This window comes from Clostridium sp. C1, assembly GCF_018223625.1.
GTDB lineage: Bacteria > Bacillota_I > Bacilli_A > Erysipelotrichales > Coprobacillaceae > Allocoprobacillus.
Window position 1 is genome coordinate 115,344 of record NZ_CP073631.1, and the last position, 57,671, is coordinate 173,014.

50 protein-coding genes and 1 tRNA gene (2 of these 51 cut by a window edge) are annotated in these 57,671 nt (G+C 30.4%); 41 read left to right on the plus strand and 10 right to left on the minus strand.

Translation table 11 applies throughout. The features are described from left to right. The 8 genes in view from KEC48_RS00590 to fabZ are tightly spaced (at most 12 nt apart) and all read left to right on the plus strand, a layout consistent with a single transcriptional unit that may run on beyond the window. Window positions 1–510: the 3' portion of an acetyl-CoA carboxylase carboxyltransferase subunit alpha gene (locus KEC48_RS00590; RefSeq protein WP_087358054.1), read on the plus strand. Its footprint begins 411 nt before the window's first position; the window shows 510 of its 921 coding nt (coding positions 412–921); the start codon falls outside the window, past its left edge; it ends in the stop codon at window positions 508–510. Further along, window positions 507–1,481 (plus strand): beta-ketoacyl-ACP synthase III, encoded by a 975-nt coding sequence (locus KEC48_RS00595; RefSeq protein WP_087358055.1) that lies wholly within the window; start codon window positions 507–509, stop codon window positions 1,479–1,481. Before KEC48_RS00590 ends, KEC48_RS00595 begins: the two co-directional genes overlap by 4 nt. Before the next feature lies 1 nt (window position 1,482). Next, on the plus strand, window positions 1,483–2,427 hold the full coding sequence (gene fabK / locus KEC48_RS00600; protein WP_249191388.1) for an enoyl-[acyl-carrier-protein] reductase FabK: 945 nt from the start codon (window positions 1,483–1,485) through the stop codon (window positions 2,425–2,427). Continuing rightward, window positions 2,424–3,488 carry a nitronate monooxygenase gene (locus tag KEC48_RS00605; RefSeq protein ID WP_211963739.1) on the plus strand — a complete coding sequence of 355 codons (1,065 nt, stop codon included), beginning with the start codon at window positions 2,424–2,426 and terminating at the stop codon, window positions 3,486–3,488. Before fabK ends, KEC48_RS00605 begins: the two co-directional genes overlap by 4 nt. Then, complete coding sequence (gene fabD / locus KEC48_RS00610) at window positions 3,485–4,399, plus strand: ACP S-malonyltransferase (RefSeq protein ID WP_087358058.1); 915 nt, start codon at window positions 3,485–3,487, stop codon at window positions 4,397–4,399. Before KEC48_RS00605 ends, fabD begins: the two co-directional genes overlap by 4 nt. After that, on the plus strand, window positions 4,392–5,126 hold the full coding sequence (gene fabG / locus KEC48_RS00615) for a 3-oxoacyl-[acyl-carrier-protein] reductase (RefSeq protein WP_087358059.1): 735 nt from the start codon (window positions 4,392–4,394) through the stop codon (window positions 5,124–5,126). The genes fabD and fabG overlap by 8 nt, the downstream gene beginning before the upstream one ends. 12 nt (window positions 5,127–5,138) lie before the next feature. After that, window positions 5,139–6,377 carry a beta-ketoacyl-ACP synthase II gene (fabF, locus tag KEC48_RS00620; protein WP_211963742.1) on the plus strand — a complete coding sequence of 413 codons (1,239 nt, stop codon included), beginning with the start codon at window positions 5,139–5,141 and terminating at the stop codon, window positions 6,375–6,377. Window positions 6,378–6,379: 2 nt separating this feature from the next. Beyond that, complete coding sequence (gene fabZ / locus KEC48_RS00625) at window positions 6,380–6,811, plus strand: 3-hydroxyacyl-ACP dehydratase FabZ (RefSeq protein ID WP_087304026.1); 432 nt, start codon at window positions 6,380–6,382, stop codon at window positions 6,809–6,811. Window positions 6,812–6,915: 104 nt separating this feature from the next. On the opposite strand, the gene KEC48_RS00630 is transcribed toward fabZ, so the two are convergent. The 3 genes from KEC48_RS00630 to KEC48_RS00645 form a co-directional block, all read right to left on the minus strand. Next, on the minus strand, window positions 6,916–7,602 hold the full coding sequence (locus KEC48_RS00630; RefSeq protein ID WP_205089296.1) for an RloB family protein: 687 nt from the start codon (window positions 7,600–7,602) through the stop codon (window positions 6,916–6,918). A 1-nt stretch (window position 7,603) separates the two neighbouring features. Then, complete coding sequence (locus KEC48_RS00635) at window positions 7,604–8,800, minus strand: ATP-binding protein (protein ID WP_205089295.1); 1,197 nt, start codon at window positions 8,798–8,800, stop codon at window positions 7,604–7,606. 832 nt (window positions 8,801–9,632) lie between these two features. Beyond that, complete coding sequence (locus KEC48_RS00645) at window positions 9,633–11,216, minus strand: polysaccharide biosynthesis protein (RefSeq protein WP_211963744.1); 1,584 nt, start codon at window positions 11,214–11,216, stop codon at window positions 9,633–9,635. 190 nt (window positions 11,217–11,406) lie between these two features. Here KEC48_RS00645 and KEC48_RS00650 point away from each other — a divergent pair, with 190 nt between their 5' ends. The 12 genes from KEC48_RS00650 to KEC48_RS00705 all read left to right on the plus strand — a co-directional run bounded on the left by KEC48_RS00650 (window position 11,407) and on the right by KEC48_RS00705 (window position 25,611). After that, window positions 11,407–12,333, plus strand: a complete 927-nt coding sequence (locus tag KEC48_RS00650; RefSeq protein ID WP_211963749.1) for a hypothetical protein — start codon at window positions 11,407–11,409, stop codon at window positions 12,331–12,333. Window positions 12,334–12,414: 81 nt separating this feature from the next. Continuing rightward, window positions 12,415–13,125 carry an orotidine-5'-phosphate decarboxylase gene (pyrF, locus tag KEC48_RS00655; RefSeq protein ID WP_087304022.1) on the plus strand — a complete coding sequence of 237 codons (711 nt, stop codon included), beginning with the start codon at window positions 12,415–12,417 and terminating at the stop codon, window positions 13,123–13,125. A gap of 6 nt (window positions 13,126–13,131) precedes the next feature. Continuing rightward, complete coding sequence (gene pyrE, locus KEC48_RS00660; RefSeq protein ID WP_087304079.1) at window positions 13,132–13,764, plus strand: orotate phosphoribosyltransferase; 633 nt, start codon at window positions 13,132–13,134, stop codon at window positions 13,762–13,764. 105 nt (window positions 13,765–13,869) lie between these two features. Then, window positions 13,870–14,682, plus strand: a complete 813-nt coding sequence (locus tag KEC48_RS00665) for an ABC transporter permease (protein ID WP_087304021.1) — start codon at window positions 13,870–13,872, stop codon at window positions 14,680–14,682. Between the two features lie 10 nt (window positions 14,683–14,692). Continuing rightward, entirely contained in the window at window positions 14,693–15,505 is an 813-nt protein-coding gene (locus KEC48_RS00670) for an ATP-binding cassette domain-containing protein (RefSeq protein WP_087304020.1), read from the plus strand. Between the two features lie 106 nt (window positions 15,506–15,611). Beyond that, window positions 15,612–17,735 (plus strand): glycosyltransferase, encoded by a 2,124-nt coding sequence (locus KEC48_RS00675; RefSeq protein WP_211963750.1) that lies wholly within the window; start codon window positions 15,612–15,614, stop codon window positions 17,733–17,735. A 113-nt stretch (window positions 17,736–17,848) separates the two neighbouring features. Next, on the plus strand, window positions 17,849–18,556 hold the full coding sequence (locus tag KEC48_RS00680; RefSeq protein WP_087305097.1) for a 2-C-methyl-D-erythritol 4-phosphate cytidylyltransferase: 708 nt from the start codon (window positions 17,849–17,851) through the stop codon (window positions 18,554–18,556). Next, window positions 18,556–19,572, plus strand: coding sequence for a zinc-binding dehydrogenase (locus KEC48_RS00685; protein WP_087305096.1), 1,017 nt, complete (start codon window positions 18,556–18,558; stop codon window positions 19,570–19,572). Before KEC48_RS00680 ends, KEC48_RS00685 begins: the two co-directional genes overlap by 1 nt. A gap of 133 nt (window positions 19,573–19,705) precedes the next feature. Beyond that, window positions 19,706–22,330 (plus strand): glycosyltransferase, encoded by a 2,625-nt coding sequence (locus tag KEC48_RS00690; protein WP_211963751.1) that lies wholly within the window; start codon window positions 19,706–19,708, stop codon window positions 22,328–22,330. Between the two features lie 39 nt (window positions 22,331–22,369). Beyond that, window positions 22,370–23,383, plus strand: coding sequence for an acyltransferase family protein (locus KEC48_RS00695; RefSeq protein ID WP_211963753.1), 1,014 nt, complete (start codon window positions 22,370–22,372; stop codon window positions 23,381–23,383). Window positions 23,384–23,394: 11 nt separating this feature from the next. Further along, a complete protein-coding gene (locus tag KEC48_RS00700; protein WP_211963755.1) occupies window positions 23,395–24,426 on the plus strand; it encodes an acyltransferase family protein in 1,032 nt (343 codons plus the stop codon). A gap of 24 nt (window positions 24,427–24,450) precedes the next feature. Continuing rightward, complete coding sequence (locus tag KEC48_RS00705) at window positions 24,451–25,611, plus strand: CDP-glycerol glycerophosphotransferase family protein (protein ID WP_087935634.1); 1,161 nt, start codon at window positions 24,451–24,453, stop codon at window positions 25,609–25,611. Window positions 25,612–25,625: 14 nt separating this feature from the next. On the opposite strand, the gene KEC48_RS00710 is transcribed toward KEC48_RS00705, so the two are convergent. Beyond that, entirely contained in the window at window positions 25,626–26,792 is a 1,167-nt protein-coding gene (locus KEC48_RS00710) for a nucleotide sugar dehydrogenase (RefSeq protein ID WP_211963757.1), read from the minus strand. 254 nt (window positions 26,793–27,046) lie between these two features. On the opposite strand from KEC48_RS00710, the gene KEC48_RS00715 reads away from it, so the two are divergent. The 10 genes from KEC48_RS00715 to KEC48_RS00760 all read left to right on the plus strand — a co-directional run bounded on the left by KEC48_RS00715 (window position 27,047) and on the right by KEC48_RS00760 (window position 36,877). Next, window positions 27,047–28,078, plus strand: coding sequence for an acyltransferase family protein (locus KEC48_RS00715; RefSeq protein ID WP_211963759.1), 1,032 nt, complete (start codon window positions 27,047–27,049; stop codon window positions 28,076–28,078). Window positions 28,079–28,092: 14 nt separating this feature from the next. Beyond that, window positions 28,093–29,214 (plus strand): UDP-galactopyranose mutase, encoded by a 1,122-nt coding sequence (gene glf / locus KEC48_RS00720; RefSeq protein ID WP_349291042.1) that lies wholly within the window; start codon window positions 28,093–28,095, stop codon window positions 29,212–29,214. Then, a complete protein-coding gene (locus KEC48_RS00725) occupies window positions 29,211–30,326 on the plus strand; it encodes a glycosyltransferase family 2 protein (RefSeq protein WP_211963761.1) in 1,116 nt (371 codons plus the stop codon). Before glf ends, KEC48_RS00725 begins: the two co-directional genes overlap by 4 nt. Beyond that, a complete protein-coding gene (locus tag KEC48_RS00730; RefSeq protein WP_087358572.1) occupies window positions 30,326–31,372 on the plus strand; it encodes a glycosyltransferase in 1,047 nt (348 codons plus the stop codon). Before KEC48_RS00725 ends, KEC48_RS00730 begins: the two co-directional genes overlap by 1 nt. A gap of 25 nt (window positions 31,373–31,397) precedes the next feature. Beyond that, window positions 31,398–32,513 carry a glycosyltransferase gene (locus tag KEC48_RS00735; protein ID WP_211963763.1) on the plus strand — a complete coding sequence of 372 codons (1,116 nt, stop codon included), beginning with the start codon at window positions 31,398–31,400 and terminating at the stop codon, window positions 32,511–32,513. Window positions 32,514–32,664: 151 nt separating this feature from the next. Continuing rightward, window positions 32,665–33,711, plus strand: a complete 1,047-nt coding sequence (locus tag KEC48_RS00740) for a CDP-glycerol glycerophosphotransferase family protein (RefSeq protein WP_211963764.1) — start codon at window positions 32,665–32,667, stop codon at window positions 33,709–33,711. Continuing rightward, complete coding sequence (locus tag KEC48_RS00745; RefSeq protein WP_211963765.1) at window positions 33,708–34,829, plus strand: CDP-glycerol glycerophosphotransferase family protein; 1,122 nt, start codon at window positions 33,708–33,710, stop codon at window positions 34,827–34,829. The genes KEC48_RS00740 and KEC48_RS00745 overlap by 4 nt, the downstream gene beginning before the upstream one ends. 85 nt (window positions 34,830–34,914) lie before the next feature. Then, complete coding sequence (locus KEC48_RS00750) at window positions 34,915–35,247, plus strand: type II toxin-antitoxin system PemK/MazF family toxin (protein WP_211963766.1); 333 nt, start codon at window positions 34,915–34,917, stop codon at window positions 35,245–35,247. Window positions 35,248–35,286: 39 nt separating this feature from the next. Continuing rightward, window positions 35,287–36,159 (plus strand): DUF975 family protein, encoded by an 873-nt coding sequence (locus tag KEC48_RS00755; protein WP_211963767.1) that lies wholly within the window; start codon window positions 35,287–35,289, stop codon window positions 36,157–36,159. Further along, window positions 36,152–36,877, plus strand: coding sequence for a type II CAAX endopeptidase family protein (locus KEC48_RS00760; RefSeq protein WP_211963768.1), 726 nt, complete (start codon window positions 36,152–36,154; stop codon window positions 36,875–36,877). The genes KEC48_RS00755 and KEC48_RS00760 overlap by 8 nt, the downstream gene beginning before the upstream one ends. Window positions 36,878–36,935: 58 nt before the next feature. Here the strand turns inward: KEC48_RS00760 and KEC48_RS00765 are convergent, their stop codons facing one another. Then, a complete protein-coding gene (locus KEC48_RS00765) occupies window positions 36,936–37,457 on the minus strand; it encodes a phosphatase PAP2 family protein (protein ID WP_087358560.1) in 522 nt (173 codons plus the stop codon). After that, window positions 37,438–38,958, minus strand: coding sequence for an HAD hydrolase-like protein (locus tag KEC48_RS00770; RefSeq protein ID WP_211963770.1), 1,521 nt, complete (start codon window positions 38,956–38,958; stop codon window positions 37,438–37,440). Before KEC48_RS00770 ends, KEC48_RS00765 begins: the two co-directional genes overlap by 20 nt. A gap of 107 nt (window positions 38,959–39,065) precedes the next feature. Here KEC48_RS00770 and KEC48_RS00775 point away from each other — a divergent pair. From KEC48_RS00775 to KEC48_RS00785, 3 genes are all read left to right on the plus strand, one after another. Then, a tRNA-Lys gene (locus tag KEC48_RS00775) sits at window positions 39,066–39,141 on the plus strand. An 891-nt stretch (window positions 39,142–40,032) separates the two neighbouring features. Continuing rightward, window positions 40,033–40,902: a methionyl aminopeptidase gene (locus KEC48_RS00780; RefSeq protein WP_211963773.1), complete on the plus strand. Its 870-nt coding sequence runs from the start codon at window positions 40,033–40,035 to the stop codon at window positions 40,900–40,902. A 111-nt stretch (window positions 40,903–41,013) separates the two neighbouring features. Further along, entirely contained in the window at window positions 41,014–42,492 is a 1,479-nt protein-coding gene (locus KEC48_RS00785; protein ID WP_211963775.1) for a glycoside hydrolase family 1 protein, read from the plus strand. A gap of 28 nt (window positions 42,493–42,520) precedes the next feature. Here KEC48_RS00785 and KEC48_RS00790 read toward each other — a convergent pair whose 3' ends face one another. Then, the gene (locus KEC48_RS00790) at window positions 42,521–42,823 is read right to left on the minus strand and encodes a hypothetical protein (RefSeq protein WP_087358552.1); all 303 of its coding nucleotides are present in this window, start codon (window positions 42,821–42,823) and stop codon (window positions 42,521–42,523) included. A 101-nt stretch (window positions 42,824–42,924) separates the two neighbouring features. On the opposite strand from KEC48_RS00790, the gene KEC48_RS00795 reads away from it, so the two are divergent. Next, window positions 42,925–45,474, plus strand: coding sequence for a TetM/TetW/TetO/TetS family tetracycline resistance ribosomal protection protein (locus KEC48_RS00795; protein WP_211963776.1), 2,550 nt, complete (start codon window positions 42,925–42,927; stop codon window positions 45,472–45,474). 21 nt (window positions 45,475–45,495) lie between these two features. Here the strand turns inward: KEC48_RS00795 and KEC48_RS00800 are convergent, their stop codons facing one another. Beyond that, a complete protein-coding gene (locus KEC48_RS00800; protein ID WP_087358548.1) occupies window positions 45,496–46,335 on the minus strand; it encodes a putative manganese transporter in 840 nt (279 codons plus the stop codon). A 136-nt stretch (window positions 46,336–46,471) separates the two neighbouring features. On the opposite strand from KEC48_RS00800, the gene KEC48_RS00805 reads away from it, so the two are divergent. Both KEC48_RS00805 and KEC48_RS00810 read left to right on the plus strand, forming a co-directional pair. Next, window positions 46,472–48,727 carry a ribonucleoside-diphosphate reductase subunit alpha gene (locus KEC48_RS00805; RefSeq protein WP_211963777.1) on the plus strand — a complete coding sequence of 752 codons (2,256 nt, stop codon included), beginning with the start codon at window positions 46,472–46,474 and terminating at the stop codon, window positions 48,725–48,727. Between the two features lie 9 nt (window positions 48,728–48,736). Then, window positions 48,737–49,777 carry a ribonucleotide-diphosphate reductase subunit beta gene (locus KEC48_RS00810; RefSeq protein ID WP_087358544.1) on the plus strand — a complete coding sequence of 347 codons (1,041 nt, stop codon included), beginning with the start codon at window positions 48,737–48,739 and terminating at the stop codon, window positions 49,775–49,777. 14 nt (window positions 49,778–49,791) lie between these two features. Here KEC48_RS00810 and KEC48_RS00815 read toward each other — a convergent pair whose 3' ends face one another. Further along, window positions 49,792–50,970, minus strand: coding sequence for an Mbeg1-like protein (locus tag KEC48_RS00815; protein ID WP_211963779.1), 1,179 nt, complete (start codon window positions 50,968–50,970; stop codon window positions 49,792–49,794). A gap of 130 nt (window positions 50,971–51,100) precedes the next feature. On the opposite strand from KEC48_RS00815, the gene KEC48_RS00820 reads away from it, so the two are divergent. Continuing rightward, complete coding sequence (locus tag KEC48_RS00820; RefSeq protein WP_211963781.1) at window positions 51,101–52,558, plus strand: LCP family protein; 1,458 nt, start codon at window positions 51,101–51,103, stop codon at window positions 52,556–52,558. Window positions 52,559–52,574: 16 nt separating this feature from the next. Next, window positions 52,575–52,955, plus strand: coding sequence for a DUF3783 domain-containing protein (locus KEC48_RS00825; RefSeq protein WP_211963782.1), 381 nt, complete (start codon window positions 52,575–52,577; stop codon window positions 52,953–52,955). Between the two features lie 22 nt (window positions 52,956–52,977). On the opposite strand, the gene KEC48_RS00830 is transcribed toward KEC48_RS00825, so the two are convergent. Beyond that, window positions 52,978–54,444, minus strand: a complete 1,467-nt coding sequence (locus KEC48_RS00830; RefSeq protein ID WP_205089623.1) for a DUF1846 domain-containing protein — start codon at window positions 54,442–54,444, stop codon at window positions 52,978–52,980. Between the two features lie 181 nt (window positions 54,445–54,625). Here KEC48_RS00830 and mraY point away from each other — a divergent pair, with 181 nt between their 5' ends. From mraY to ftsW, 3 genes are all read left to right on the plus strand, one after another. Further along, a complete protein-coding gene (gene mraY / locus KEC48_RS00835; protein ID WP_087358534.1) occupies window positions 54,626–55,609 on the plus strand; it encodes a phospho-N-acetylmuramoyl-pentapeptide-transferase in 984 nt (327 codons plus the stop codon). Between the two features lies 1 nt (window position 55,610). Then, window positions 55,611–56,954, plus strand: a complete 1,344-nt coding sequence (gene murD, locus KEC48_RS00840) for a UDP-N-acetylmuramoyl-L-alanine--D-glutamate ligase (protein WP_211963783.1) — start codon at window positions 55,611–55,613, stop codon at window positions 56,952–56,954. A 72-nt stretch (window positions 56,955–57,026) separates the two neighbouring features. Beyond that, window positions 57,027–57,671 carry the 5' portion of a putative lipid II flippase FtsW gene (gene ftsW / locus KEC48_RS00845; RefSeq protein WP_211963784.1) on the plus strand. The gene runs 348 nt beyond the window's last position, so only the first 645 of its 993 coding nucleotides appear in the window; the start codon lies at window positions 57,027–57,029; its stop codon lies off the right edge, out of view.

Sequence of the window (57,671 nt, forward strand, 5' to 3'; positions counted from 1 at the left end):
AAGTTTCATCGTCCAATTATTACTTTTGTGGATACAGCTGGAGCTTATCCGGGTATTGAAGCTGAAGAAAGGGGACAAGCACAAGCTATTGCTGAATGTTTGTATGTTTTCTCTGATATCAAAACACCTGTCATTTGTGTGGTGTTATCTGAAGGAGGAAGCGGAGGTGCTTTAGCTTTGAGTGTGGCCGATCGTATTTGTATGTTAGAAAATGCCATTTATTCAGTGTTATCACCAGAAGGTTTTGCAAGTATTTTATGGAAAGATGATAGTCGTGTACAAGAAGCAGCTGAAGTCATGAAACTCACATCTTATGATTTATATGAAAAAGGGATTGTGGATTATTTAGTCAAAGAACCTACTGGTGGTATGCAAAATGATTTAAAACTTGTTTTAGATAATATAGATCAGTACTTACAAAAAGAATTAGATATTTTAATGCATACAAAAGAAAAAGAATTGTTAGAAAAACGTTATCAGAAATTTCGTAAAATGGGAGTGATGTCATGAGTTCAATTGAAATCTTAGGAACAGGGTTTGTCAGAGCTCAAAAGAAAATATCTAATCAAGATTTAGAAAAAAGAGTCGATACAAGTGATGAATGGATTGTTCAAAGAACAGGGATTTCATCACGTTATGTAAGTGAAACTGAAAATACAAGTGATTTGGCTTGTCAAGCCAGTTTACAGGCGATTGAAGATGCTAAGATTCAAAAAGAAGATATTGAAGTGATTATTGTTGCGACAATGACACCGGATTGTATGACACCTTCAACAGCTTGTCTTGTACAGGCAAAACTTGGATTAAATGATTGTCCTGTTTTTGCGTTTGATATTAATGGGGCATGTAGTGGATTTTTATATGCGTTTCAGATTGCCAGTGATTTATTGAATAGATATCAGCATATTCTGGTGATTGGCAGTGAAACAATCAGTAAGATGATTGACTGGAATGACCGTTCAACTTGTGTCTTATTTGGGGATGGTGCAGGAGCAATGGTTCTAGGTCGTGGTCAAACAAAACTTTATCATTATGCCAATAGTGAAGGTGATGTAGAAGATGTGTTAAAGGCTCAAGGCTTACCATTAGTAAAAGATTTACAAAACAACGAAGCTACAACACATTATTTAAATATGAAAGGAAACGACGTGTTTCGTTTTGCTGTGAGAGTCTTAAAAGAATCTATTGAAAATGTTTTGGAACAATCACATCTTACAATGGATGATATTGACTTAGTGATTCCACATCAAGCTAATTATCGTATTATTAGTCATGTCGCTAAAAAAATGAAAGTTGATCTTTCTAAATTTTACATGAATCTTCAAGAGTTTGGAAATACTTCAGCGGCTAGTATTCCGATTGCTTATGCAATGGCACAAAGAGAAGGAAAAATACCAGCCAATGGTCGTGTGATTTTAGTTGGCTTTGGTGCAGGACTTACATATGGGGCAACTCTTATTGACAATAGAGGAGGACAATAAAGTGTTATTAAATCAATTATTAAATATTCAATATCCTATTATTCAAGGAGCAATGGCAAACATTGCAACAGCATCTTTTGCTGCATGTGTTTCTAATAGTGGGGGATTAGGTATCATTGCAACAGGATCAATGGATGCCAATCAGACACGCATTGAAATTCAAAAATGTAAACAATTAACGACACAGCCATTTGGTGTCAATGTCATGTTGATGAATCCTTATGCCAGTGAAATTATTGATGTTATTGTTGAAGAAGGTGTACATGTTGTGACAACTGGTGCAGGAAATCCAGGACCATACATGGCTAAATTAAAAGAAGCTGGCATTAAAGTATTCCCTGTTGTTCCAAGTGTTGGATTAGCCAAACGCATGGAAAGAGCAGGAGCCGATGCTTTGATTGTTGAAGGTGGAGAATCAGGTGGGCATGTTGGTGAAATGACAACAATGGCCTTAGTTCCACAAGTTGTAGATGCAGTGAATATTCCAGTTATTGCAGCTGGTGGTATTGGTGATGGTCGAGGTATGATGGCAGTATTCAGTTTAGGTGCTATTGGAGTTCAAGTAGGAACATGTTTATTAGTTGCTGAGGAATGTCCAATTCATGAAAATTATAAGGATGCAGTCATTAAAGCAAAAGATACAGATACTGTTGTGACAGGAAGAAGTGTCAATACGCCTGTACGTATTTTAAAGAATCAAATGGCAAGAGAGTATTTAAAATTAGAAGGACATTTTGAAAGTCGAGAAGAATTAGAAAAATTAACATTGGGTGCTTTGAGAAAAGCCGTTCAAGAAGGTGACGTGAAAACAGGTTCTGTAATGATGGGACAAATTGCCGGAATGGTCAAAGAACGTAAACCTATGAAACAGATTTTAGAAGAAATGATGACTTCAACAAAAGATGTGTATGCCCATTTACAGGAAGTCATGGAGGATATTCAATGATTCAAATACAAGATCGTATAATGAAACTTCCTATCATTCAAGGTGGTATGGGAGTAGGTATCTCGTTATCATCTTTAGCTGGTCATGTGGCTAAATGTGGTGCAATGGGTGTGATTAGTGCAGCACATCCTGGATATAACTATGAAGGATTTAGAAAGAATCCTGTAGCTATTAACTGTCAAGCGATTAAAGATCATATTCAACGTGCCAAAGAGATTGCTAAAGGAAATGGTTTAATTGGTGTGAATATCATGGTTGCCAGTCGTGATTATGAAAAATTTGTAAAAGCTTCTGTGGATGGTGGCTGTGATGCGATTATTTCAGGAGCAGGATTACCTCTAGATTTACCAAAATGGGCAAAAGGAAAAACATTATTAGCACCGATTGTATCAAGTGGTAAAGCGGCAAGATTGATTGCCAGAGTTTGGGATAAACGTTATCAGTATACACCTGATTTTGTTGTGATTGAAGGTAGTGAAGCAGGTGGACATCTTGGTTTTAAAAAAGAAGATTTATTGGCACATACATGCCAGACATTAACTGAGATTTTAAGTGATGTCAAAAAAGAATTAAAGGTCTGGGAAGAAAAATATAAAAAAACAATTCCTGTTTTCGTCGCTGGTGGAATTGATTCTGGTAAAAAAATAGCTGAATTAGTGAAACAGGGGGCTGCTGGTGTACAAATTGCAACATCATTTATTGCCACTTATGAATGTGATGCAGCTCAGGAATTTAAAGATATGGTCATTCAATGTACAGAGGATGATATAGAGCTTGTTACAAGTCCTGCGGGTATGCCGGGTCGTGCGATTGTGAATGATTTTGTTAAGAAAACAAGACAGACAGGAAATATCTGTATGAAAAAATGTCTTGAATGTATGATTCCTTGTACACCAGAAAATACACCTTATTGTATTAGTGAAGCGTTGATTCAAAGTGTGAAAGGGAATGTCCAAAATGGTTTGATTTTTGTAGGAAGTCAAGCTGCCAGAATTCATGATATGAAACATGTTGAAGAAGTGATTCAAGAATATATGGAAGAAATGGAGGAAAATCTATGAAAATTGGTATGATTTTTGCTGGTCAGGGAAGCCAATATGTTGGTATGGGAAAAGCTTTCTATGATGCTTTTCAAGAAGCGAAAGATGTGTATGATCAGGCACATATTGATATTGATGTCAAGAAAGTTTGTTTTGATGGACCAGAAGATGTTCTTAATGAAACATCATATGCTCAGCCTTGTATTTTAACAACCTCATTAGCTATTGCGAAAGTGATTGAAGCACATGGTATTCATCCAGACTATGTCGCTGGATTATCTTTAGGAGAATATTCAGCTTTAGCTTATGCCGGAGCTTTTGATATACAAGATGCGATTACTATTGTTAGACATCGTGGGCAAATCATGAGTGAAGCCCTGCCAGCTGGAACAACATCTATGGCTGCTGTTTTAGCAATGGATGCAACAAAGATTCAAGAAGTGATTGCTCCTATTGATGGTGTAACGATTGCCAATTACAATTGTCCAGGACAGATTGTCATTACAGGAGTGAAAGAAGCTGTTGAAACAGCATCACAAAAATTAAAAGAAGCAGGGGCTAAACGTGTCATTCCATTGAAAGTTTCAGGAGCATTCCATTCTCCATTATTAGAAGAAGCTTCACACCAGTTAAAAGCAGAATTAGAAAAATATGATATTCATCAACCTCGTATACCAGTTGTTTATAATGTTTCTGGAAAAGAAGAAGATGGTGATTTGATTGACATTTTAACTCGACAAATCAAATCAAGTGTTTATTTCTATCAGTCAATTCAATATATGATTGCTCAAGGGGTTGAAGCTTTTGTGGAAATCGGACCGGGTAAAGCATTAAGTGCTTTTGTAAAGAAAACAGATAAAACAATACCAGTTTATAGTGTAGATAGTATTGAAGGATTAAATCAAATGTTAGGAGCGTTAAAAAATGGGTAAAGTAGCGTTAATTACAGGAGCAAGTCGTGGAATTGGAAAAGCGATAGCTTTAAAATTTGCAAGTGAAGGTTATGATATTGCAATTAATTATATTGGAAATCAAGAAGAAGCTTTGGAAGTCCAAAAAGAATGTTGTCAATATGGTGTTCAAGCTATGATTCATGAAGGTGATGTCACTGATTATGATGCGATGGATCAAATGATGAAAACAGTTTTAGAAAAATTAGGTTCTATTGATGTTCTTGTGAATAATTCAGGAATTACAAAAGATCAGTTATTATTAAAGATGAACACACAATCATTTATGGATGTTATTGATGTCAATTTAAAAGGGACATTCAATACGATTAAAGCTGTTTCTCGTATTATGATGAAACAAAGAAATGGTGTTATTATCAATATGGCAAGTGTGATTGGAATTATTGGTAATGTTGGGCAAGCTAACTATGCAGCTAGTAAAGCAGGAGTGATTGCTTTAACAAAATCAGTAGCGAAAGAATTAGCGCCACGTCATATTCGTGCTAATGCGATTGCACCAGGATTCATTGCAACAAAGATGACAGAAGTTTTAAGTGATGATACAAAAGACAATATCTTGAAAAATATTCCATTACAAAAAATGGGTGAACCAGAAGATGTTGCGAATGTTGCATACTTTTTAGCAAGTGATAGTGCCAAATATATCACTGGTCAAGTGATTAATGTTGATGGCGGAATGGTCATGTAAGGAGGACAAATGATGAAAAGAAGAGTTGTCGTTACAGGTATGGGTGCTGTATCACCAATTGGAAATACAGTTGAAGAAACATGGGATGGTATTTTAAATCAAGTCTGTGGAATAGATGAAATTACTCATTTTGATACAACAGATTATAAAGTGAAATTAGCTGGTGAAGTAAAAAATCTTGATTTAGAACAATATTTTACAAAAAGAGAATTAAAATTTAATGATCGTTTTACTCAATTTGCTAGAATTGTTTCTAAACAAGCCGTTGAAAATGCAAAATTAGATTTAGAATCCATTGATAGTCAACGTTTTGGAGTGATTATTGCTAGTGGTATTGGTGGTATTGAATCTATTGAAAAGGCAGAACAAAGTTTATTAAATAGAGGACCATCAAAAGTATCACCATACTTTATTCCTATGACTTTAATTAATGAAGCTGCTGGAAATGTTGCGATTGATTTAGGAGCAAAAGGATATGTTTCTTCTGTTGTTACTGCTTGTGCTGCAGGAACAAATGCGATTGGAGAAGCTTTCCATAAAATTAGAGATGGTTATGAAGATATTATGGTTGCTGGAGGAAGTGAAGCCTCTATTACTCCTTTATCAGTTGCTGGATTTGCTTCCATGAAGGCTTTACACACAGGTGAAGATAAAAACCGTGCTTCTATTCCATTTGATAAAGATCGTAGTGGTTTTGTCATGGGTGAAGGTGCAGCTGTTTTAGTATTAGAAGAATTACAACATGCATTAGATAGACATGCGACAATTTATGGCGAAGTTGTTGGTTATGGTTCAACATGTGATGCACATCATATTACAGCTCCATTAGCAGATGGAAGTGGTGGTGGAGAAGCTATGAAACGTGCTTTGGCTGATGCTTCTTTACAACCATCAGATATTGATTATATTAATGCACATGGAACATCAACACCATTAAATGATAAAACAGAAACAACAGCTGTCAAATATGCTTTTGGTGATGATGCTTATCATTTAGCTATGTCATCTACAAAATCTTATACAGGGCATTTATTAGGTGCCAGTGGTGCATTAGAATCTGTTATCTGTGTCAAAGCATTACAAGATGGATATATTCCAGCTACAATTCATTATCAAAATAAAGATGAAGAATGTGATTTGGATATTGTTGCAAATGTTGGTAGAAAACAAGATATTCATTATGCTATGAATAACTCTTTAGGTTTTGGTGGACATAATGCATCATTAATCTTTAAAAAATGGGAGGATTAGTCATGTTATATAATTCTAATGATATTCAAAAAATTATTCCCCATCGTTATCCATTTTTACTTGTTGATTGTATTGAAAGTATTAGTGAAGATGGAAAAACAATTGTTGGGAAAAAATGTGTGACTGCAAATGAAATGCAATTTTTAGGGCATTTCCCTGAAAAACATGTCATGCCAGGTGTTCTTATTATTGAAGCATTAGCACAAACAGGATGTGTCTTATTACTTTCTAAAGAAGAAAATAAAGGAAAGATTGCTTTCTTTGCTGGAATTAATAAAGCACGTTTTAGAAAACAGGTTATTCCTGGTGATGTTTTAACAATGACTGTCACTTTGACAAAAGAAAAAGGTGGTATTTACTTTGCATCTATTCAAGCAAAAGTAGAAGATGAAATTGCAGTGACAGGAGAAATTATGTGTGCTGTAGGTGAATAATAAAAAAGCAGAAAGATTTTGACATCTTTCTGTTTTTTATGGTTTTATAAAAGTTATTGACCTTTAGATGAAAGAATTATCTTTTTATTTAAGATAGATGATGACTATGATTCATCTAAGTATTTCTTTAGTTCTTCTACGAGTTGGTATACAGTCGTTCCTGGATCATATTCAGAAGGTTTATCAATGTTTTTACGAAATGAAGCCATTCTTCTTTTACTATTTTTAATAGCAGTATTGACTCCATCAAAAGTATCAACAATGGCATATATGTTTTCATCATTTTTCCTATAAGTACCATCGCCTAGATTGTATTCTTTAAAAATTTCTTTTAATTTACTATTCCAAACATTTCTATGAAGTGCTGAATCACTATATTCAAAATGTAAATAGAGCCAGTATTCAAAAGATTGATTACTCCAGGCTATTTTATATCCTTTATTTTGACCATTACTAATAGCTTGATCGAAATCTTCAAAATCATCCTTATCAAAAACAATCCATACATTTTGATAAATAATTTTTGCTTTCTTTATAATTTCATCTGTGATGTCAATAAGCTTACTTGTAGAACTGCCTCTACCACAAATATTGATAATAGGGGCTTCAACGATATCGATATGACCTCCAATTTTATCTTCTATTTGCTTTTGTATTCCTTTGAAATATAATGGTTCAGTTTGCTTACCTTCGGTGACAATTAAAAAAGAATTAGCTTTAGGCTGCTTATAATCATGTTTTCTTTTGGCTCTTTCTTTTCTTCTTTTTTTGAATAAATCATCAGATCCCATATTATGATTCACCAACTTCCATATCAAATTCTTCAAAAGTTGGAATACCACCATAGACACCAGCTAAATAATCTTTTTCAAAAGAAGCATCTGATCTTATTTTGAAGTCAGCTAATGATGATAGTTCAGAATACCCATATTCATCTTTTTGTACAAACCATATTTGATCTCGTCTGAAAAATCTTTTGTCCATTAATGTTGTATCATGAGTTGTATAAATAAGCTGTGCTTTTGAGTTTTGATCATAAAACAAATCAATAAAGAATTTGAGTAACAATGGATGTAATTTAACATTGAGTTCATCAATGAAAATTGTTTTGTGCATTGCAAAAGCAGTTTTTGCATAAATATACAAAAGAATACTTTTAATTGTACCTTGTGATTCATTGTAAAGATTTAATGGATATTTTTTTTGATTTTTTCCTTTATGATATGTGATAAATAAAACATTTTTATCATTTTCTATATATTCTATATCTTTAATTCCTGTATCAATAGCATTTAAATAGTGAATGAATTCATTTTTATTAGCATCAATAACACTAGGAAGAATTTTTTCAAGTAATTGAGTATCTTCACAAAGATCAGTAGGGACCATTAAAATATCTTTTATACCAGAATATACAGTTTTAAACTGATTTGTCGCAAGATTTAATTTATTAAAAAAAGATAGAGCAAGGGTTTCATGAGGAATTTGATTTTTATATAAATCACATTCTTTTCTAACAGAAGCACCAAACTTTATATTTTGATTTGATCTTTCTAAAATGGTAATAGTTCTATTTGTTTTTAAACTTTTTCGATATAACCATTCTGTGACAATGTGTTGGGAATTGTATTCAAATCCATACTTATATTCATTATCATTTAATAATAAAATAATTTCAAATTCTGAATTGTGTTGTGTTTCTTCAAAAGAAAAAGGGGCATAATACTTTTCTAGAGTTGTATAGTTATCATCACTCGTATTATTGAATGACTCTAAAATAATATTTTGAAAATATTTCATTGCGTAATAAAGGTTTGATTTCCCACTGGCATTAGCCCCATAAATAGAGGCAACTTTGACAAGGCTTTCGTGAGTTGTTGTTTGTATCAAATTACAAGGATGTTCCTTATAAGCATGAATTGCTGTCATATCAAAAATGGTTTCTTCTCTAAATGATAAAACATTTTTTAGCATAAATTGAATAAGCATCATTCTTCATCTCCTAAAAATATAATACTTTATTTTTAATATTATATCAATATTTTTGAGAAATATTCACAATTTTTAGTTTTTAATATTTTAAAAAATATAAATACTTAAAATAAAATAGATTTTCTTTTAAAGTATATTTCAATAGAAATTAGGGACAAAATTTTTATTTCAAATGTCTAATTGATAAACATTAATAATCTTTAGATTATATATTTTGATAGATGATAAAAAAGCAATTTTTAAAATTACTTCATGAGTAGCATTTATTACCATGCTGGTTGTCCTGTTTCAATAAGGCTATCAATATCCTTATAAGCATTTTCAATAGTTTCTACATGATATTATTCATACATGTTATAAACAAAATTAGTTAAATTTTTTCATCCAGTTGTTTTAAAACTTCTTCTGCACTTGTTACTTTATAATTTGCATAACTTTCAAGTAAGTAAGCAAAAAATCTCAATTCTTTATTTAATTTCATCACCTCTTAGATAGAATGAATTTTGAGGATTACCAGTTGCTTTTTCATATTCCCATATGTCAAAGATAGTTAGATTACTCAAATACCATAATTTCATGTCATCATTCAATAGCATTGCATGTGTTTAGGAATTTAAAACGATTCTTAGTGTATTCATTTTGGAGATATTCCTGTTTTTGCAATCAGTAATGCAACATCTCTATCAATGTTTTGTAAAATGGATAAACTTGTTTTATTGATTATACTGTTTCACCTTGATAAAATTGAAACATTTTCATTGAAAATGCATATAGATAGAATAATTTTGTAGATTAAAAAAACTATTGGTGATTTTCCAATAGTTTGTGTTTAATGTTTTTTTAACTTGTAAATGATTTTATTAGCATAAGGAATAGAAGAAAGCTCTTGAGGATGATCTGAATAGAAATAGAAAATAATCACAAAGTAAACAATAACACCTATAATCACTGCAAGTATTAATGGAATAAGAACTTTTCTTGTTAGAGCAAATAAACCATAATAAACAATGGCTACAATAATACCCATGAAGATAGAAGAAATAATAGGTAATAGATATGTCTTTTTTATTTCTTGTCTATAACGTGTGATTTTGCGTAACATTTTTTGATTTAAATAACATACTTGTAAACCGTATAAACAATTGGCTATCATCAAAGCATAGAGTCCTAGAGGTGTAAACCACAAAAGAAGGGTTGTTATAACTAAATGATAAATCAAAGCAGTAGCAGCATTTTTTAAAGGTGTGTTGACTTCTCCAAGAGCTTGTAAAATTCCATTAGTTAAAGTTGATAAACCAAAGAAAACAATACCTGGACTTCCTAAAGCCAACATTAATGTAGAAGTAGCAACTGTTTCTTCTTGAGGAAAGAGGATGCCAATAATAGGATAAGCCAAGACACTCATACCCACAGCAGCCGGAATAAGTAACAGCATTGTCACACGAATGCCTGAACGAATATGTTCCCTTGTTTCACGGGCATTTTTTAATGACCATGATGAAGAAATAGCAGGAATGGAAGCTGTTGACATAGCAGAAGCTAAAGCCACAGGAACATTTTGTAAAACAATATATTGACCAGAATAAACACCCCACATAGAGGCTGAAGTTGGATCAGTTCCAATAATAAAAGAATAAATATATTGGTCAATAACAGTAATAAGATTATAAACACATGTTGCAAAGATAATAGGTGTGACTATATGAATAATCATTTTGAAAATATCTTTATAAGAATCTTCATAATCATTAGGAGTATCTTTAATAATTAAATGATTACGATTCTTTAAATACATAATCATCATAAAAATTAAACCCACCAGAACACCGACACCAGGTCCAACTGCTCCCCCAGCGGCACCTGCAGCAGCCATTTCACTGCCACCTGTTTCCATCAATGGCTTAATGAATAAATAAGCACATCCAATGGCGACAATTGCATTAAAAATCTGTTCAATAATTTGTGAAACAGATGTATAAAAAGTTGTCTGATGAGCCTGAAAATAACCTCTAAAGACACCCAATAGACCAGATAGGAAAATAGTTGGACAAAGGATTCTCAGTGGTAATACAGAATACCCTGTAACAAGTAAAGGGGCTAAAAGATAGGCAATGATCGAAGCACTACCACCAATAATACAAATATAGATAAATGAACATTTTAAAATCTTTTGTACATTATTATATTGATGAATAGCTAGTTTTTCAGCAATTAACTTTGAAATAGCTGTTGGAATACTATAAGAAGATAAGAGTAATATTAAAGCATAAATATTATATGCCATTGAATAATAACCAATACCTTCAGCACTAATTAATGCTGTTAAGGGGCTTTTATATAAAGCTCCAATGATTCGTACGAAAATACCTGCAATTGCAAGTATAGATGCCTGTTTAACGATTGAACGTGACATGGGTAAACCTCACTTTCCAGTAATTCTTTGTTTATTATAACATTAATTCCAATAATTGCAAAAAAACTTATATATTTATACATAAAATGATTTTTTTCATAGGTTTTACACATTGATTGTATAATATACTGATAGTGAAAGGAATGGTGAAAAAGTATTGAAAAAATTTTTAAAGATATTTTTAATATTTATGGTAATGATATCTACGATTTACGGATGTTATCGATTTTATCAAGAAAAAAAAGAAGAAAAACAATTACAAAGAATGCAAAATCAAGTCAATGAACAGTCGAAAAGAAAGATTGATGATGAATTATCAGTTATTGCTATTGGAAATAGTAATTTATATAGTGGTTTTAATCCATTACAATTGTGGCATGAATATAAAATAACGTCTTTTGTGGCTGCTGAACCAAGTCAAGATCCTAATCGTGCTTATTATATTTTAAAAAATGTTTTAGAGTTTCAACACCCCCAATTAATTATATGGGAGATGGATGAAATGTTTACAGGAAAGGATTTTAATGATGAAAAAGCTCAAAAATATGCACCGATGAATCTATTTCCTATAGCTAGAAATTATACAAATTGGAAGAAATATTCAGCTCAATCATTTAAAAACTATGATAATTATGATTATAACTATCTTTCAAGGATGGCTACAAAGGGTTATTTATATAAAACAAAAGTAAAAGCAAGAAAGCAAAATAAAAATTTTATGATCAAAACAATCAAAAGAGCTAATATAAAACCACATAGACAAGAAATATTTTATAAAATTGTGAGTTTATTAAAAGAAAAGCAAATTCCTTTATTATTAATAACGATTCCATCAGCGAGATCATGGACGATGGAGAAACATAATACAATCATGGATTTATCAAAAGAAGTGGGTGTTCCATTTTTGGATTTGAATTTAAATAATCAGTTAATTAATTGGAAAAAAGACACAAGGGATGAAGGAATGCATCTTAATGATTATGGGGCACAAAAAGTAACAGCTTATATAGGAGAGTATTTAAAGGAACATAACTTAATAGAGAATCAAACAATAAGTCAAGAAAGTCAGAAGATGTGGGATCAAGATTATTATGATTATATTGAAATGATCAATTAAACTTCATGAAATGTAAAAAAGTCTATTTTAACATCTATATATTGTGCTATAATATATAAAAATATGTCTTGGAGGAGAATTATGAACGATAGTAGAATTTGTATTGCATTAGATTTTCAAACAAAGCAAGATGTTAAAGATTTCTTAGATAAGTTTGAAGATGAAAAATTGTATGTAAAAATTGGGATGGAATTATTTTATGGTGAAGGTATTGAAATGATTAAAATGATTAAAGAAAAAGGACATAAAATATTTCTTGATTTAAAATTACATGACATTCCTAATACTGTCAAAAGTGCGATGAAACAATTAGCAAAATTAGATGTAGATATGGTTAATGTTCATGCTTCAGGAAGCATTGCGATGATGAAAGCAGCAATTGATGGTTTAAATGAAGGAGCTAATGGAGGAAAACGACCTTTATGTATTGCTGTGACATGTTTAACTTCATTGGACCAAAAAGTTTTAGATGATGAACTTTTGATTCATGAACCATTAGAAAAGGTTGTTTTAAAATGGGCACAAAATGCGAAAGAAGCTGGATTAGATGGTGTTGTCTGTTCACCTTTAGAATCAAAGATTATTCATGAAAATTTAGGAATGGACTTTTTAACAGTGACACCGGGTATCCGTCTTGCAAGTGATAGTGTGAATGATCAAAAACGTGTCACAACACCAGCTATGGCAAGAGAATTAACATCAAGTTATATCGTTGTAGGAAGAACAATTACAAACGCTGCTGATCCAGTAGCAACATATAAAGAAGTTTATAAACAATTTCAAGGAGAGTAGAAAATGATGGAAAAAACTATAGCAAAAGATTTATTAAGTATTCAAGCAGTCTTTTTAAGACCAAATGAGCCTTTTACTTGGGCATCAGGTATTAAATCACCTATTTATTGTGATAATCGTTTGACATTATCTTATCCTGAAGTCAGAAAAGATATTGAACAAGGATTAGCAAAACTTATTAAAGAAAACTATCCAGAATGTGAATGTTTAATGGGAACAGCGACTGCCGGAATTGCACATGCGGCTTTAGCGGCTGACATTTTAGATTTACCAATGGGATATGTTCGTGGTGGAGCCAAATCACATGGAAGAAATAATCGTATTGAAGGATTAGTGAAACCGGGAATGAAAGTTGTAGTTGTTGAAGATTTGATTTCAACAGGTGGCTCATCATTAGAATGTGTAGATGCTTTAAGAGAAGCAGGCTGCGAAGTTTTAGGAATGGTTGCTATCTTTACATATGGATTAGAAGATTCAGCGAAAAACTTTGCTGCTAAGGATTGCAGTTTTTATACACTTACAAACTATGATACTTTAATTCAAGTTGCAGTTGAACATGAGTATATTGAAGCTGCTGATTTAGAAAAATTGAAAGCATGGAAAAAAGATCCTCATGATGAATCTTGGATGAGCAAGTAAAGTTAAAAAATAGGATAAAAAGGGGATGAAATGTAATTAATGTTGCAATTTCTCCCTTTTTAATGTATAACTATAGAGGTTATGAGAGTCTTAAGGAGGATACATATGTTCAAGAGTTTGAGATATGTCTTAAAAGAAAATTTTACAAACTTATTTAGAATATATTCAATTGCTAAATATGAAATATTAGCAGATATGAGGGATTCTAAATTGGGATTATTCTGGAACTTTGCTAATCCAACTATTCAAGTTTTAACTTATTGGTTAGTATTCGGAGTTATTTTACCAGGACGTTCAGATGAAGATGGTATTCCATATTTATGTTGGTTACTTGGTGGTATTGTTGTCTGGTTTTTTATCTCTCCATGTATTACAAATGGCTGTAATGCAGTGTATGCTAAAAGAGATGTTATTACAAAAATGAAATTTCCTGTGAGTATTTTACCTGCAACAGTTGTAATGAAAGAATTGTTTAATCATCTTTGTTTGATGATTATCTTAGTTGTTTTATTTTTAATATTTGGATTTTATCCAAATATTCACTGGTTTGGATTATTATATTATTTATTCTGCGCAGTTATTTTTTCTATTTCTTTATCAATGACAACATCAGTTTTAAATATGTTAGCTAGAGATACACGAAAATTGATTTTAGCTTGTATGCGTTTATTACTCTATTTAACACCAGTTTTATGGAGCCCTCATAAACTAGATGGACATAGAATTCTGTCGGTGTTAATGAAGTTTAATCCTATTGATTATATTGTACAGGGATATCGAGATTGCTTTTTCTTTCATCAAGGATTGTTATCGTTTGGATATCAAGGATTAATTTTCTGGGGTATTACAATCTTGCTTCTTATTGTAGGAAGTTATATGATGTATAAGTTTAAACATAAGTTTATTGATTTGATGTAGAGGTGTTAAGATGAATCAAGAATATGCAATAGAATTTAATCATGTATCTAAAATATACACTTTAAAATCTAAAGATAAAAAACATAAAGAAGACCAGAGATTTTATGCTTTGAAAGATATTAATTTTAAAATACCGAAAGGGGAAGTTGTAGGCGTTTTGGGAACTAATGGTTCTGGTAAATCAACAATGTCAATTATTCTGGCAGGTATTAGTGAAATTGATGAAGGAGAAATGATTGTCAATGGTGAACAATCATTAATTGCCATTAATACAGGCTTAAATATGCAATTAACTGGTATGGAAAATATAGAATTAAAAGGAGCTTTATTAGGACTTTCTAAGAAAAGGATTCAAGAGATTAAAGATGGAGTCATAGCATTTGCAGAAATTGGTGATTTCTTATATCAGCCTGTAAAAAAATATTCTAGTGGTATGAAGTCTAGATTAGGTTTTTCTATTAATTTATGTTTGGATCCGGATATTTTAATTGTTGATGAAGCTTTATCTGTAGGGGATAAAGGATTTGCCCAAAAATGTATTAATCGTATGAATGATTTAAAAGACGAGGGAAAGACTATTATCTTTATATCACATACATTGCCACAAGTTCGCTCATTTTGTAATAAAGCAATGTGGATTGAGGGTGGAATGTTAAGAGAGTATGGTGATATTGATGAGGTTTGTGACCATTATGCTGAATATGTCGATTACTACAATGCATTGTCAAATGAAGATAAGAAAAAAGAACGTGATGATAAATTTAATAAAAGATTATTAAAAGATTATAAACCTAGTCTTTTTGATCGTATTTTTCATTTATAAACCTTAGTACTGACGTACTGAGGTTTTTTTAATATTGTATTAACATTTGTTTAATGATAAGTTCATATAGAATATTTATTTTAGATAATAGGAAAGGAGTATGCAAATGGATGTAAAAATATCAATTATTATTCCAGTCTATAATGTTGAAGATTATTTGAAAGAATGTTTAGATAGTTTATTAAGACAAACTTTTACAGAATTTGAAATTATTTGTATTGATGATGGTTCAAGTGACAATTCATTAGATATTTTAAAAAAATATCAACTTCTTGATACACGAATCACGGTTTTAAATCAGCAACATCAGTTCGCTGGAACTGCTAGAAATAAAGGAATATCTTGTGCAAAAGGAGAATACTTATTATTTTTGGACGCTGATGACTTTTTTGAGAAAGATATGTTAGAGAAAATATATGAGCAAGGGAAAAAGACACAAGCACAAATTATTTTGTTTGATGCCAGAAAATATCATCAATTAACAAAGGAGTATGATGAAGTTACTTATTATTTACGTAATGAAATACTAAAAGATAAAGAAATATTTAATAGACATGATTTTCCAGATGATATATTGACTCTATCTAATCCGGCTCCCTGGACAAAATGTTTTTTAAAAAAATTTATCTTAGAAGAAAAATTGCTTTTTCAAAATTTAGCAAATACAAATGATGCTTATTTTACAATAAGTGCAATGGCTATTGCTGATAGAATTACATGGATTGATACTAAACTTGTTAATTATCGTATAGGGTTACTTCAAAATACACAAAGCCATAAAGAAAAAAATCCGTTATGTTTTATTGATGCCTATAGAGCTATTTATGATGAATTGAACAAAAGAGGAATTTATCATGAAGTAGAACGTTCTTTTGTAAAGGTAGCATTATCATCTACAGTATATTGTATGAATTCAATTCATGATGAGAAGGTCAAAAAAGAAATTATCTATGCATTACAAGACAACAAGTTTTCAGATATGAATCTCTTAAATTATCCAGAAGACTTTTACTTAAATAAACGTGATTATAATAGTGTTAGGGGATATAATTGTATATATAAAGAGTATCAAATTATGGAGAAGAATAAACAGATTTGTGATGAATATGAAGTTACTATTAAAGCAGATTTACATCAACAACCCTTTGTATCAGTTATTATTCCTATATATGATGTAGAAAAATATTTACCTGCATGTCTGGAAAGTATTGTTAATCAATCATTGAAGAACATTGAGATTATTTGTGTTATTGATGGTTCACCAGATCATTGTAAAAAAATTGTTGAGTCATATGCAACTTATGATGATAGAATAACGATGCTTGTACAAAGAAATATGGGGTTATCTGCATCTAGAAATCACGGATTTAAGGAAGCAAAAGGTGAATATGTTTATTTCATGGACAGTGATGATATTCTTGACTATAATGCTTTAAAAGAATTATATGATTTTTCAATGAAAGAAAATTTGGATTCTGTGTACTTTGATGCATCTTGCTTTGCTGATGATTTTAAACTAAACGAAAAAATTCTTGACCAATATCATAGAAAGTTCTCATATCCAAAAGTATGTATGGGTATAGAACTTTTTAGAAAGATGAATGAAAATGATGAATATAGGGTTTCTGCTTGTCTACAATTCAATAAACGACAACATATATTAAATCAACATGTTCTTTTCCATGAAGGAGTTCTACATGAAGATAATGCCTTTACAACAATTAATTTAATAACTGCTAAAAAAGTCGGTTATATACATAAGGATTATTTTCATCGAAGATATCGTGAAAATTCTATAATGACAAAAAAAGAAAACTTTCAAAATGTTTATGGGTATTATATTGCTTTTAAAGATGTTTATCAATTTATTCAAGATTTAGATTGGATATATAAAAGTGAAAATCAAATAATATTTGATTGGTTATTACGCATACTAACAAATGCAAGAGATATATTTGCACGTTTAGATGATGCAGAGAAAAGTTCATATCTTGGATTGGATTTTACTGAAAAAAATGATTTTAGAATTTTAGTAAGTACACCTGGTTATGTGAAAAGTGAACTTATATTTAAACAACAAAGATTACAGCAAACATTTGATGAAAAATATGAACGTGGGTTAATCATTAAAGAATTACGAACAGAAAACAAGCAATTAAAAAAATCAATTAATCGATTAAAACCTTCTACTTGGATTAAATACATTAAAAGGCATATACGTATAAAATGAATATAAATTAATATGTGCTTAACCTTAATTTAATATATTTTTAATAGTGATTGACTTTAAATAGTTTAAAGGTTAAAATATGAAATGTGTTGTACTAAATGGAGGAAAAAAATATGATTTATGCAGAAATTTTAGCTGGTGGAAAAGGAACAAGAATGGGTAATACAGAATTACCTAAACAGTTTTTAAAATTAGGACATAAGCCTATATTTATCCATACAGTTGAGCAGTTTATTTTAAATAAAAGAATTGAAAAAATTCTTATTTGTTGTCCTGAACAATGGATGTCTTATACAAAAGATACACTAAAAAAGTATGAAGTCAAATCTGATAAAGTTATTGTTGTTGCAGGTGGATCTACGCGTAATGATACTATTATGAATGGTATTCGATATATAGAAGAAAACATAGGATTAAATGATGATGATATCATTATTACACATGATGCTGTTAGACCATTTTTAACACAGAGAATTATTGATGATAATATTGATGGTGCTTTGGAATATGGTGCTGTAGATACAGTTGTTGAAGCTTTTGATACGATTGTTCACTCTGTTGATGGAAAAGTGATAACTGATATTCCAATTAGAAGTGAGATGTATCAGGGACAGACACCACAATCATTTAATATCAAATTATTAAAAGATTTATTCTTATCATTAACAGATGATGAAAAAAACATCTTAACTGATGCATGTAAAGCACTAGTTATTAAGGGTACACCAGTTCATCTTGTAAGAGGTGAAGTTTACAATATGAAAATCACAACTCAGCATGATTTAAAAGTCGCTAATGGTTTAGTGGAAGGTGACAAATAATGATTAATCAAGCGTATAGATTAATAGCTCCTAAACAAATTCGTGCAGATTTTGTTGATTTAAAAATGGATGATGAGAATATTATTGTTAGACCAACTTATCTTTCTATTTGTGCGGCAGATCAAAGATATTATACTGGAAGTCGTGGACGAGTGATAATGAAGCAAAAATTACCTATGGCATTGATTCATGAGTCAGTTGGTGAAGTTGTTTATGATCCAAAGGGTGAATATAAAGTTGGGACTAATGTAGTAATGATACCCAATACACCTATGGAGAAAGATGATATCATTAAGGAAAATTATTTACGTTCTAGTCAATTTAGAGCCAGTGGTTTTGATGGTTTTATGCAAAATGTTGTAAGTATGCGTAGGGATTTGATTATACCTTTTAAAATGGAACCTAGAGTAGCAGTTTTGCTTGAATTAACAAGTGTTGTCATGAATGCGGTGGAAAATTTTAAAAAAATTTCTAATGAACGAAAAAATGTTATTGGTATATGGGGAAATGGAAATTTAGGATTTATTTCTGCATTAGTTCTAAAGAAAACTTATCCTGACACAAAAATTATTGTATTTGGTGTTGAAGAACATAAGATGGCTTATTTTTCATTTGTAGATGATACATACTTGATTAATAATATTCCAAGTGACTTAAAAGTTGATCATGCATTTGAGTGTGTTGGTGGACGAGGAAGTGAAGCTGCAATCAATCAAATCATTGATTATATTCAGCCTCAAGGTACGATTTCACTTATGGGAGTAAGTGAAACACCGGTAGGGATTAATACAAGAATGGTTTTAGAAAAAGGTTTGACACTTTTAGGTAATAGTCGCAGCAATTATGATGATTTTAAGAAATCTGTCGAATTAATGGAAACTTATCCAGATGTTTGTGAATATCTTTCTACAATTATCTCAGAAGAAGTTGTTGTTCAATCCATAAAAGATATGCATAAAGCTTTTGAAGATGATTTAAATAATGATTTCAAAACAGTTATGAAATGGGACATTTAAGACAAGATTTTTATCTTGTCTTTATTTTTATAGAATTATATATCAAATATCATAATTTAAGAACATATGTTCATTTTTAAAAAGTATTTATAGATGTAAATATGTAATCTCATAACATAAGGAGGATTTAAAAGTGAGTGACTTTAAATATCTAGTTACAGTTATTATACCAGTATATAATACACAAGATTATATAGAAGAATGTGTACTATCAATTGAAAATCAAAAGATGGATGTTTCTAAGATTGAAGTATTATTAATAAATGATGGCTCAAAGGATCAAAGTGGAAATATTTGTGAAAATCTTTCTAAAAAATATGCAAATATTACTTATATCTGTAAAGATAATTCTGGAGTTTCAGATACACGAAATATTGGTATTCAAAGAGCACGTGGAAAATATATAATGCTTCTTGATTCAGATGATTATCTAGATAAGAAAAGTATTAAAAATTTAGTAGATTTCTTTGATAAACATTATAATGAAGTGGATTTAATTACATATCCAATTTATTGGGATCGTAATGGTAAAATATCATTACATGGACGTTACAGTTCAAAAAACTATGATAAAGGAACTGGAATATATGATTTAAATCAATATCCGCATTTAAATCAATCTACTGTGAATATAATGTTTAAAAATGAATTTGCGAATAATCAATTGTATGATACTACTATGAAATTATCTGAAGATCAAAATTTTGATACTGCATTGTTAATGAAAAAAAATAAGATTGGATTTGTAGAGAAAGCAAAGTATTTCTATAGAAGACATGGAGCCAGTGTTTCTCAGACTCGAAATAATCCTTATTATTGCTTTGAAGATATTATGACATATAATGAATGCTTATTATCACGATATAGTAAAAATGGAGTTGTTCCAAAGTATGTTCAAACTCTCATTATTAATACTTTTAATTGGCGTGTCAAAAGTGATATGTTATTGCCATATCATTATGAAAGTGAGTTGTTTGATAGTGCAAAAGAAAGAATTAAAAATATTTTAAAGCAAATTGACAATGATGTTATTATCAATCATTCAAATTGTGATAAATATGTAAAATTATATTTTTTAACGCAGAAGGGTGAATTTGTTTCTTATAATATTAACAATGATGGATATAAGATTTTTTGTCAAGATATTACTATGTATGAAGATCAAACAATTGATTGCTATCTTTATAAAGTAAGACCTTGTAATCATGAAATATCTATATTTGCATCGTTTGAATCACCACTTTTAGAATTAACTCCCGTTAATGAATATATAGTTCGTGGTATCTATAAAAATGGAGAAAAATTTGAAGAAAGATATTCATTAGATGTGTCAAATGTTCCTTTTAGAAATACAAAAATGAAAACTGCACATACTTTCCCTTTTACATATACATTTGATCCTACAAAAGTAAAAAAATTCTCTTTCTACATTCATATTAATGGATATGATTTGACTTTTAAACCGATTTATATTAAGTTCTCTGGATTTGTTAAGAAATTCCATAGAAATGCTATAACAATCAATGGAACTAGATTGTCATATAGCAATCATAGTTTTAAGGTTTCGCAACAAAATTTAATTAAAGATATTTTTGATATTTTAAGAACAATGTGGTTTTATCCTAGAAAACATATATTTGCTATACAATATTTTAGATTGAAAGCCAAAACTAACAGAAAAATATGGTTATATTATGATTCAGCAGGAGTATTAGATAATGGATATTTTCAATTTATCCATGATTTTGTAAAAAATGATGGAATTGAACGTTATTATATCATGGACGGAGATAACAGTGATTTACTGAGTAAATTTACATTAGAGCAACAAGAAAATATAGTACGTTATAAATCAAAAAAACATAAGGATTTATTTTTAAAAAGTAGTAAAATATTTATTTCTTTTAGCTCATTATCTATCTATTCACCGTTTAAAGAGTTTGCATGGTATAGTGATGTTACACACTATGAATTAATTTATCTTCAACATGGAATATTACATGCTACATTACAAAATTTGTATGCAAAAGAGTTTACTGAAATTGATAAATTTGTTATATCATCAAATTTTGAAAAAGAAAATTTGAAACAGAATTATGATTACTTGGATAATGATTTTATTATTTCAGGTATGCCAAGAATGACAAAGTTTAACCAAGGAAATACGAAAAATAAAATTCTTTTTGCTCCTTCTTGGAGACAGTATTTAATAGGACAACTAGTTAATAATCGTAGAGCACTAAAGACTCAAGAATTTCTTGCTTCTGATTTTTATAATCAAATTTATCAATTTTTAAATTCAAAAGATCTAAAAGAAATATTAGAGGATAATGATTTGTATTTAGATTTTCAATTGCATCCAATCTTTAAACCATATCAAAAGTATTTTGATTTAGATAAAAATGAAAGAGTAAATTTTAATTTTGAAAAGCATAGTTTAGATGAATATAAAATATTTATAACAGATTTTTCTTCTTATCAATTTGACTATATTCAATTAGTAAGACCTATTGTTTACTTTTTGCCTGATTCTAAGGAATTTAAAGCAGGTTTACATTCTTATCGTTCATTAGATTTGAAATATGAAAATGCTTTTGGTCCACTTTGTTTTAATAGTAATCAGATGATTAAAGAAATAAAGAACATTATTGAACATAAATATATTGTTGCAGAACCTTACTGTACACGTATGCAGGAATTTTTTACTGTTTCAGATAATCCGGCGGAAACAATATATAATAGCATCATTGATATTTAGGTTATTAGTAAAATGAGTTCGAGAGATATAAATATAGATTTGCTTAGAATATGTTCTTGTTTTATGGTTATTTTTCTTCATGTTTCTGGACAAAATTGGCGATTAGTCAATGTACATAGTATGGAATGGTTTGTATTTAATGCATATGATAGTGCGGTTCGAAGTTGTGTTCCTTTATTCTTTATGATTAGTGGTTATTTGTTTTTATCTAAAGGTTATATGATTTCTATCAATCAATTATATAAGAGAAATATATTGAAAATAATAATTTTGTATTTTGTATGGTCTTTTTTATATGCAGTATTTCGTGTTGATTTCACTGATATATCATTTGAAACATTAATATACGAAATACTGCAGTCAGAATTTCATTTGTGGTATTTACCTGCACTTATAAGTGTATATATAATGATTCCTTTATTATGGTGTATAGCTCATTATGAAGATGGAAAATATCTTAAATATACTTGTTACTTAGTTTTTATTATGGGAATATTGAAGATGACAGTAGAAACAGTTCCTTTTTTACCTGAAATTTTTAATGAATTTTTAACTAGTTTTTCTTTAAATATTAGTATTTATTGTGGATATTTTTTGATAGGGTACTATATTAAGATGACCAGAGAGAAATGGATACATATTAAAATGAAAATATTATTATCGGTGTTTTTGCTTATTGAGTTATTGGGAATTATTTTAACGTTAGGAATTTCATGGTGGACGAATGAGCCAATTTCTTTCTTATATAATAATCAAACAGTGTTTCCTGCAATTCAAGCTATAATTCTTATGATAATTTTTCTTAAATTTAAAGTTGATAGTTTTATGAATCATAAAAGAAATATTATTATAAAAATATCACGTTATACTCTATTTATTTACTTATTTCATCCTTTTGTTATAAATTTTTTAGATAATAATTTAAGAATAAATTCTTTATCTTTGAATGAGTGGGTATCAGTACCACTAATATCCATGATAGTAGTTATTATTTGTCTGTTATTTGCGTTTGTTTTATCACATATACCTATTGTAAAGAAATGGATTATATAAGGAGAATGAAAATGATTATATTTTTAGTATTTTTATGTTTTATCATGATTTGTTCCTGCAAATTTTGTTTTCCAAATTTAGATAGTAAATATCTTTCAAAAGAATATACACAGGCTATAAAGGGAATTTTTGTTATTATTGTATTTTTAAGTCATGTAAGAACTTATGTAGATTTTAATGGTGCTGGTGATATTTTTGTTATTCAAATACTGAATTATTTTGGACAATTGATGGTAGCATTGTTTTTGTTTTATTCAGGTTATGGCATATATGAATCTATTAAGTATAGGGGGCAAAAATACATTGATTTATTGCCTAAAAATCGTATAGGTAAAACTTTTTTTGATTTTGCTTTAGCTATTATATTGTTTTTAATTATTGATCTTATTATAGGGAAGAATTATTCAATTTCTACTATTTTGTTATCTTTTACTGGTTGGACAAGTATTGGTAATAGTGCTTGGTATATGTTTGCTATATTTACTTTATACATTGTTACATATATATGTTTTAAAATGTTGAAAAATAAAAGATTTTTATCTATTTTGCTTATTACAATATTATCTTTATGCTATATATATATTATGTCTTTATTGAGAGATAATTATTGGAGTAGTACATATTTGTGTTATGTTGCTGGTATGTGGTATTCTTATTTTAAAGAAAAGATAGATTGCTTTTTTAGTAGAAATCAAAAAATCTATTATATAGTAACTTTGTTAATAGTATTTATGTATATTTATTTCTTTCAATATAGATACACAAGATTAATGATGTTTAATTTTGTTTCAATATTATTTTGCCTTTCTATTGTTTTATTATCATTTAAGATATCTTTTCAAAGCCAATTGTTAAAGTGGTTTGGAAATCATTTATTTTGGATATATATTCTTCAAAGAATTCCAATGATTTTATTGCAATCTTTTCATATTGAACAATATGATTCCTATCTGTATTTGAGTTTGTGTTTTGTTATTACAGTGATTTTTGCGCATTATACTAATATTTTTTCAGGTTATTTAAAAAATAAGATATGGAAATAACTGTGTTAAAGGAAGTGTGAGAGTATGAAGAAAATTAAAAGAAAAATAAAAATATTAATATGCATTATCTTAAACAGGATATTCATTTTAATTTTTCCACTTCAAAAAAATAAAGTGACATTTTTATCAGATGTCAGAAAGGTCATGGGTGGAAATCTGGAATGTGTATACGAGTATCTCGATGATTGTCAGTATAAAAAAATTATTGCTTTAAAAGGTGATCATAGAGATAAGAGAGGATTTATAAAAAAAATTAAATTAATATATCATTTAAGTACATCACATTATATTCTTTTAGATGATTTGTCTAGAGAATGTAATTATTTAAAGGTTCGTAAAAATCAAGAAGTTGTTCAATTATGGCATGGAGCAGGTGCTTTTAAAAAGTTTGGGTGGTCCAGATCAAATACTGGAGAGGATGTGGGTCCCATTCATAAAGGATATCGTACTTACACAAAAGCTATTGTCAGTAGTGATGATATTAGAAGTTGCTATGCTGAAGCTTTTCATATGGATATCTCTCAAATAAAGGCGACTGGTTTTCCCCGCACAGATATGTTTTTTAATGATCAATATAAAGAAAATATAAAAAAAAGTTTTTATCAACGACATCCACGTTATCAAGGGAAAAAAATCATTTTATTTGCACCTACTTATAGAGGTGCTCCTGTTTCTAAAGCAACTTATGATTTTTCTAAAATTGATTTTCAACAAATATATGAAACATTCCATGAAGACTATATATGTATATTAAAATGGCATCCTGCATTGTATAATAATATTCAAAGAGGATATGTAGAAATGCCAGATTTATCACAATACAATCATTTTTATAAAGATTTTTCTAATTATCGTGATATTAATGATTTGTTGATTGTTAGTGATATTTTAATTACTGATTATTCATCTGTTATTTTTGATTACTATTTTACACATAAACCTATTATTTATTTTGCTTATGATTTAGATGAATATACAGGTTATGGTGGCAGAGGGCTTTATTTTGATTTTTATGACTATGTCTATGGAGCCATTGCAACAACGACTTCTCAATTAATAGAAGATATTCAAAAGAGAGAAATGTATGATGAAAAACGACAGGTTTTTTATCAAAAGTTTTTAAGTGCCTGTGATGGGCAATCTACAAAAAAATCATGTGAATGGATTTTTAAGGAGTCAGCATAAGCAAGACTCCTTTTTTAATCTCTAAAATATAAATCTCTTGTGTAAACTTTCTCAATGACTTCATCAATTTCATGAGTATAACGATTTGCTAAGATAATATCACTTTGTGTTTTGAATGCTTCTAAATCATTAACAAGTTTCATATCTTCATAGCTATCTTGATTTAAAGTAGGTTCATAAATAATAATCTCAATTCCTTGTTTTTTAATCATATTCATAATATCTAAAATAGCACTTGCTCTAAAGTTATCGCTATTCGCTTTCATCGTTAAACGATAAACACCGACAGTATGAGGATGTTTGTCTAAAATCATTTGTACAATATGTTTTTTTCTTGTCATATTAGAATCTACAATAGATTTGATAATATCATTTGGAACACCTTCATAATTTGCTTTTAATTGTTTTGTATCTTTAGGTAAGCAATATCCTCCATATCCAAAAGAAGGATTATTATAATGCATTCCAATACGTGGATCTAAACAAACACCTTCAATAATTTGTTTCGTATTCAGATTCTTAATTTCACAATAAGTATCTAGTTCATTAAAATAAGCGACTCTTAAAGCAAGATACGTATTTGCAAAAAGCTTTATAGCTTCAGCTTCTGTAGGGTTTGTGAATAGTAATGGAATATCTTGCTTCATAGCACATTCTTTAAGCATTGATGCAAAAACATGAGCACGTGAACTATTTTCTCCTACAATAATACGTGAAGGATATAGATTATCGTACAATGCTTTTCCTTCTCTTAAAAATTCAGGGGAAAAGATAATACGATCAGTATGGAATCTCTCATTGATACTTTTTGTATAACCAACAGGAATTGTTGATTTAATGATGATGGTTGCATAATCATTATATTTCATGATTTCTGTAATGACAGATTCTACAGCACTTGTATCAAATTGATGAGATTCATCATCATAATTTGTTGGAGCAGCTACAATGACGTAGTCAGCATCTTGATATGCCTCTTTACCTATACAGGTTGGCGTTAAATGAAGCTCCTTATGAGCTAAAAAGTCTTCAATTTCTTGATCTTTAATTGGAGATTTTTTATTTTTAATGAGTTTAATTTTTTCGGGAACAATATCTATAGCTGTCACTTCATATTTTTGAGCGAGTAGACAAGCAAGACTTAAACCAACATATCCCAATCCAGCAACTGTAATTTTCATAATCTACCTCTTTTCTTTTTTTAGTTTAAACAATTAAAAATCTTTGTAAAGGCTTTTAACAAGACTTTAACATGACTTTACAAAAACTTAATTTAATACTTTATTCTAGAAATGAAGTTTAAAATAGTCAAAGAATAAATGTGAAAAGATGATTTGCTTTTAACATACCATTAACATAAACTTAATTTGATTTGGTAGTTTCAAAAGCACAAAAAAGAGTATATTACTGATATAATGTCAAGAAGGTGAATTTTATGCTCAAACGTAAGACCTATCTTCAAGTCTTAAGTGTTCTATCATGTTTTGCTGTTATTTTCTTACATGTTAATCACTGTTTTTGGGATTTTGGTTATGAAGATTATTGGATATTAGCTAATTTTATTGAAAGTATCATGTATTTTGCTGTTCCTGTCTTCTTTATGATAACAGGTGCGACATTATTAAATTATCGAAAAAGGTATTCTACAAAAAAATATTTTCAAAAACGTATTCATAAAGTTGTTATTCCATATGTCATATGGTCAATAATAGGAATACTATTTATGTTGGCATATCGAAGAATAGCTTTGGAAGATATCAGTTTAAAGATGATTGTTGATACTTTCATGAATGGCAATGTAGTCACTGTTTACTGGTATTTTATTCCATTATTTGCAGTTTATTTAAGTATACCTGTTCTATCTTCAATTGAAGAAAATCAACAACAAAATATTTTTGGATATATGATTATTATTTCTTTTATGACAGTTTCTTTATTACCATTAGTCTTTAAATTGATAGATATTCCTTATAATGGTTCTTTACAATTTCCGGTTGGAATGAATCATATTATTTTTGTATTAATTGGTTATTATGTTGATCATTATGAATTATCTAAAAAACAAAGAATGATGATTTATGTATTAGGAATTTTAGGGTTTTTAGCTCACTGGTTAGGAACGTGGTATGCTTCTTATCAAATAGGTGAAGTCAGTCGTTTATGGAAAGGATATACGAATGCACCATCAGTGCTTTATTCTTCAGCTATTTTTGTTTTCTTTAAATATTTTCCAAATAAATCAATAATGAATATTTTGGAAAAAATAAGTTCTTACTTTAAAAATGTGACATTTGGAACATATCTAATTCATTGGTATATTATTCAAATGATTTTGACTATATTACCCATTTCACAACGTCAAGTCGTATATCGTATTATAGGACCATTTGTGATTATGATTATTTGTTCTATGATTATAAAAACGATGCAAAAAATACCAATGATTAAAAATAGCGTACCTAAATAAAAGAAAGGATGAGAATGATGAAGTACGATTATTTAATAGTAGGAAGTGGATTGTTTGGCAGCATCTTTGCCTGTGAAGCTAATAAGAAAGGAAAGACATGTCTTGTTATTGATAAAAGAAGTCATGTTGGTGGAAATGTTTATACTCAAGAAGTTGAAGGTATTCATGTACATAAATATGGTGCTCATATTTTCCATACTTCAAATAAAGAAGTTTGGGATTATATTCAGCAGTTTGCACAGTTTAATAGATACACAAATTCACCTATTGCCAATTATAAAGGTGAAATCTACAACATGCCTTTTAATATGAATACTTTCAATAAGTTATGGGGTGTTGTCACACCTGAACAGGCTAAGGAAAAGATTGATGAACAGATTAAAGAATCAGGAATTACTGAACCTCAAAATCTTGAAGAACAGGCTATTTCATTAGTTGGAAAGGATATCTATGAAAAGCTTGTTAAAGGTTATACACAAAAACAATGGGGTCGACCATGTAACGAGTTGCCTTCATTTATTATCAAGAGATTACCGGTTAGATTTACATATGATAATAACTATTTTAACGATTTATATCAGGGCATACCAATTGGAGGATATACACAAATTATTGAAAAAATGCTTGAAGGTATAGATGTTAAACTGAACTATGATTTCTTTGAGCATAGAAAAGAGTTAGAAGAAATAGCAGATAAGATAGTCTTTACGGGAATGATCGATCAGTATTATGACTATTGTTATGGAGAACTGGAGTATCGTAGTTTAAGATTTGAAGAAGAAATTTTAGATACAGATAACTATCAAGGAAATGCCGTTGTCAACTATAACGAATATGAAGTACCTTATACAAGAATTATAGAACATAAGCATTTTGAATATGGAACACAACCTAAAACAGTGATTACAAAAGAATATCCAGCTTCATGGCATAAAGGTGATGAACCTTATTATCCAATGAATGATGAAAAGAACAATACTTTATATGAAAAATACAAAGCATTGGCACAGAAGGAAGATAAGGTTATCTTTGGAGGCAGATTAGGTATGTATAAATATTTTGATATGCATCATGTTATTGAAGAAGCATTAAAATGTGTAAAAAAGGAAATGATATCATTGAGGTGTAAAGGATGAGTGATATTAAAGTTTCGGTGATTATACCGGTTTATAATGGAGGTCAAGCATTTAAGAAATGTCTTTATGATGTTATGAATCAAACTTTAAAAGACATAGAAATCATTTGTGTAGATGATGGTTCAACAGATGAATCAGCTCAAATTATATCACAGGCTGCTTTAGAAGATTCAAGAATTCATTATGTTTATCAAAATAATCAGGGAGCTGCAGTTGCAAGAAATAAAGGTATGGAATATGCGACTGGTGAATATGTATCTTTTCTTGATGCAGATGATTTTTATGAAGCTGAAATGTTAGAAAAAGCTTATATAAATAGTGTGAAACATGATGTTGATATATGTATTTTTAGAGGAAATAAATATGATGCTTCTTCTCACCAGTATTTATCAATGGATTATGCTTTACGTTTTCACGAAATTCCATGTAATCCATTTACTTATAAAGATATCTCGGACAATGTTTTTCATTTTTGTGTAGGATGGGCATGGGATAAACTTTATCGAAGACAGTTTATTATTGATGAGAAATTATCTTTTCAAAATTTGAGAACATCGAATGATTTGTTTTTTGTTTTTTCTTCACTTGTTAAAGCAAAAAAAATTTATGCATTAAATGAACTTTTAATTCATCATCGTGTCAATGATTCTTTATCGCTTTCCGTAACAAGGGAAAAATCATGGAATTGTTTTTATTTGGCAGCGAATGCTTTGAAACAAGAATTGGAACGTATCGGTAAATATCATGAGGTTGAAAAGTCTTTTGTGAATTGGTATGTACATTTTAGTTTTTGGAATCTTGATACTATTGAAGGAGATGCTTATAAGAAAGTCTATGAACTGATCAAGCATGAAATCATTCCTTCACTTCATCTTGAACAATATCCAGTTGGTTTTTTATCAACCAATTATGCAAAACGTGTTTTCGATGTTCAATCTTATGATTGTGATGAATATGTGTATGAACAATTTTTTAAATTAAGAAAAAAGGCAAAACAAAAAAGTGATGATGGAGCTAAACGAATTAAAAATTCTAAGACATATAAAGTAGGAAAGATTGTATTGTTTATTCCATTGCACATAAAGAAATGGTTGAAAAGGAGAAAGAAATAATGGCTAAAGTATCAATTATTGTACCTATTTATAATGTTGAACAATATTTAGTTGAATGTATGGAAAGTATTGTTCATCAGACTTTAAAGGATATAGAAATTATTTGTGTTAATGATGGTTCAACAGATAATTCATTAAAAATAATTCAAGATTATGCTCAAAAAGATAATCGTATTGTGATTATTGATAAGCAAAATGAAGGTTATGGTAAAGGAATGAATGATGGTCTTGATAAGGCAACAGGAGAATATGTTGGAATTGTTGAGCCAGATGATTATGTAGACTTACATATGTATGAAGACTTATATAAAATTGCTCATGAAAATGATCTCGATGTGATTAAAGCTGATTTCTATCGTTTTGTATATAAGAATGGAACTCTTATAGCAACTTATAATCAGTTATCTAAAGATGGAACAGGTTATAACCAGATTGTTAATCCTAAAGAGCATCCACAAGTTTTTCGATATATTCTCAATACATGGAGTGGGATTTATAAACGAGAAATGCTTGAAAAATATCATATTAGACATAATACAACACCGGGAGCTTCGTTTCAAGATAATGGATTCTGGTTTCAAACGTTTGCATGGGCTGAAAGAATGTATTTTGTGAATAGACCATATTATATGAATCGTCGAGATAATCCTAATTCTTCTGTAAACAGTAAATCAAAAGTCTATTGTATGAATGAAGAATATCAATTTATTCATGAATTTTTAGATAGAAATCCACAGTTAAAAGAATACTTTATTTATGAATATTCCTTAAAACGTGTCAGAAATTATTTTTGGAATTATGGACGTATCGCAAAAGAATTCCGTCTAGAATATTTATATCAACTTTCAAAAGAATTTAAAGAAGCGATGAACTTAAAAGAAATGCGTGAAGAAGATTTTACGAAGTTAGAATGGCAAAAAATAACACGTATTATTGAAAATCCTAAAGCTGCTTATAAATGGATGAATACAAGTGCACGTATTCGAAAAACAAAAAATTTCATCAAAAGACGTATTAGAAATGTAAAGAAAATATTGCATATTTAAAGAAGATGAAAAGGAGGATTTATCAGTGAATCAAATTAAAGTCAGTGTGATTGTTCCGGTTTATAATGCTCAGCAATATTTAAAGGATACTTTAGATACTATTATTGGACAATCTTTAAAATCAATTGAAATTATCTGTGTGGATGATGGTTCATCTGATGAATCTCTATCCATATTAAAAGATTATCAAAATAAAGATTCTCGATTAATTGTATTAACACAACAAAATCAGTATGCAGGTGTTGCGAGAAATAATGGGTTAAGTATTGCTAGAGGGAAGTATGTAGTGTTTTGGGATGCTGATGATTTATTTGAAAAGAATGCTCTTGAATGTATGTATAAAAAATGTGAAAAAGATCAGGCTGATTTATGTGTATGTGCAGCTAACCGATATGATTCATTGACTCAAACGATCATTAAGACAGGAACATATTTAAAAAAAGAGATGTTACCAGATCATATTCCTTTTTCTAAAAAGACCCATCCTCGTTATATCTTTAATTTTTCTACAAATGTTCCATGGAATAAGATGTGGAAAAGATCTTTTATAGAAAAACATCATTTAAGATTTCAAAATCTTAAACAAGCAAATGATACTTATTTTTCCATGATGTCTTATTTTTTGGCAGAGTGTATTACTATTGTTGATAAACCATTAATGCATTATCGTATTAATAATACGCAAAGTTTAACGGGTAAAGCATCTTCTACAGTTTTTTGTAGTTATCAAGCTTATTATCAAGTATATCAAGATTTAAAAAATGATATTCATTTTACAACAGAAATTAAGCAGTCTTTTGACAATAGACTTATAAATGGTATGCTGTATTCTTTAAAAACACAATCAATGGTGCAATCCTTTATGAAAATATATATCAAATTACAACAAAGTCTTATTCATGATTTTCAAATTTCACAACAATTAAATCAAGATTACTTCTATGTCAAAAAAGATTATCAAGACTTTAAAGATGTTATGACACTTACTCCACATCAGTTTTTACTAACACAATATCAAATGACTAATCGACATATATATACACGAGGTCATGGCTTTTTATATCATATTTATTATGCCCTTTATTATTCAAGGATATGGAAGCTTTGTATGAAATTAAAAGAAAATCTCAAAAAGTTATAGGTTATGTGAAAATGACTTATAATTTTTTTATTTTTATGAAAAGATATGTTATAATGCATAAAAGCAGGTGATGATTTTGAAAAGTTATATAAAAATGTTTTTACAAGTTCTTCGACGTTTAGATTATATACTTATATATATATGGTATAGAATGAGGTATGGAATAACACCAAGACAGGTTTTGTTTTTATCAGATTCTCGAAATACAATGACTGGTAATTTTAATTTTATTGAGAAGGCTTTGGATGAAAGTTATATTATCAAGAAACATTTATATGAATCAAGTTTGATGAAACATGATAAAAAATCAATCTGTAAAGATATGGCGACTTCTCAATATATTCTCATAGATGATTTTTATCCCATTATTTATCCTATACCTTTAAGAAAGCAGACAAAATTGATACAGGTTTGGCATGCGGTAGGAGCATTTAAAACGGTAGGTTTTGCTAGAAAACAAAATCATGATCGTTTTTCTATGACACATCGTCATTATACAGATACGATTGTAAGTAGTGAAAGTATTAGAAAAGATTATGCAAAAGCTTTTCGCATGGATATTCAAGATGTTCATAGTTATGGAATTCCTAGAACAGATATTTTTTTTGACAAAGATTATAAAAAGCAAATCAAAAAAGATTTATATGATAAATATCCAATGTTAAAAGGGAAAAAGGTTATATTATTTGCTCCTACATTTAGAGGTAACGATATTCATAAGGCTTATTATGATTTTAGTCAAATACATTTTTCATCTTTACAACAATCATTAGGTGAAGATTATGTTTGTATTATCAAATTACATCCATTTATTAAAAACAAATATCAAGAAACTTTAGATCCTCAATTTTATATTGATTTGACTTCAATGCGTGAAATTAATGATTTATTGTTTATAACAGATATATTAATAACGGATTATTCATCTGTTATTTTTGAAGCATCATTACTTGATATTCAAACTATATTCTTTGCTTATGATTTACAAGAATATATTCAAGCACGAGATTTCTTTTATCCTTATGAAGAATATACTTATGGTCCAGTTGTTAAAAATCAAAAGGAACTAGAGAAGGCTATTTTAAATCCAAATGATTATTCTCAAAAAAAGGAAAAATTTCAGAAAAAATTTATGTCATCTTGTGATGGAAAATCTACAAAGCGTTTTGTAGAACAATTATTAGGAGGAAAATCATGAGTATTATTGTTAATATTGGTATTTTTGGATTAAATATTTTGTATTTTTTTATGAAATGTTTACCAGTTCAAAATAAGATAACTTATATATCACGTCAAATGGATGTGACACCTTTGGATTTTCAAATGATTATAGATGAAACAAAAAAAATAAACCCAGATATTCAACATGTTGTTTTAGCAAAAATGTTAAAAAAAGGAATGAAAAATCATATTTTATATTGTTTTCATATGTTAAAACAAATGTATCATATAGCAACTTCTAAAATGGTTATTTTAGATACTTATTGCATTCCTGTATGTATATTAAAACAACGTTCAGACTTAGTCGTCATTCAAATTTGGCACGCTTTAGGTGCGTTTAAAAAATTTGGATATAGCATTTTAGACCAACCAGAAGGATCAAGTTCAAAGATTGCTCATTTAATGAGAATGCATAAAAATTATACTTATGTTTTTTCTAGCAGTGAATATACAAGACCTTTCTTTGCTGATGCATTTCATGTAAACTTATCTCAAGTCAAAGTCTTTCCTTTACCCAAAACAGATTTATTAGTTGATGAGAATCATAAACAGGTTATAAGCCAGAATATACTAGAAACTTATCCACAACTATGTCAGTCAGATAAAAAAATCATTGTTTATGCTCCTACTTTTAGAAAAGATGACCACTTACTCTATAACGCTATTAAAGAGCTTATTGATGTTATAGATTTTAATCAATATCATCTTGTATTAAAATTGCATCCATTAACAACATTTCATATTCATGATTCTAGAATTATCGAAGATCATCAATATACTTCTTTAGAATTTTTTCATGTTGCAAACTATATTATTACAGATTATTCAGCAGTTATATTTGAAGCATCATTGTTAAATAAACCCTTGTTTTTTTATGCATTTGACTATGAAGAATATATGAGAAAACGTAGCATGTATATTGATTATCTGCATGATTTACCAGGAGCTATTTTTCAAAAACCAAAACCTCTTATAGAATCTTTGGGACATCCACAAAGATATGATATTCAATCTTTTGCTCATAAGATGATTGCCAAGCCTCAAACAACATATACACAAGATATTGTTCGTTTTATGATTAAACAGTGGAAATAAAGAATGCCATTTTGTGCATTCTTATTTTATTTCATCATATTTTTCTTATCTTATTCATATACTATTTGTATGATAGGAGGACAATATGAATAGGGGAGAAATATATTATGCAGATTTATCACCAGTTATTGGTAGTGAACAAGGTGGATATAGACCAGTTTTGATTTTACAGAATAATAAAGGTAATAAGTATTCTACAACGGTTATCGTTGCACCTATTTCTTCAAGGATGACCAAAAATGATTTACCAACACATGTCATCATTGAAACACCTTTTTTAGAAAAGAAGTCTGTCATTCTTCTAGAACAGATACGTACCATTGATAAAAAAAGAATAGATGAGCGTCTAGGTGTTTTATCTCAGACTTTCATGGAAAAGGTGAATCAGGCGATTAAAACAAGTTTAGACATTAAATAAGAGATATGATATAATGTTGGAAATTAAGGAGTGGTGAAAATGAATATAAAAATGATAAAAGAAAGAGCCAGTCAAATTCAAAATATGAATAGAACTCAATATATGCGTATTTTGTTGATGATTGTTTTATTTGAATTAATTCCAAATATCTTTAACATTGGAGAAGATATATTATCTCGTTTACTTTATTTAGTTATGAGTATTGCTTTTTTAACGGTTTCACATGGTTATATTGTGAGTTCATTAAAAATGGTAAGAAATCAATCTCAGTCATTAAAAGATGATGATGCTTTTGTAGGATTCAAACGTTTTAAAGAATTGTTTTCTACATATATATTAATCAATATATTTATGATGGCTGTTTTATTTATTGTTGCTTATATTTTATTAGTGATTATAGGTGTATTTCTATCACAGTCGTTACAGGGAATTTCTGGTGAAATGCTTTTAACAGGAAATTATGCTTATATATTGTCATATATTCTCAAACATTCTCCACAAACATTATCAATGTTTGTACTCTGTTATTTTGTATTGTTGATTATTTTATTCTTTGTATCTTCATATCTTTTTGCAGTGCCTTATTTATTAGAAAGATTTCATATGAAAAATTTAAAAGCTATGAAAGCTTCATTTTCTTTAATGAAAGGACATATTTTTGAATATTTTAAGTTATATCTTTCATTTTTTGGATGGATCTTTTTAATGGTTATTATTCAAAGTTTTATTGCAGAACTATTGTCTTTTTTACCTGTTTTAGGTTCTTTAATAGCGGCAATTATTGCAGGAGTTATCAGTGTTTATAGCTATTTACCTCGTTTTCATTTAGCACAGGCGATTTTCTTTGAAGAACTGGCTTATCATCGCTATGAACAAACAAATACTTATAATGGAGATGAGCAATATGTTTAATCAACATTTTACAAGGAGAGTACCAACTCAAGCTAAGTGGATGTTTGTGCTTGTGATATTGCCTCTTTATGTTTATTGTGGTTCATTGATTTTAAGTGCTTTATTTAAATTTGTTATTATACAGTTTCAACTGGAATTTGATTATAATCAGCTGAATGCCTATTTAAATTTGATCTTTGATGTCTTTTTATTAGGATTGGCAGGTTGGTTATTAAAAGATAGCATGCTAGAACAATGGCGAGATTTTAAAAAGAATTTAAAGCAGTATCTTATTGAGGGTTGTATTATAGGTGTTTTGCTTATCTATGCATGTCAAATCATTGGTGGTTTAATCACAATGACTTTAGGTGGAAATCAGGCAAGTGAAAATCAGCAATTTATTGAAACTATTACAACTTCTTATCCAGTTTTAATGATTTTTGTTTCTTGTGTTTTAGCACCTATTTTAGAAGAAATGTTATTTAGAGGTATTGTCTTTGGCTGGATTTATGAATGGAATCCCAAAATGGCTCATCTTATTTCATCATTTATATTTGGTTTTATTCATATTATGAGTGCTGTCTTTAATGGAAATACAGCGGAATGGATACAGATTTTTTCATATTGTTTTATGGGATTTGTATTAAGTTATTTATATGAAAAAAACAATAATATTTATGTCCCTATTTTATCTCATATGATGAACAATATGATTTCTATGTGTATGCTTTTATTGTAATTGAGGATTTTTGTTGATCAAAGATCCTTTTTTTATAAAAAAAGAAACCTGCTGGTTTCTAAATATAATAAATGAAAACACCAATACCTATACCTAAAAGCATACCACAGATAACATCACTTAAAAAATGAACAAAGAGATAGATTCTTGAAATTCCTGTTAAAAAGGCAAACAAATAAGCAAGAATACCCCAAGATGGGTAGAAAAGAAAGATAATCGTACTACATGCAAATGCAGAAGTTGTATGACTGGAAGGGAAAGAAGAATCATGAGGAGTTGGAACAAGCAATGAGATATGAGGATATAAATGGCAGGGACGGTGTCTTTGAACAAGTGATTTAATAGAGATTTGTCCAATCAGTGCTGAAGCAATCAAAGCAATGAGAAGATGGATTGACATTGAACGTGAAGCAGGGTTGATGAAAGTCATCAAAGCGACAAAAAGCCATATCATACCATAATTACCACAAAAACTGATCCACTTCATGAAATGATTGAGGATATGGTGATGATAAAGCTGAGTCATATAAAATGACAGTCGAAGATCATAGCGATGGATATTATGAAGAATGGTTTTCATTGTCAGAATCTCTCCTTAAAATATAAATAATGATTTTAATAAAACTCATGAGGATAATTTGAAAAATAAAGATATTAAAGAGTTGTATGCCATCTAAAGAAAACATTTGATTATGTATGAGGTAATCTTGATAATTTGGAATGATAGGAATTAGGGTATGTAAGCTATTAAAGAAAACTCTAAAACATGATTCAATCATAGCATAATATCCTTGAAAGATGACAGTAATAATCTGAAAAAACATGTTTGGATTTTCAAATTGAGGAAGTAATGCTATATAAATAATAATACCTACAAAAATAATTAAAAATGAAGTTGCAATAATATAAATAAAATTAAAAATAAAATCAATCCATGAAAAAGATGTTTCTTCATCGTATTCATCTTCATCCTCGTTTTCAATATGGTCTTGATTGTTTTCATCAATCAAAACATCCGTATCTTTCTTATGATTAATTTGAGATAATAATGCAGTTAATTCATCTTCTTCTTTTGAATTTAAAGAAGAAAATGATTTTTGTACAGGCTGCGTTTTATTTTCTTCTTGATCAATAAGGTTTTCTACTGGTTCTTTAGAAGGAGTATCATCAGGTTCATTTTCATCATCAAAACGAAAAGTTTTTCTGGAACGTGTTTTTTGCATATAGACACTGCCATCTTTGACAACAGGTTCATTCAAATGAGCTAAATGATAAGCATAAGTCTGATTCACAATTTGATTTAATTGTGAATCATTTGGATAATCTTCTTCCCATTTGTTTTTTACAGAATCTAATTCTTTTTTTGACATATGTTTATGCATTCCTAGAAGTGATGAATACATATCCATTTCATTGTATCTATCAAATAATAAAGTATTAAACACATCAAAAAGATTATGACATGTCTGATAAGATGTTTCTTTTTCATAGCTACTGGCAGCTTTTAAATCTTCACAAAAAAGGATATTCATATGAAGCTGATAACTGGCTTTATTTAAAGCTTCAAATGAAGAAATAACTAAAGTCTTTTCAGGTTTGATTTGAAAATGTTGTAAAACATTTTCAAGCATTTCTTTACCGGGTAAAGGCATACTCACCATATCACTACCAATGATATAATCGACTTTTTGTCTTAAATGAGCCATTTCTAAATATTTTATGGCATCTTTATAACGATGTGTCGATATGACAGCAATAGGAATATTCTTTTGACGAAGATATTCTGCCAGTTCTAAAAATCCTTCTTTAGGTTTGAGTCCTTTATATGTAAGATACTGCATCATTTCTCTTTCTATTTTAGCATTATAAAGTCCCTCGTTCATAATTTTAGCAACTGGGGTATCATTATACATTTCATACATATTACAAAGGTGATGATAAAAATCATCGAGTGAATAATCAAGATGATGACTTTCACAAAAATGGTGGGTGTAATTATATCTATATCGATTGAGGTTAAAAATAGTACCATCTAAAGGAATGATTACTAATTGAATATCTTGAATAGATTGCTTATACATTATTTCACCACCTTTATGTGTAACATTATATCAAATATTATGTAAATATTCCATTTAAATATCTTGATTTTTTATAAGCTTTAGTGTATTATATATAAGTCGATTATCTCTCCGTAGCTCAGCTGGCAGAGCATCTGACTCTTAATCAGAGGGTCCACGGTTCGATCCCGTGCGGGGAGACCATTTGAAGAAATACGAAAAACGTTGATTTTATCAGTGTTTTTCGTTTTTTTTATAAATAAAACCATCAAAATGGGTATCTAAGTTTGCTGAGTTTTTGTGTTTTTTATCGACTTTTAAAGGATCAAAAAAAGCAGCTAACTAATAATTTTGGCTGTTTCTCCTTGTTAATTTTTTTATTTATGTAATTGTTTAATTTTGTATCAGCTTCCATATTCTTTTTGTCTTAAATGCGTATATATCTTTCTTGTCGTGGAAATATCAGCATGTCCCATCAGCTTTTGTGTTTAAATTGATTATTAGTCCACGATTTTTTAATATATCAATCTGTTAATCAAATGTTTTATATTCATGCATAATGTTCATTTTCCTTAAAAAATAAAAGCCTCGAGCTCACACGGGTAACTCGAGATTTTACGCATTCAAATAATACACCAAATGTGTTTTTTTGTAAACATTTTTCATTCTTTCTGTTAATTTTATTGACTTCTTTGCATATTTGATATAACACATAGAAATATGTATTGTGATAATGTTTTTGATGAAAAAATATAAGTGAGGATTCATTTGTAAAATCAGCATTGATACGACAATTGTTTTACATAATCTTAAGATAAAATTTATAGAAAAATGATTTATATCATTATTGGTTTTGTTAGAATAAATATGGCTATTGTCAATCATCCTTTGTCAGTTCTTTTTGACAATAGCTAAATAAAAAGAGTGCCTTATTTCAAACAGATTCTCACTATCTCATGTTATTAAATCAATCTCTTAACACACTAAGGCAATAAAAAAATCAGATGATATCTGATTTTTTTATTGATTTTGTTTACAAGTGATAGAAAGAGGTTTAAACTATTCGTTAGTAGTATTTAACGAAAGAAGGATTATATGAAAAGATTAGGTAATGATGAATGTTGGTGTGGAAGTCATCAAAAATATAAAAAATGTCATCAGAAATTTGATGAAAGATTACGTTATTTAAAACGACAGGGATATGTTATCCCTCAACATAAGATGATTAAAAATGAAAAACAAATTGAAGGAATTAAACAGGCTGCAGTGATTAATAATGGGTTGCTGGATTATATAGAAAGTCATATAAGAGCTGGAATGACAACACAGGAGATAGATGATATGACTGTAGAATATTTAAAAGCACATGATGCATCGTCTGCTGATCTCCATTATGAAGGATATCCTAAAAGTATTTGTACTTCTATCAATGATGAAGTGTGTCATGGTATTCCTGATGCTCAGGTTGTTTTAAAAGAGGGAGATATTATTAATGTTGATGCAACGTCTTGTTATAAGGGGTATTATGCGGATGCCTCTCGTATGTTTATGATTGGAGATGTCAGTGAAGAAGCAAGACAACTTGTGGAAGTGACAAGAGAATGTCTTTATAAGGGGATTGAATCTATTCGCCCTTTTAAAAGTACGATTAGTGATATTGGAAGGGCAATTGAAACTCATGCGCATCAACATGGTTTTTCTGTTGTTCGAGAATTTTGTGGACATGGTGTAGGGTTATCCATGCATGAAGATCCTTATGTTCTTCATTTTGATCCGCATTATCCGACAACACTGCTTGTTCCGGGAATGGTGATTACGATTGAACCTATGATCAATGCTGGAAAACGTTATATCCATATTGGTTCTAATGGCTGGAGTGCATATACTGATGATGGCTCTTTATCAGCACAATGGGAACATACAATATTGATTACAGAAACTGGAGTGGAAATTTTATCTATGTAAAAGTCGATTTTATCGGCTTTTTTATATTATAATTATATTTCATTTTTTGAAATTTTTATCATCTCTATCAAAAAAGGAGTACAATAATTATAACAAGGAGGTAATGAAAAAATGAGTTTTCCTAAAAATTTCTTATGGGGTGGCGCTGTTGCAGCCAATCAGTGTGAAGGTGCATGGCTGGAAGATGGAAAAGCCCCTAATGTTACAGATGTGATGGTTGGTATTGGGTCTAAGGATCCCGGTATAAAGTGGAATAAGGATTTACAAAAATATGAGATGTGCTTAGATCCAAAAAAAGTTTACTTAAGCCATGAGGCAATTGATTTTTATCATCGTTATGAAGAAGATCTTGAATTGATGGCTGGAATGGGATTCAATTGTTTTAGAACTTCAATTGCGTGGGGAAGAATTTTTCCTAATGGTGATGAAGACACACCTAATGAAAAAGGGCTGGAATTTTATGATCGTTTGATTGATAAAATGCTTGAATTACATATGGAACCTGTTATCACTTTAAGTCACTATGAAACACCGTTACATCTTCTTACAGAGTATGGTGGATGGAGTGATCATCGTTTAATTGATTTTTGGAAACGTTATGTCACAACAGTATTTCAGCGTTATAAAGGGAAAGTTAAATACTGGCTAACATTCAATGAAGTCAATAATATGATGCGTAATCCATTAGTGGCAGGAGGTGTGTTGACATTACACCCAGAAAATCCAGATGATCCTATTGGGTCAACAACATTTGAAGATAAATGGCAGGCTTATTATCATATTTGTGTTGCCAATGCATGGACAGTGAAACTTTGTCATGATATTGATTCTCAGGCCAAGGTAGGATGTATGTTGACATCATCTTCTGTCGCAACATATCCTTACAATTGTAATCCAGATAATGTATGGGGAGCATATGATACAGTCAGAATGGCTAATTTCTATTTTGGTGATGCCTTCTGTTTTGGAGAAATTCCTGGTTATGTTCAACGTGTCTGGCGTGAACATGATTTTCAACCAGTCATGAATGAAGTTGAACTTCAATTAATGAAAGAAAATACAGTGGAATTCTTTTCATTGAGTTATTATCGTTCTTCTACATATGATCAGGATTATGATAATGGTGGAGATACTGGAGGAATCACTGGTAAGGAAAATCCTTATCTGGAAGGATGTTCACCAAAACCTTGGTCATGGCCTATTGATCCTAAAGGAATACGTTATATTTTAAATGTTTTATATGATCGTTATCATTTACCATTATTTATTGTTGAAAATGGTATTGGTTTGGATGAAACCCTTGATGAAAATGGACATATTGATGATGCTTTTAGAATGAAATATGTGGAAGATCATTTACATTATGTTCATGAAGCTATATTAGATGGTGTAGAAGTAATGGGATATTTATATTGGGGACCTATTGACGTTGTTTCAGCTGGAACAGGTGAAATGAGAAAACGTTATGGATTTGTTTATGTTGATCGTTTTAATGATGGTCATGGGACACTAGAACGTCATATTAAAAACTCTTATTACCGTTATAAAGAGATTATTGAAAGTAACGGGGAAATTCTTTTGAAGTCATAAAAAAGTTTTAGGGATGCCTAAAACTTTTTTACTGAAATAAAGTAAATCCAAGATAATAAACGAGAGGATGAAACATTTTAGTATTGAAACCATAGCAGATACAATCATCCTGTTCACCATCCCAGTCGTTATTCAATTGATCTAATAATGGTTGAACTTCTGAAGCTGTGATATCTCCAGTTGCGTAAAATTCACTATGGTCTTTTAATCCGGCATATTCTCTGGCAGGAGAGATAGAAAGATTTGGTTTGATTTGATAAAGTAAATCTTTAATCAGCTTTTCATCTTCTGATTTTTCACTGGAAATAATCACATGTAATCTTAAAAACATCATATCCCTTCTTTCGTCATTATTTTAACATATTTTGATAACATGAAAAGATGTATTTACGAAAAAAATAGTGTATAATATTTCTTTAAAAGGAGGTCAATATGAAAAAGACAGTGATTGGTATATTGGCACATGTTGATGCTGGAAAAACAACGCTTTGTGAATGCATGTTATATCTTTCAGGGCAGATTCGTCAATTAGGGCGTGTAGATCATCAAGATACTTTTTTAGATTATGATGCACAAGAACGTCATCGTGGCATTACGATTTTTTCTAAACAGGCTTATTTCGAGTGGAAGAATACGCAATTTCTTTTGATGGATACACCTGGACATGCTGATTTTTCAGCCGAAATGGAAAGAACATTACAAATATTAGATTATGCTATTATTGTTGTGAATGGAATGGATGGAATTCAATCACATAGTGAAACAATTTGGCAATTACTTGCGCATTATCATGTACCAACTTTTATTTTTGTCAATAAGATGGATCAGACAACTTATCATCAAGAAGAACTTCTTTTAGAATTAACGCAAAAATATCATGAGCATTGTATTGATTTTTCTTTACCAGAAAATCAGCTTTTTGAAAATATAGCGTTAGTCAATGATACATTATTAGAAGAATATATGACAAATCAAAAGATTTCACTTCAGCATATTCAAGAAAGTATTCAACAAAGACAAATCTTTCCTGTTTTCTTTGGCTCTGCCCTTAAAAATCAAGGGGTTGAAACATTTCTTGATATGTTAGATCAATATACTTTAGAAAAAGTTTATCCTGATACATTAGATGGTTTTGTTTTTAAAGTCACTCATGAACAAGGACAATGTTTGACACATGTTAAATTAACAGGTGGTTCCATTCATGTCAAAGAAGTGATTGGAAATGAAAAAGTCGATCAGATTCGTCTTTATAATGGTGAAAAATATACATTAATGATGACAGCCAAAGCTGGAGATGTTGTGGCTTTGAAAGGATTAAAAGCATTTTTACCGGGTATGACTTTCAATCATCAGACAACGATACAGCCAGTAATGGTTCCTTATATGAATTATCGTATGGTCTTATCACCACAAACGGATCGACATGTGATGATGCAAAAATTACAGATTTTAGCTCAGGAAGATCCGACTTTACATATTTCTTATATGCCTGAAACACAAGATATTTATATTCAATTAATGGGAGAAATTCAGATTGAGATTTTACAAAATATGATTCGTGAGAGATTTCATGAAGATGTTCATTTTGATCATGGTGAGATTTTATACAAAGAAACGATTGCTAAACCGATTGAAGGTGTGGGACATTTTGAACCTTTACGACATTATGCAGAAGTCCATGTCCTGCTGGAACCATTAGAGAGTGGCAGTGGTCTTGTTTTTGAAAGTCAGTGTTCAACGGATACTTTGCCCTTGCATTATCAACGTTTGATTATGACACATTTTCAAGAAATTGAACATCGTGGAGTTTTAACAGGAGCACCAGTAACAGATATGAAAATCACTTTACTGGCTGGAAAGGCCCATCAAAAACATACCGAAGGTGGAGATTTTCGTGAAGCAACCTATCGTGCGATTCGTCATGGCTTGAAGCGAGGAGAATCGATTCTTTTAGAGCCTTATTATGATATTCATATTCAAATTCCTAAAGAAGCCTTAAGTCGTGTTCTTTATGATATGGAAAAGAAACAGACTAAAGTGTCAATGGAAGAAAATGGAGATAGGATTGATTTATACGGACAAGGACCTGTTGCATGTCTACAAGATTATCAACAGGAAATCATCGTTTTGACAAAAGGAAAAGGTCGTATGACTTGTTCATTAAAGGGATATTTTCCTTGTCATAATTCTACTGAAGTCATTCAAGACAAACATTATGATAGTGAAACAGATCAAAAATATCCAACAGGTTCTGTATTTTGTCAACATGGAGCTGGTTTTTATGTCAAGTGGCAGGATGTTGAAAACTATATGCATCTTCCTTATCAATATACAAAAAGCAAAAAAAGTCAGAATATATCTCAAGAATTCAAATCATATCAAAATGAAGATGAAGAACTGGATGCTATTTTTGAACGAACTTATGGACCTGTGAAACGTCGCCTGGCTGATGATTATTATCGAACACCTGCTTATGAAGCTTCTATGCAGGTACAGATGAAACCAGAATGTCTGCTTGTGGATGGATATAATGTGATTCATTCGTGGCCTGAACTCAAAGAACTTGCAAAGACGCATTTAGCAGTTGCTCGTGAACGTTTGATTGATATTTTAGCAAATTATCAAGGGTATAAACAATGCGTATTAATTATTGTGTTTGATGCTTATCAAGTGAAACAAAATCTGGGACATCAGGAAAAACGTCATAATGTTCATGTCGTCTATACAAAAGAAGCCCAGACAGCGGATATGTATATTGAACGTGTGACGCATCAACTTGCCAGTGAATATCGTGTTGTTGTCGCAACATCGGATGCTTTAGAACAATCTATTGTTATTGGACGAGGTGCTCGTCGTATGTCTTCACGTGAACTGGCTTTAGAAGTGGAAGCAATGGCACAACATGGTTTTCAGGAATTTCAAAGAAAACAACCGCAAAGTCATGAATTTTTATTGGAAGATGTTAATAAATATAAAAAATAAAAAACGCACGATGATGCGTTTTTAAAATACCTGTAAAAGCATACCCACCAGTGTGGCACTGATAAGCATAATAAACATAATTCTCAAAATATCTTTTTTATTATCATACATACGCCATAAAACGAGTATACCTAATCCTGCACTGGTCATTAATCCAGCAAATAAAGCACCAAAACTTAAGACATTGTCAAGATAAAGCTGAGAAAGAATAACACTGGCGGCACAATTAGGAATAAATCCAGCTAAGGCTGTTAAAACTGGCTGGAATAAAGAACCATGAACAAATAAATAATTCAATGTCTGACTGCCAACTTCTTCCATCAGCCATGTTAAGGCAAAGTTGACGATAAAGACAAAGATAAAAATTTTAACAGTATGAATCAATGCTAAATAGACAATACCATGACCATGTTCTTCTTCATGACAATGTTCATGAACATCATGTAGACTATGGTTTTGGCGTAGATGATGGGAATGAACCAATCCATCAACAAGATAACCAATTATCATCGCAACAATGATTTTTAAAATAATAATCATTAAAAGCGTCTGTGATTGTTGGGGCTGGGCAATCAGGATGGGAATTGCATCATCGCTTGTCGCAATAAAAACAGCTAATAATGTCCCTAAGCTGATGCTTTGGTTCATATATAATCCACTGGCAATAACTGAAAATCCACATTGAGGAATAATGCCTAAAAAGCTTCCAATCAAAGGTCCTAATTTTTGAGCACGTATTAAAAATGTTTCAAATCTCTGATTATTTTTATGTTCAATGTATTCCATTAATAAATAAGTTAAAAATAAAAAAGGAATCATTGGTATTAAATCATGTAAAGAATGTTCTAGTATATGTAACATATTAACCTCCATTAAAGCATTATCTTATCATAGATTTTTAAAAAAAGCTAATCATATGATGTCATCATTTTTATGGGCATATCAGTAGTCAAAAGTTTTTTCGCTATGTTAGAATGCCTACAAGGATGTGAAGATAATGAATACAAATGAACAAATCATTAAATTTTTTGATCAAACTTTTCATGATTCAAAATTTCAATCTACTTTAGAAAAAATGAATCAGGACTTTTTTCAAGATAATGATCATTTCAAACGTCTTTATGACAAATGGATGGCTTATTATCATGAATCAATGACGCTTCATGAAGCCATAGAAATCTTTATTTTAGTTAGTGATGAAATGATTAGTGTCGAAGAACCTCAATGGGAGATGATTGCGGGAAGATTTTTGGCTTTTGATATTCATCAACAAGTAGAAAGTCATATACAAAAGCTTCATCTTTTGACTTTTTATGATAAAATCAAATATTTGACTCAAGAAGGATATTATGGAGCTTATATTTTAGAACATTACAATAAACAAGATATTCAAGAATTAGAGGCATATATTGATGATGAACGTGATGCATTCTTTAATCATAGTGGGCTTGATCTTTTATATAAACGTTATCTGATTCATGATTATCATCATCAGATATTAGAAACACCTCAGGAAATGTTTATGGGCATAGCGATGCATCTTGCTATAAAAGAAAAAAAACGTGTGCAATGGGCTAAACAGTTCTACGATGTATTAAGTACTTTAAAAATAACTATGGCAACGCCAACAATGGCGAATGCCAGAAAGCCATTCCATCAGATGAGTTCATGTTTTATTGATGTTGTGGAAGATTCTTTGGAAGGTATTTATCAAAGTTTAGATCATTTTGCTCAAGTTTCTAAATATGGTGGAGGTATGGGCTTATATTTTGGAAAAGTCCGTGCAAATGGAAGCTCTATTCGTGGCTACAAGGGAGCTGCTGGAGGAATTGTACGCTGGTTGAAGCTTGTTAATGATACAGCGATTGCTGTAGATCAGTTAGGTGTCAGACAAGGAGCCGTCGCTGTTTATCTAGATGTCTGGCATAAAGATTTACCAGAATTTTTACAGATCAGAACAAATAATGGAGATGATCGTATGAAAGCTCATGATATTTTTCCGGCAGTTTGTTTTCCACGTTTATTTTGGAAATTGGCTAAGGAAAATCTTGATGCTTCATGGTATATGATGTGCCCTCATGAAATTTATGAAGTGAAGGGCTATCACCTTGAAGATAGTTATGGTCAAGAATGGGAACAACGTTATGACGAATGTGTTCAAGATCCACGTATTTCTAAAAGAGTTATGAGTGTTAAGGAAGTTGTGAGGTTGATTATTCGTTCACTTGTGGAAACGGGAACACCTTTTGCTTTTAATCGTGATGAAGTCAATGAAATGAATCCTAATCATCATCAAGGAATGATTTATTGTAGTAATTTATGTACTGAAATTGCTCAAAATATGAAAGCTATGACATTTTTAGGGAAAGAAATTGTTGAAGTCAATGGAGAAAGTATTGTTGTAGAAAAGACCAAACCGGGTGATTTTGTGGTATGTAATCTGGCTTCGTTGACATTAGGAAGAATCAATGTAGATGATGAACAGGAACTGCAACATGTTATTCAAACAACAGTGAGAGCTTTAGACAATGTCATTGATTTAAACTATTATCCATTGCCTTATGCCAAAATAACGAACCATCAATATCGAGCCATAGGTTTAGGAACAAGTGGTTATCATCATTTATTGAGTTTAAAAGGCATTCCCTTTGAAAGTGAACAACATTTACAGTTTGTTGATCAGTTATATGAAAAAATCAATTACTACACATTAGAAGCATCTTGTCAACTGGCTAGAGAAAAGGGAAGTTATGCTTATTTTCAAGGGAGTGATTATGATACCGGACTTTATTTTCAAAAGCGTCATTATCATTCTTCAATGTGGCAAAAATTACAGAAGGACATTCATCAGTATGGGTTACGTAATGGATATTGTTTGGCAATTGCTCCAACGTCATCTACATCTATCATTGCTGGCACAACGGCGGCAGTTGATCCTATCATGAAGAAATTTTTTATTGAAGAAAAGAAAGGTAGCATGATGCGTCGTGTAGCTCCAGATTTGAATCCAAAAACGTTCTGGCTTTATAAAAATGCTCATTATATGGACCAAAACTGGATTGTTCAAGCGGCAGGTATTCGTCAGCGTCATATTGACCAGTCACAGTCTGTGAATATTTATATGACACAGGATTTTACTTTTAGAAAACTTTTGGATTTATATATTTTAGCAAGTGAGTGTCATGTCAAGACGCTTTATTATGTGAGAAGTCAATCTCTAGAGATTGAAGAATGTGAATCATGCAGTGCATAAGGAGGAAATATGGAATTAAAAACAAAAGCATTGTTTAATGAAAAGGGAGATATTGATGTGCAAAAACGTCGTATGATTAATGGGAATACGACGAATTTAAATGATTTTAATCATATGAAATATCAGTGGGTTCATGACTGGTATCGTCAAGCAATGAATAATTTCTGGATTCCAGAAGAAATTAATCTTTTACAGGATATAAAAGATTATCGTTTGTTGAAGGATGAAGAAAGAACAGCTTATGATAAAATTTTATCTTTTCTTGTTTTCTTGGATTCTTTACAAACAGCCAACTTACCACATATTGGTGAATATATAACAGCAAATGAAATTAATCTCTGTTTAACGATTCAAGCATTTCAAGAAGCTGTTCATTCACAAAGTTATAGTTATATGTTAGATACAATTTGCTCCCCAGCAAAGCGTGATGAAATTCTTTATCAATGGAAATATGATGAGCATTTACTCAAACGTAATCAGTTTATTGGTGAACAGTACAATGCTTTTATTGATAGTCCAGATTCTTTTCATCTGATGAAAACGTTAATGGCGAATTATATTTTAGAAGGTATTTATTTTTATAGTGGGTTTATGTTCTTTTATAATTTAGGTCGTATGGGAAAAATGCCCGGATCAACACAGGAAATTCGTTATATTAATCGTGATGAAAATACACATCTCTGGTTATTTAGAAATATCATTTTAGAACTCCAGAAAGAAGAACCACAGCTTTTTACAGATGAATTAAAAGAGGTTTATCGTGGTATGATTCTTCGTGGTGTAGAAGAAGAAATAGCGTGGGCACAGTATGTATTGGGTGATCGTATTGAAGGTTTAACAATGACGATGGTCAGTGATTATATTCATTACTTGGGAAATTTACGTGCGACATCTTTAAATTTTGAACCTTTGTTTGAAGGTTATGATAAGGAACCAGAATCTATGCAATGGGTGAGTTTGTATAGTCAGGCGAATCTGATTAAAACAGATTTTTTTGAAGCAAAATCAACAGCTTATGCAAAATCAGCGGCCATTGAAGATGACTTATAAGAAAAGAAAGGAAGCTATCCTTTCTTTATTTTTTTGGCTTCTAACCAAAGCATATGTAAGACTTCTAAAAGCATGTTGCGTGTTTTTGGTTTTAATAAGGTGATTTCTTTGATGGCACTCATAATATGTTTGTAGGAAATATGTGATAAATCAGAAAAATTATAGATATTTAAACGATCAAAAAGAGAGAACATAGCTTCAACAAACTGATGTTTTTCTTCTAAACTTAATTTTTCTAAAAAGAGAATGACTTTAATTGCAAACTGTACACTTTCATATGATAGTTCATCGACTTCAAAATGATGGGCCTGAAGCTGCCATGAAAAAGCATTATGCTGCATCATTCCTGTTTCATGACTCTTGACAACTGTATAGTTTTCTTCATGCCCTAAAACAATGCCAAAAAAAGAATAATGAGGAATGTAACTATGAATGTAAGGCAACATTTGACGATAAGCAGATGATTTTAAAATCTCGTCATGGAATCCCGGACCATCAAAGTTATCAACCTGAAAAATACGTTTTTGAATACTTGTCTGACAAAAACAGGCAGCGTAAATAGCGAGATTTCCTCCTTTGGAATGTCCGACCAGCCAGAGTGGACGTTGTTTTTGATATTGAAAATGTTTTTTGAAACGTTGCCATAATGAAGCATCTATAAAAGGATTTTTTAAATCAGCAAGAAGTGAAGATGGTATTGAGAGTTTGGCGATATGTTCTACAAAATGCACTGATGATTCTTGAGCAGGAACACTTTTTTCACATAACATCAAAAAATCTTCATGCCATCCAATTAATGAATCATCCGTTCCTCGAAAGGCAATCACAATACGTCCGTCTTCTAATAATAAAGCCATTGCTGAAAATTGTTTGACAAGTTCTTTATTGACATCATTAACATAATCAAGAATACGAATGTTTTGATAACGGGGAGCGGAAGCCATTTTTTCAAAAAGTTCATGACTGGGAATCTGAATTTTTTGAAGTTCCTGATCAGATAATGATTGATTCCTTTGGACATATTTTTGATAGACCAGCCATAAAGGAGGTTGATGTAAGGGTTCAATAATCTGATCTAAATTGACATAAGCCAGTTCACTGAAAATTAAGGCATCTATTTCATTATAAGGAAATTGTGTCGTGAGTAAATCACCACGTAGATCAACATAATTTAAGATTGTATTCACGTTCATATCATCACCCCTTTGGATTTGTATAGGGAAATATTTTACATGATTTTTTGGATAAATGCAAATGTCAATGGATACAACTCATTGCGAAAAATGTCAAAATATGATACTCTAACAAAAAGGATGTGTCGTTATGAAAAAAATAGATAATAAATATTTACGTCGTATTGTATATAGTATTCAGTTTTTAATGTCCATTGTTTTACTATCAACAATGTATTTTATTCAATTTGTACCTATGAAGTATTTGATAGCCACAGCAGTTGTTCTGGTTATTTTAATGGTTGGAGAATATTTTTTGATTTTCTATAAGAAAAAAGGAAGTAAACGTTCTTTATTGACACAATTTTTAAGTTTGTTATTAAGTTGTTTGATGGCTGTAGGTTCGTTTTATATTTATAAGACAGGACAGGTTGTTGATTTATTAGCTGAAGAACAATTTCAGACACGTGCTATTTCTGTGATTGTCTTAAAAGATTCTGTTATTAAAAATGAACATCAATTGCCAGATCATTTGCTTTCACATGTATCATATGTAGATGAATCAACGATGGATTATACAGTTGATCAAATTGAATCTGAGGTAGGAAAGATATCTTTGGATGATTCCTCTGATTTCCATCAGTTAGTCACAAAGCTTTATCAAAAAGATGTGGATGCGATTATTTTAGATGAAGCTTTTAGAAGTCTGGTTGAACAGGAAAAAGAGCATTTTAATGAAGAAACGCGTGTTATTTATCAGGTTAAACGTGATGAAGCAGCTGTGAATGCGAAAAGTGTTGATGTGACGCAAAAACCTTTTTTGGTTTATATCAGTGGAAATGATGAATATGGTGATTTAACGACTGTTTCACGTAGTGATGTCAATATGCTGGTTGGTATTAATCCTGTGACGCAACAGATTTTACTTATTAGTATTCCTCGTGATATTTATTATCCACTACATCGTAATGGTCAATATGATAAATTTACGCATACTGGTATGTATGGCTTACAGGAGAGTATTGATACTTTGGCCGATATCATTGATCAAGATATTAATTATTATGTTCGTATGAACTTTACGTCTTTTATGGATATTGTAGATGCTTTAGGTGGTATTACGGTGAATTCATCAGAGGCGTTTACGACGAAGATTGGTGGGTATCATATTCAAGAGGGAGAAAATCATTTGAATGCAAAACAGGCTTTAGCTTTTGTAAGAGAAAGAAAATCATTTATTGATGGAGATTTCGCTAGAGGAAGAAATCAGCAGCGTATGATTTCAGCAATTGTCAAAAAGGTCTGTTCACCAGCTATTTTAACTTCTTTTTCAGATGTTTTAGATACCGTCAGCCAGAGTATAGAAACAAATATGCTAAGTGATGAGATGAATGCTTTAGTTTCTATGCAGTTATCAGATATGCCTGATTGGGATATTCAATCTTATCAAATTACAGGGGACAGTGCTTCCATGCCTTGTTATTCACTGGGTATGAATGCATCCGTTATTATTCCTCATGAATTATCTATTCAACAGGCTAGTGATTACATTGATCAGTTGATGGCTAATGAAAAAATTGAAACAGAATTAGGAGATTTACAACAATAAAATGAAAGGATTTTATATGAAAGATACAATTTTAGTTTACCGTTTACCAGAATACATCAAATCAAAAATACAAAGTATTGGAAAGGATTTGGATATTGCCATAGATGAAATTGATCCTCATGATATTCATCAGACAATTGGATACTTACTACATTTAGAGGGATATCAAAGACAATCTCAATCATCTATTCTTACAATGATGCAGGAACCATTTGTATTTTTTGCCCTTCAAAAAGATAATCAACTTGAATTATTATTGCAGTTATTTCGTTTGAAAGGAATTCCTTTTATTCCTTATAAAGCTGTTTTAACACAACATAATGTCAATTATACATTCTCTCAGTTGTATCAAAGTGTCGCAAAAGAATATTCATATATGACTCAAAAACCTCAATAGAGGTTTTTTTAATAAAAAAATCCTAAGCTGTTGCATGCTTAGGATCACAAGTTAAATTCATATTCAATTTTCTTAATGTTTCCGTATCTTTATTACTTAAAATGACAGTTGAATGAATTTCACAATCTTTCAATAAAGGGAGAGCTTCCAGACATTTTTTTGCATTTTGATCTTGAGCTGAAGCAATTGTTAATGTCAGTAAGACTTCATCAATATCCAAAAGAGGTGTTTTCATATTTAAGTAATCATTTTTTAAAGAAAGAATAGAATGTAACATCGTTGGTGAAATCAATTCAATGTCCTGTTCAATTCCAGCCAGATATTTTAATGCATTCAACATAGCAGCACTTGATGCACGTAATAATGATGATGTCTTTCCACTGATTAAATGTCCATCATTTAATTCGATTGCACAGACAGGACCCTGACGTGTTTGTGCTACTTCTCTAGCTACAATGGCACATTTACGATTTTTTGCATCTACCCCTGCTTGAGAGAGCAGCATTTGCATTTTTTCTAATGACTGATCATTAATTTTTCCCATCAGATAATCTACTTGAGCGTGGTAATAACGACGAACAATTTCACGGCAGCTGGCATCTTTAGCGGCTTCATTATCAATGATGGCATAGCCTGCCATGTTGACACCCATATCAGTAGGAGAAGCATAAGGAGATTCACCAAAGATTTTTTTAAACATTGTATTTAATACAGGGAAGATTTCAATATCACGATTATAGTTAACGGTTGTTTCACCATATTTTTCAAGGTGGAATGGATCAATCATATTGACATCATTGAGATCAATTGTAGCAGCTTCGTATGCTAAGTTCACGGGATGTTTTAAAGGCAAGTTCCAGATTGGGAAAGTTTCAAATTTTGCATATCCAGCACGAATACCATGTAAATGTTCATGATATAACTGTGATAGACATGTTGCCATTTTTCCTGAACCGGGACCCGGTGCTGTCACCACGACCAAAGGTTTCGTTGTGATAATATAATCATTTTTACCAAAACCTTCTGGAGAAATAATATGATCAACATTATGAGGATAGTTTTCAATAGGGTATTGCATAAAGACTTTAATACCACGTTTTTCTAATTTGGTTTTAAAGGTATCAGCTGAGTTTTGATGTTGATATTGTGTGATTGTTACACTTCCAACATATAAACCGACATGTTCATATTCATTGATTAATCGTATCACTTCATCATCATAAGAAATGCCTAAATCCCTTCTCATTTTATGTCTTTCCAAATCTTTTGCACAAACAGCGATGATGACTTCTACTTTATCTTTTAAAGTTAATAACATTTTGAGTTTGCTGTCGGGTTCAAAACCGGGTAAAACACGTGAAGCATGGGTATCGTCAAAAAGTTTACCACCAAACTCTAAATAAAGCTTGTTGTCGAATTGTTCAATTCTTTCTTGGATATGTTTTGATTGTAGTTCTACATATAATTCATTGCTAAAGGCTTTTTTCATTTTTTTCTCACTCCTAGACAACATTATATAGAAAATGGATTGAAGATAAAGAAAATAATAAAAAAATATTAAGTCAATAAATAATGATAATTATAAATAAAGATGGCTTCTTTTTGATTGTTGTTATTGTATGAAAAATATGGTATATTGTAAAAGATAAAAGAGGTAAAGGAGTCTTATTATGTTTAATATGGTCTTTTTAAAAATTGTTTTGAATTTTCTTGTGAGCTTTATTGTTGTTGTGGCAGTGATGCCTAAAGCGATTCGTTATTTGAAGAAATTGAAGTTTGGACAGGTTGAAAGAGAAGAAGGACTACAATCACATAAAGCCAAAGGTGGTACCCCAACAATGGGGGGAACTGTTTTTATTTTATGTGCAATCATTGTTGTTTATATTTTGAATATGACTTCATTAAAAAATCCGTATATTCATTTATTGACATTTGCTTTTTTAGGATTTGGACTAGTAGGATTTATTGATGATTATTTGATTGTTGTGAGAAAGACAAATGATGGTTTAAAGCCATTATATAAATATGCTTTACAATCTGTGGTTGCTATCGCATTTTATATTTTGGCGAAAGTCTTTATTCCTCAATTTGATACTGCTATTTCCATTCCTTTATTACATATTGAAGTAGATATAGGATGGTTTTATCCTATTCTTGTGTATTTTATGTTTACTGCTGGCAGCAATGCTGTAAATTTAACAGATGGGTTGGACGGTCTGGCAACAGGACTATCTATGATAGCTATCTCTGTTTTTGTTATTTTTGCGATTATGAATAAAGATTATGAAATTGCTATTTATGCTATGGCAGTCGTTGGAACATTGCTTGGATTTATGTGCTTTAATTATCATCCAGCACGTATATTTATGGGTGATACAGGATCGTTAGCGCTTGGTGGTTTTTTAGCAGCTTTAGCTGTTTTAACACGTCAAGAATTATTGTTTATTTTAATTGGTGGGGTTTTCTTAGTTGAAACACTATCTGTTATCATTCAAGTTGTATCCTTTAAAACAAGAGGAAAACGTGTATTTAAGATGGCACCAATTCATCATCATTTTGAAATGCTGGGATGGACGGAACAGCAAGTTGTGATTTCTTTTTGGTTTTTAGGGTTTATTTGTGGAATTATTGGGATTGTCTTAGGAGTTATGTAATATGTTAAAAGGGAAAAAAGTCTTAGTTTTAGGATTGGCTAAAAGTGGCAGGGCTGCAGTTGAACTGCTTGATGCAATGCATGCCACGATTACAGTGAATGAATTTGCAGCAAAGGATCATATTGATTGTTATGATGAATATCTGGCAAGAGGTATTGAAATGATTGCGGGGGGACACCCTGATGAATTGTTTGAAAGAGATTTTGATTTTGTGGTCAAAAATCCGGGCATAAATTATCATAAACCTTTTGTTTTGAGATTAAAAGAAAGAGGAATTCCTGTTTACACTGAAATTGAACTGGCTTATCAAGTGGCTCAAATGCAAAATTATATTGCTATTACAGGAACAAATGGGAAAACGACAACAGTGACATTAATTGATGAGATTTTAAAACATGCCCATCATTTGTCTTGTTTGGCAGGTAATGTGGGTATACCTTATTCCTCTTGTGTTTTAGACAATGATTTGCTTCATTGTGATGGGTATGATGTGGTTTTAGAAATGTCTAATTTTCAATTATTAGATATTGAAAAGTTTCATCCACATATTTCTACAATTATAAATCTGACTCCAGATCATTTGGATTATATGGCTTCACTGGATGAATATTATGCTTCTAAAACGCGTATTTATATGAATCAAGATAAGCAAGATTATTTTATTGAAAATTTGGATGATGAAATCTTGCAGAGTTATTTAAGCAGGTATCCTGTTTTGGCTCAAAGAGTGACTCTTTCTTTAACCAAACCAGCTGATTGTATGATTCAAAATCAAGCGATTTATTATAAAGGAAATCATGTTATTGATTTGGATGAAATAAAAATAGTAGGTGATCATAATATTCAAAATATGATGATTGCCATTATTGCCTGTGCATTAAGTCATGTGTCTTTATCAGATATTCATGATACTTTGGCTTCTTTTCAGGGAGTAGAACACCGTATAGAATTTGTAAGAGAATATCATGGTGTTAAATATTACAATGATTCTAAAGCGACAAATACAGATGCAGCGATTATTGCTTTAAAAGCTTTTAAACAGCCGGTTATATTATTAATGGGTGGTCATGAAAAAGGTCTGGATTTAACAGAGATGTCATCTTATGCTTCGAAGATCTCAACGCTTATTTGTTTTGGTGAGGCAAAGGAAAGATTTGCCAGAGAAATGCATATAGACAATACAATTGTTGTTGAACATATGAAAGATGCTGTGATGAAAGCAAAGGAAATTGCTCATGAAGGAGATGTTGTATTATTATCCCCTTCAACAAGTTCATATGATGAATTTAGTGGATATGAAGAAAGAGGAAAGGTTTTTAAAGAGATTGTTCATGATTTTAAGTAAGTGAGAAGATACGTTGGTGTATCTTCTTTTTTGATGCTTCTTTTCATATAGTGAAATGATGGGGGTGTCACCGTGAAAACAAAGAAAATTGTTGCTTTAACTGTGATCATTGTTATGATTGGTTTAATAAGTGTTTATACTTCTTCACATATCTGGGCATTTTATAAGTATGATGATGCTTTTTATTATATCAAAAGACAGGTTATTTTTGCCTGTTTAGGGTTTATAGCTATGTTTGTGACATCACGTATTGATTATCATTTGTATAAAAAATATTATCGTTTGATTTTAATGATTTGTTTTGTATTATTGATTCTTGTTTTAATCCCGGGAATTGGTGTTGTCAGAGGCGGTAGTCGCAGCTGGTTTCATTTAGGTTTTTTTGCATTACAGCCAAGTGAATTGTTTAAAATAGGAATAATTATTTATACAGCGGTATATATTGAAAAACATTATTATCAGATGAAAAAAATTCGTTATAGTTTTAAGATATTATTGATAATGGGGTTAGGCTTTTTACTCATTATGTTACAGCCGGATTTTGGTAGTGGTATTGTTATGGCATGTGGTATTATTGTGATGATGATTGTGTCACCTTTTCCATTTCGTTATTTTGTTGGTTTAGGTATTATTGGTGTGATAGGAATTGTTGTGATGATTTTATCGGCTCCCTATCGTATGGAGCGTATTCTTTCTTTTTTAAATCCATTTCAAGAT

Bases quoted from the DNA above. Each gene is read 5' to 3' on its own strand.
- KEC48_RS00595 (WP_087358055.1), top strand. From the start codon at position 507: ATGAGTTCAATTGAAATCTTAGGAACAGGGTTTGTCAGAGCTCAAAAG.
- KEC48_RS00605 (WP_211963739.1), top strand. From the start codon at position 2,424: ATGATTCAAATACAAGATCGTATAATGAAACTTCCTATCATTCAAGGT.
- fabD (WP_087358058.1), top strand. From the start codon at position 3,485: ATGAAAATTGGTATGATTTTTGCTGGTCAGGGAAGCCAATATGTTGGT.
- fabG (WP_087358059.1), top strand. From the start codon at position 4,392: ATGGGTAAAGTAGCGTTAATTACAGGAGCAAGTCGTGGAATTGGAAAA.
- fabF (WP_211963742.1), top strand. From the start codon at position 5,139: ATGAAAAGAAGAGTTGTCGTTACAGGTATGGGTGCTGTATCACCAATT.
- fabZ (WP_087304026.1), top strand. From the start codon at position 6,380: ATGTTATATAATTCTAATGATATTCAAAAAATTATTCCCCATCGTTAT.
- KEC48_RS00630 (WP_205089296.1), bottom strand. From the start codon at position 7,602: ATGGGATCTGATGATTTATTCAAAAAAAGAAGAAAAGAAAGAGCCAAA.
- KEC48_RS00635 (WP_205089295.1), bottom strand. From the start codon at position 8,800: ATGCTTATTCAATTTATGCTAAAAAATGTTTTATCATTTAGAGAAGAA.
- KEC48_RS00645 (WP_211963744.1), bottom strand. From the start codon at position 11,216: ATGTCACGTTCAATCGTTAAACAGGCATCTATACTTGCAATTGCAGGT.
- KEC48_RS00650 (WP_211963749.1), top strand. From the start codon at position 11,407: ATGGTAATGATATCTACGATTTACGGATGTTATCGATTTTATCAAGAA.
- pyrF (WP_087304022.1), top strand. From the start codon at position 12,415: ATGAACGATAGTAGAATTTGTATTGCATTAGATTTTCAAACAAAGCAA.
- pyrE (WP_087304079.1), top strand. From the start codon at position 13,132: ATGGAAAAAACTATAGCAAAAGATTTATTAAGTATTCAAGCAGTCTTT.
- KEC48_RS00665 (WP_087304021.1), top strand. From the start codon at position 13,870: ATGTTCAAGAGTTTGAGATATGTCTTAAAAGAAAATTTTACAAACTTA.
- KEC48_RS00670 (WP_087304020.1), top strand. From the start codon at position 14,693: ATGAATCAAGAATATGCAATAGAATTTAATCATGTATCTAAAATATAC.
- KEC48_RS00675 (WP_211963750.1), top strand. From the start codon at position 15,612: ATGGATGTAAAAATATCAATTATTATTCCAGTCTATAATGTTGAAGAT.
- KEC48_RS00680 (WP_087305097.1), top strand. From the start codon at position 17,849: ATGATTTATGCAGAAATTTTAGCTGGTGGAAAAGGAACAAGAATGGGT.
- KEC48_RS00685 (WP_087305096.1), top strand. From the start codon at position 18,556: ATGATTAATCAAGCGTATAGATTAATAGCTCCTAAACAAATTCGTGCA.
- KEC48_RS00700 (WP_211963755.1), top strand. From the start codon at position 23,395: ATGATTATATTTTTAGTATTTTTATGTTTTATCATGATTTGTTCCTGC.
- KEC48_RS00705 (WP_087935634.1), top strand. From the start codon at position 24,451: ATGAAGAAAATTAAAAGAAAAATAAAAATATTAATATGCATTATCTTA.
- KEC48_RS00710 (WP_211963757.1), bottom strand. From the start codon at position 26,792: ATGAAAATTACAGTTGCTGGATTGGGATATGTTGGTTTAAGTCTTGCT.
- KEC48_RS00715 (WP_211963759.1), top strand. From the start codon at position 27,047: ATGCTCAAACGTAAGACCTATCTTCAAGTCTTAAGTGTTCTATCATGT.
- glf (WP_349291042.1), top strand. From the start codon at position 28,093: ATGATGAAGTACGATTATTTAATAGTAGGAAGTGGATTGTTTGGCAGC.
- KEC48_RS00725 (WP_211963761.1), top strand. From the start codon at position 29,211: ATGAGTGATATTAAAGTTTCGGTGATTATACCGGTTTATAATGGAGGT.
- KEC48_RS00730 (WP_087358572.1), top strand. From the start codon at position 30,326: ATGGCTAAAGTATCAATTATTGTACCTATTTATAATGTTGAACAATAT.
- KEC48_RS00740 (WP_211963764.1), top strand. From the start codon at position 32,665: ATGAGGTATGGAATAACACCAAGACAGGTTTTGTTTTTATCAGATTCT.
- KEC48_RS00745 (WP_211963765.1), top strand. From the start codon at position 33,708: ATGAGTATTATTGTTAATATTGGTATTTTTGGATTAAATATTTTGTAT.
- KEC48_RS00750 (WP_211963766.1), top strand. From the start codon at position 34,915: ATGAATAGGGGAGAAATATATTATGCAGATTTATCACCAGTTATTGGT.
- KEC48_RS00755 (WP_211963767.1), top strand. From the start codon at position 35,287: ATGAATATAAAAATGATAAAAGAAAGAGCCAGTCAAATTCAAAATATG.
- KEC48_RS00760 (WP_211963768.1), top strand. From the start codon at position 36,152: ATGTTTAATCAACATTTTACAAGGAGAGTACCAACTCAAGCTAAGTGG.
- KEC48_RS00765 (WP_087358560.1), bottom strand. From the start codon at position 37,457: ATGAAAACCATTCTTCATAATATCCATCGCTATGATCTTCGACTGTCA.
- KEC48_RS00770 (WP_211963770.1), bottom strand. From the start codon at position 38,958: ATGTATAAGCAATCTATTCAAGATATTCAATTAGTAATCATTCCTTTA.
- KEC48_RS00780 (WP_211963773.1), top strand. From the start codon at position 40,033: ATGAAAAGATTAGGTAATGATGAATGTTGGTGTGGAAGTCATCAAAAA.
- KEC48_RS00785 (WP_211963775.1), top strand. From the start codon at position 41,014: ATGAGTTTTCCTAAAAATTTCTTATGGGGTGGCGCTGTTGCAGCCAAT.
- KEC48_RS00790 (WP_087358552.1), bottom strand. From the start codon at position 42,823: ATGTTTTTAAGATTACATGTGATTATTTCCAGTGAAAAATCAGAAGAT.
- KEC48_RS00795 (WP_211963776.1), top strand. From the start codon at position 42,925: ATGAAAAAGACAGTGATTGGTATATTGGCACATGTTGATGCTGGAAAA.
- KEC48_RS00800 (WP_087358548.1), bottom strand. From the start codon at position 46,335: ATGTTACATATACTAGAACATTCTTTACATGATTTAATACCAATGATT.
- KEC48_RS00805 (WP_211963777.1), top strand. From the start codon at position 46,472: ATGAATACAAATGAACAAATCATTAAATTTTTTGATCAAACTTTTCAT.
- KEC48_RS00810 (WP_087358544.1), top strand. From the start codon at position 48,737: ATGGAATTAAAAACAAAAGCATTGTTTAATGAAAAGGGAGATATTGAT.
- KEC48_RS00815 (WP_211963779.1), bottom strand. From the start codon at position 50,970: ATGAACGTGAATACAATCTTAAATTATGTTGATCTACGTGGTGATTTA.
- KEC48_RS00820 (WP_211963781.1), top strand. From the start codon at position 51,101: ATGAAAAAAATAGATAATAAATATTTACGTCGTATTGTATATAGTATT.
- KEC48_RS00825 (WP_211963782.1), top strand. From the start codon at position 52,575: ATGAAAGATACAATTTTAGTTTACCGTTTACCAGAATACATCAAATCA.
- KEC48_RS00830 (WP_205089623.1), bottom strand. From the start codon at position 54,444: ATGAAAAAAGCCTTTAGCAATGAATTATATGTAGAACTACAATCAAAA.
- mraY (WP_087358534.1), top strand. From the start codon at position 54,626: ATGTTTAATATGGTCTTTTTAAAAATTGTTTTGAATTTTCTTGTGAGC.
- murD (WP_211963783.1), top strand. From the start codon at position 55,611: ATGTTAAAAGGGAAAAAAGTCTTAGTTTTAGGATTGGCTAAAAGTGGC.